60 protein-coding genes, 3 tRNA genes and 2 pseudogenes (2 of these 65 running past the window's edge) are annotated in these 57,671 nt (G+C 52.8%); 18 read left to right on the forward strand and 47 right to left on the reverse strand.

All coding sequences use genetic code 11. The features are described from left to right. The 40 genes and pseudogenes from F8561_RS00350 to F8561_RS00540 all read right to left on the reverse strand — a co-directional run. Positions 1-916, reverse strand: the 5' portion of a protein-coding gene (locus F8561_RS00350; RefSeq protein WP_151887036.1) for a DUF1983 domain-containing protein. It extends 1,883 nt beyond the left edge of the window; only the first 916 of its 2,799 coding nucleotides appear in the window; the start codon lies at positions 914-916; the stop codon falls past the left edge of the window. Next, positions 916-1,314, reverse strand: a complete 399-nt coding sequence (locus tag F8561_RS00355; RefSeq protein ID WP_150344284.1) for a DUF6950 family protein — start codon at positions 1,312-1,314, stop codon at positions 916-918. Before F8561_RS00355 ends, F8561_RS00350 begins: the two co-directional genes overlap by 1 nt. 6 nt (positions 1,315-1,320) lie before the next feature. After that, on the reverse strand, positions 1,321-1,905 hold the full coding sequence (locus tag F8561_RS00360; RefSeq protein ID WP_118283768.1) for a hypothetical protein: 585 nt from the start codon (positions 1,903-1,905) through the stop codon (positions 1,321-1,323). Continuing rightward, positions 1,905-2,498 carry a hypothetical protein gene (locus tag F8561_RS00365; protein ID WP_118283769.1) on the reverse strand — a complete coding sequence of 198 codons (594 nt, stop codon included), beginning with the start codon at positions 2,496-2,498 and terminating at the stop codon, positions 1,905-1,907. Before F8561_RS00365 ends, F8561_RS00360 begins: the two co-directional genes overlap by 1 nt. Positions 2,499-2,511: 13 nt before the next feature. Continuing rightward, positions 2,512-5,994 carry a phage tail tape measure protein gene (locus F8561_RS00370; RefSeq protein ID WP_151887037.1) on the reverse strand — a complete coding sequence of 1,161 codons (3,483 nt, stop codon included), beginning with the start codon at positions 5,992-5,994 and terminating at the stop codon, positions 2,512-2,514. A gap of 51 nt (positions 5,995-6,045) precedes the next feature. After that, positions 6,046-6,372: a hypothetical protein gene (locus F8561_RS00375; RefSeq protein WP_151887038.1), complete on the reverse strand. Its 327-nt coding sequence runs from the start codon at positions 6,370-6,372 to the stop codon at positions 6,046-6,048. A 43-nt stretch (positions 6,373-6,415) separates the two neighbouring features. Continuing rightward, complete coding sequence (locus tag F8561_RS00380; protein WP_151887039.1) at positions 6,416-6,694, reverse strand: DUF4035 domain-containing protein; 279 nt, start codon at positions 6,692-6,694, stop codon at positions 6,416-6,418. A gap of 8 nt (positions 6,695-6,702) precedes the next feature. Beyond that, a complete protein-coding gene (locus tag F8561_RS00385; protein WP_058647340.1) occupies positions 6,703-7,086 on the reverse strand; it encodes a phage tail assembly chaperone in 384 nt (127 codons plus the stop codon). A 32-nt stretch (positions 7,087-7,118) separates the two neighbouring features. After that, positions 7,119-7,538, reverse strand: a pseudogene (locus F8561_RS00390) (phage tail tube protein); the annotation flags it as partial. 59 nt (positions 7,539-7,597) lie between these two features. After that, positions 7,598-7,945, reverse strand: a complete 348-nt coding sequence (locus F8561_RS00395; RefSeq protein WP_032665935.1) for a DUF3168 domain-containing protein — start codon at positions 7,943-7,945, stop codon at positions 7,598-7,600. Continuing rightward, positions 7,942-8,391 carry an HK97-gp10 family putative phage morphogenesis protein gene (locus F8561_RS00400; protein ID WP_151887040.1) on the reverse strand — a complete coding sequence of 150 codons (450 nt, stop codon included), beginning with the start codon at positions 8,389-8,391 and terminating at the stop codon, positions 7,942-7,944. The genes F8561_RS00395 and F8561_RS00400 overlap by 4 nt, the downstream gene beginning before the upstream one ends. After that, complete coding sequence (locus tag F8561_RS00405) at positions 8,388-8,726, reverse strand: phage head closure protein (RefSeq protein ID WP_062676582.1); 339 nt, start codon at positions 8,724-8,726, stop codon at positions 8,388-8,390. Before F8561_RS00405 ends, F8561_RS00400 begins: the two co-directional genes overlap by 4 nt. Continuing rightward, a complete protein-coding gene (locus F8561_RS00410) occupies positions 8,726-9,052 on the reverse strand; it encodes a head-tail connector protein (protein WP_016063563.1) in 327 nt (108 codons plus the stop codon). Before F8561_RS00410 ends, F8561_RS00405 begins: the two co-directional genes overlap by 1 nt. A 33-nt stretch (positions 9,053-9,085) precedes the next feature. Continuing rightward, positions 9,086-10,243, reverse strand: coding sequence for a phage major capsid protein (locus F8561_RS00415; protein ID WP_150344277.1), 1,158 nt, complete (start codon positions 10,241-10,243; stop codon positions 9,086-9,088). 2 nt (positions 10,244-10,245) lie between these two features. Further along, the gene (locus F8561_RS00420; protein ID WP_016063561.1) at positions 10,246-10,923 is read right to left on the reverse strand and encodes an HK97 family phage prohead protease; all 678 of its coding nucleotides are present in this window, start codon (positions 10,921-10,923) and stop codon (positions 10,246-10,248) included. Between the two features lie 17 nt (positions 10,924-10,940). After that, positions 10,941-12,215, reverse strand: coding sequence for a phage portal protein (locus tag F8561_RS00425; protein WP_057992067.1), 1,275 nt, complete (start codon positions 12,213-12,215; stop codon positions 10,941-10,943). Continuing rightward, on the reverse strand, positions 12,215-13,729 hold the full coding sequence (locus F8561_RS00430) for a terminase large subunit (RefSeq protein ID WP_150344278.1): 1,515 nt from the start codon (positions 13,727-13,729) through the stop codon (positions 12,215-12,217). Before F8561_RS00430 ends, F8561_RS00425 begins: the two co-directional genes overlap by 1 nt. Before the next feature lie 6 nt (positions 13,730-13,735). Continuing rightward, positions 13,736-14,221: a terminase gene (locus F8561_RS00435; protein ID WP_151887041.1), complete on the reverse strand. Its 486-nt coding sequence runs from the start codon at positions 14,219-14,221 to the stop codon at positions 13,736-13,738. 148 nt (positions 14,222-14,369) lie between these two features. After that, a complete protein-coding gene (locus F8561_RS00440; RefSeq protein ID WP_045133820.1) occupies positions 14,370-14,606 on the reverse strand; it encodes a hypothetical protein in 237 nt (78 codons plus the stop codon). Next, positions 14,606-14,947 (reverse strand): HNH endonuclease signature motif containing protein, encoded by a 342-nt coding sequence (locus F8561_RS00445; protein ID WP_001031354.1) that lies wholly within the window; start codon positions 14,945-14,947, stop codon positions 14,606-14,608. The genes F8561_RS00440 and F8561_RS00445 overlap by 1 nt, the downstream gene beginning before the upstream one ends. Next, positions 14,944-15,499: pseudogene (locus tag F8561_RS00450) on the reverse strand (hypothetical protein). Before F8561_RS00450 ends, F8561_RS00445 begins: the two are co-directional and overlap by 4 nt. Next, on the reverse strand, positions 15,493-16,074 hold the full coding sequence (locus tag F8561_RS00455; RefSeq protein WP_158009100.1) for an HNH endonuclease signature motif containing protein: 582 nt from the start codon (positions 16,072-16,074) through the stop codon (positions 15,493-15,495). Before F8561_RS00455 ends, F8561_RS00450 begins: the two are co-directional and overlap by 7 nt. 59 nt (positions 16,075-16,133) lie before the next feature. Continuing rightward, positions 16,134-17,591 carry a glycosyltransferase family 2 protein gene (locus F8561_RS00460; protein WP_063858677.1) on the reverse strand — a complete coding sequence of 486 codons (1,458 nt, stop codon included), beginning with the start codon at positions 17,589-17,591 and terminating at the stop codon, positions 16,134-16,136. An 11-nt stretch (positions 17,592-17,602) separates the two neighbouring features. After that, positions 17,603-17,845, reverse strand: a complete 243-nt coding sequence (locus F8561_RS24150) for a DUF1983 domain-containing protein (protein ID WP_192938247.1) — start codon at positions 17,843-17,845, stop codon at positions 17,603-17,605. Between the two features lie 221 nt (positions 17,846-18,066). Next, positions 18,067-18,255, reverse strand: a complete 189-nt coding sequence (locus tag F8561_RS00465) for a hypothetical protein (protein WP_226777969.1) — start codon at positions 18,253-18,255, stop codon at positions 18,067-18,069. Between the two features lie 161 nt (positions 18,256-18,416). Then, positions 18,417-18,620: a hypothetical protein gene (locus tag F8561_RS00470; protein WP_063858678.1), complete on the reverse strand. Its 204-nt coding sequence runs from the start codon at positions 18,618-18,620 to the stop codon at positions 18,417-18,419. A gap of 555 nt (positions 18,621-19,175) precedes the next feature. Further along, complete coding sequence (locus F8561_RS24590) at positions 19,176-19,340, reverse strand: YnfU family zinc-binding protein (RefSeq protein WP_219916706.1); 165 nt, start codon at positions 19,338-19,340, stop codon at positions 19,176-19,178. Positions 19,341-19,537: 197 nt separating this feature from the next. After that, positions 19,538-20,074: a hypothetical protein gene (locus F8561_RS00480; protein ID WP_063858679.1), complete on the reverse strand. Its 537-nt coding sequence runs from the start codon at positions 20,072-20,074 to the stop codon at positions 19,538-19,540. Further along, the gene (locus tag F8561_RS00485; RefSeq protein ID WP_063858680.1) at positions 20,071-20,610 is read right to left on the reverse strand and encodes a lysozyme; all 540 of its coding nucleotides are present in this window, start codon (positions 20,608-20,610) and stop codon (positions 20,071-20,073) included. Before F8561_RS00485 ends, F8561_RS00480 begins: the two co-directional genes overlap by 4 nt. A 1-nt stretch (position 20,611) precedes the next feature. Then, positions 20,612-20,860 carry a class II holin family protein gene (locus tag F8561_RS00490; RefSeq protein WP_008499363.1) on the reverse strand — a complete coding sequence of 83 codons (249 nt, stop codon included), beginning with the start codon at positions 20,858-20,860 and terminating at the stop codon, positions 20,612-20,614. Between the two features lie 352 nt (positions 20,861-21,212). Then, a tRNA-Gly gene (locus F8561_RS00495) sits at positions 21,213-21,287 on the reverse strand. A 3-nt stretch (positions 21,288-21,290) separates the two neighbouring features. Then, a tRNA-Thr gene (locus F8561_RS00500) sits at positions 21,291-21,366 on the reverse strand. A 77-nt stretch (positions 21,367-21,443) separates the two neighbouring features. Next, a tRNA-Ile gene (locus F8561_RS00505) sits at positions 21,444-21,520 on the reverse strand. A gap of 281 nt (positions 21,521-21,801) precedes the next feature. Continuing rightward, positions 21,802-22,203: a type II toxin-antitoxin system PemK/MazF family toxin gene (locus tag F8561_RS00510; protein ID WP_078310424.1), complete on the reverse strand. Its 402-nt coding sequence runs from the start codon at positions 22,201-22,203 to the stop codon at positions 21,802-21,804. 253 nt (positions 22,204-22,456) lie between these two features. Next, complete coding sequence (locus tag F8561_RS00515) at positions 22,457-23,272, reverse strand: antitermination protein (protein ID WP_151887042.1); 816 nt, start codon at positions 23,270-23,272, stop codon at positions 22,457-22,459. Next, entirely contained in the window at positions 23,269-23,580 is a 312-nt protein-coding gene (locus F8561_RS00520) for a hypothetical protein (RefSeq protein ID WP_001325077.1), read from the reverse strand. The genes F8561_RS00515 and F8561_RS00520 overlap by 4 nt, the downstream gene beginning before the upstream one ends. A gap of 1 nt (position 23,581) precedes the next feature. Next, positions 23,582-25,453 carry an AAA family ATPase gene (locus tag F8561_RS00525; RefSeq protein ID WP_000186531.1) on the reverse strand — a complete coding sequence of 624 codons (1,872 nt, stop codon included), beginning with the start codon at positions 25,451-25,453 and terminating at the stop codon, positions 23,582-23,584. Between the two features lie 103 nt (positions 25,454-25,556). Further along, positions 25,557-26,579 carry a hypothetical protein gene (locus F8561_RS00530; protein ID WP_053087066.1) on the reverse strand — a complete coding sequence of 341 codons (1,023 nt, stop codon included), beginning with the start codon at positions 26,577-26,579 and terminating at the stop codon, positions 25,557-25,559. Next, the gene (locus F8561_RS00535; RefSeq protein ID WP_048982547.1) at positions 26,572-26,781 is read right to left on the reverse strand and encodes a DUF4222 domain-containing protein; all 210 of its coding nucleotides are present in this window, start codon (positions 26,779-26,781) and stop codon (positions 26,572-26,574) included. The genes F8561_RS00530 and F8561_RS00535 overlap by 8 nt, the downstream gene beginning before the upstream one ends. 1 nt (position 26,782) lies before the next feature. After that, a complete protein-coding gene (locus tag F8561_RS00540) occupies positions 26,783-27,013 on the reverse strand; it encodes a transcriptional regulator (protein ID WP_072200443.1) in 231 nt (76 codons plus the stop codon). 49 nt (positions 27,014-27,062) lie between these two features. On the opposite strand from F8561_RS00540, the gene F8561_RS00545 reads away from it, so the two are divergent. From F8561_RS00545 to F8561_RS00595, 10 genes are all read left to right on the forward strand, one after another. Next, entirely contained in the window at positions 27,063-27,848 is a 786-nt protein-coding gene (locus tag F8561_RS00545) for a helix-turn-helix transcriptional regulator (protein WP_102135191.1), read from the forward strand. 175 nt (positions 27,849-28,023) lie between these two features. After that, positions 28,024-28,455 (forward strand): helix-turn-helix domain-containing protein, encoded by a 432-nt coding sequence (locus F8561_RS00550; protein WP_044158727.1) that lies wholly within the window; start codon positions 28,024-28,026, stop codon positions 28,453-28,455. A 66-nt stretch (positions 28,456-28,521) separates the two neighbouring features. Further along, the gene (locus tag F8561_RS00555) at positions 28,522-28,908 is read left to right on the forward strand and encodes a helix-turn-helix transcriptional regulator (RefSeq protein WP_044158724.1); all 387 of its coding nucleotides are present in this window, start codon (positions 28,522-28,524) and stop codon (positions 28,906-28,908) included. A gap of 106 nt (positions 28,909-29,014) precedes the next feature. Next, positions 29,015-29,239, forward strand: coding sequence for a hypothetical protein (locus F8561_RS00560; RefSeq protein ID WP_006811079.1), 225 nt, complete (start codon positions 29,015-29,017; stop codon positions 29,237-29,239). Then, entirely contained in the window at positions 29,232-29,639 is a 408-nt protein-coding gene (locus F8561_RS00565; RefSeq protein WP_013097278.1) for a hypothetical protein, read from the forward strand. Before F8561_RS00560 ends, F8561_RS00565 begins: the two co-directional genes overlap by 8 nt. 189 nt (positions 29,640-29,828) lie before the next feature. After that, a complete protein-coding gene (locus F8561_RS00575) occupies positions 29,829-30,242 on the forward strand; it encodes a hypothetical protein (RefSeq protein WP_063858689.1) in 414 nt (137 codons plus the stop codon). Between the two features lie 59 nt (positions 30,243-30,301). Further along, entirely contained in the window at positions 30,302-30,820 is a 519-nt protein-coding gene (locus F8561_RS00580) for a hypothetical protein (RefSeq protein ID WP_048210714.1), read from the forward strand. A 115-nt stretch (positions 30,821-30,935) separates the two neighbouring features. Next, a complete protein-coding gene (locus tag F8561_RS00585; RefSeq protein WP_151887044.1) occupies positions 30,936-31,220 on the forward strand; it encodes a hypothetical protein in 285 nt (94 codons plus the stop codon). After that, complete coding sequence (locus F8561_RS24280) at positions 31,210-31,419, forward strand: hypothetical protein (RefSeq protein WP_000050710.1); 210 nt, start codon at positions 31,210-31,212, stop codon at positions 31,417-31,419. Before F8561_RS00585 ends, F8561_RS24280 begins: the two co-directional genes overlap by 11 nt. Next, positions 31,374-32,546 (forward strand): site-specific integrase, encoded by a 1,173-nt coding sequence (locus F8561_RS00595; protein WP_151887045.1) that lies wholly within the window; start codon positions 31,374-31,376, stop codon positions 32,544-32,546. Before F8561_RS24280 ends, F8561_RS00595 begins: the two co-directional genes overlap by 46 nt. A 338-nt stretch (positions 32,547-32,884) precedes the next feature. Here the strand turns inward: F8561_RS00595 and hxsA are convergent, their stop codons facing one another. The 4 genes from hxsA to hxsD are packed head-to-tail and all read right to left on the reverse strand — an operon-like array spanning position 32,885 to position 36,276. Continuing rightward, on the reverse strand, positions 32,885-33,514 hold the full coding sequence (gene hxsA, locus F8561_RS00600; RefSeq protein WP_072031457.1) for a His-Xaa-Ser repeat protein HxsA: 630 nt from the start codon (positions 33,512-33,514) through the stop codon (positions 32,885-32,887). Then, a complete protein-coding gene (gene hxsC, locus F8561_RS00605) occupies positions 33,511-34,623 on the reverse strand; it encodes a His-Xaa-Ser system radical SAM maturase HxsC (RefSeq protein ID WP_032678798.1) in 1,113 nt (370 codons plus the stop codon). The genes hxsA and hxsC overlap by 4 nt, the downstream gene beginning before the upstream one ends. After that, positions 34,616-36,004, reverse strand: coding sequence for a His-Xaa-Ser system radical SAM maturase HxsB (gene hxsB / locus F8561_RS00610; protein ID WP_032678800.1), 1,389 nt, complete (start codon positions 36,002-36,004; stop codon positions 34,616-34,618). Before hxsB ends, hxsC begins: the two co-directional genes overlap by 8 nt. Then, entirely contained in the window at positions 36,004-36,276 is a 273-nt protein-coding gene (hxsD, locus tag F8561_RS00615; RefSeq protein WP_032678801.1) for a His-Xaa-Ser system protein HxsD, read from the reverse strand. Before hxsD ends, hxsB begins: the two co-directional genes overlap by 1 nt. Before the next feature lie 606 nt (positions 36,277-36,882). On the opposite strand from hxsD, the gene F8561_RS24285 reads away from it, so the two are divergent. The 4 genes from F8561_RS24285 to F8561_RS00640 all read left to right on the forward strand — a co-directional run bounded on the left by F8561_RS24285 (position 36,883) and on the right by F8561_RS00640 (position 39,683). Next, positions 36,883-37,050, forward strand: a complete 168-nt coding sequence (locus F8561_RS24285) for a hypothetical protein (protein WP_226777971.1) — start codon at positions 36,883-36,885, stop codon at positions 37,048-37,050. Between the two features lie 1,218 nt (positions 37,051-38,268). After that, positions 38,269-38,625, forward strand: a complete 357-nt coding sequence (locus tag F8561_RS00630) for a hypothetical protein (protein WP_014171277.1) — start codon at positions 38,269-38,271, stop codon at positions 38,623-38,625. 87 nt (positions 38,626-38,712) lie between these two features. Beyond that, complete coding sequence (locus tag F8561_RS00635; protein ID WP_032680443.1) at positions 38,713-39,057, forward strand: cupin domain-containing protein; 345 nt, start codon at positions 38,713-38,715, stop codon at positions 39,055-39,057. A gap of 68 nt (positions 39,058-39,125) precedes the next feature. Then, positions 39,126-39,683, forward strand: coding sequence for a YceI family protein (locus F8561_RS00640; protein ID WP_014171279.1), 558 nt, complete (start codon positions 39,126-39,128; stop codon positions 39,681-39,683). Here the strand turns inward: F8561_RS00640 and F8561_RS00645 are convergent. Genes F8561_RS00645 through F8561_RS00655 form a run of 3 tightly spaced genes read right to left on the reverse strand, consistent with a single transcriptional unit; the run spans position 39,675 to position 41,525 of the window. Then, positions 39,675-40,463, reverse strand: coding sequence for an anti-sigma factor family protein (locus tag F8561_RS00645; protein ID WP_049023136.1), 789 nt, complete (start codon positions 40,461-40,463; stop codon positions 39,675-39,677). The two genes, F8561_RS00640 and F8561_RS00645, sit on opposite strands and share 9 nt — an antisense overlap. Then, positions 40,460-40,990, reverse strand: a complete 531-nt coding sequence (locus F8561_RS00650) for a sigma-70 family RNA polymerase sigma factor (protein WP_080346980.1) — start codon at positions 40,988-40,990, stop codon at positions 40,460-40,462. The genes F8561_RS00645 and F8561_RS00650 overlap by 4 nt, the downstream gene beginning before the upstream one ends. A gap of 7 nt (positions 40,991-40,997) precedes the next feature. Then, on the reverse strand, positions 40,998-41,525 hold the full coding sequence (locus F8561_RS00655; protein WP_032678808.1) for a tetratricopeptide repeat protein: 528 nt from the start codon (positions 41,523-41,525) through the stop codon (positions 40,998-41,000). Between the two features lie 767 nt (positions 41,526-42,292). Between F8561_RS00655 and F8561_RS00660 the strand changes: the two genes are divergently transcribed. From F8561_RS00660 to F8561_RS00675, 4 genes are all read left to right on the forward strand, one after another. Continuing rightward, positions 42,293-53,467: a BapA/Bap/LapF family large adhesin gene (locus F8561_RS00660; RefSeq protein WP_151887046.1), complete on the forward strand. Its 11,175-nt coding sequence runs from the start codon at positions 42,293-42,295 to the stop codon at positions 53,465-53,467. 79 nt (positions 53,468-53,546) lie between these two features. After that, positions 53,547-54,950, forward strand: coding sequence for a TolC family outer membrane protein (locus tag F8561_RS00665; protein ID WP_014171284.1), 1,404 nt, complete (start codon positions 53,547-53,549; stop codon positions 54,948-54,950). Further along, positions 54,947-57,142 (forward strand): type I secretion system permease/ATPase, encoded by a 2,196-nt coding sequence (locus F8561_RS00670; RefSeq protein ID WP_063156767.1) that lies wholly within the window; start codon positions 54,947-54,949, stop codon positions 57,140-57,142. The genes F8561_RS00665 and F8561_RS00670 overlap by 4 nt, the downstream gene beginning before the upstream one ends. 10 nt (positions 57,143-57,152) lie before the next feature. Then, positions 57,153-57,671, forward strand: partial view of an HlyD family efflux transporter periplasmic adaptor subunit gene (locus F8561_RS00675; protein WP_086462978.1) — the start only. The gene runs 651 nt beyond the window's last position; the window shows 519 of its 1,170 coding nt (coding positions 1-519); the start codon lies at positions 57,153-57,155; the stop codon falls past the right edge of the window.

Below are 57,671 nucleotides of genomic sequence, written 5' to 3' on the forward strand. Positions count from 1 at the left end.
TTTCGATATCGCCGGCCAGCTGACTTTCGGTGATCACTTCGGTTGCAGGGCCATAATACGCACCAACCAGAATGCCGTGCTTACCCGCAATGTATGTTGGCTCGCCAGCTCCGGCAGCCAGCATCGCCTCAAGAATGCTGGCCTTGTTTTCGTTCAGGTCGAACTCACCGTTTAAGGTGTAACGTTTTTCCGTGGTTCCGTCGCCGTTCGTTACCGTCTCGTCGCAAATGTTGGCGGCTTCCTGAAACTGATCCCAGTTGATATCCGCATCCGGCACCTTCAGGTAATTTCGGTAATAGTCCAGCACGCAGAGCGCAAGGTTGTTGCTGTATTCCGTGCGGCCGGTGCGCGGGTCATAGACCTTGCGCCCCGTTTTCTCGACCTTGATGTTAGGAATGCCTGAGGGGAATTTTTCAGCGTTAAACTTCAGCGACACACGTAGCCAGGAAATGCCCTTGCCGATCATGTCCTCTTTCCAGGACGGGCAGTTCTGAAGCATAAACGGATCGGCAGTCTGGCGGTCGTTATGTACTTCGTAGGTGGCGTTATCTGGGTACGAACCAATATCGTCATCACCGAGATAGATGGTTCCCACACCGGAGAGTGGGTGTCCCGCCAGGGTGATAGCCAGGTGAAGCCATTCGCCATCAGTCTGATCGCCCTTTTCCTCTTCGGAGAAGAAAAGCGTACCTGCCGATACCGTCCGGCCATATACCACTGTTTTCGGGCTGGCGGCCGCGCGCAGGACCTGCTTTCTTTCGGAGGTATCACGATAAGCACCAATAGAGGGCTTCTTCGTCAGCATCTGCGTTGCCACCTGTGCAGCAATCGTGATCGCCATTGCAACGGCATAAGCTCCATTAGCTGCAGCTGCACCAGCGGCAACGGTGGCGATAATCGGAATAGCAGCAGGCATCAGCGAACCCTCCAGACGCTCAGTGGCTTAATCCTCAGGCAAACCAGCCCTTCCTTCCCCGGCACCCACACGGCGCCGCCGTAAATTACTCCTGCGCATCGGGTGCCGGCATTCTCTACAACCGCGATATCGCCGCGCTGGGCCATCTTCACAGGAACCTCGTCGAGGTACTTCGCCAGCACTTTCTCCAGCGAGCCGCCGCCGCGCAGCAACGCTTTTTTCGCACCCGTTTCGCTGTCATACGTCCCGCGCCAGCCGTCGGCAAAATTATCCCCGGTCATCGCTTCAGCGCAGTCAGCTGCGAACAGGCAGCAGTCATGTTCGCCCCATAAAAAAGGCCGCTTTTCAGCGGCCCTTATCACGGCGATTAATCTGTTATGCCAGTCTGGATGCTTCATGCTTCCTCACGAATAGGTAAATCCTGGCGCATCTTTTTTACTGCCCCAGTAAATTGAACGTTCTGCCATTTGAGCGACGTAGCGAAATATACGGTCGCCCGGCTGGGCTGCCTGGTGGGATTCATCGGTATAGCGATCCGGGAAAGGTCGCTGCCAGTCCTCAAAAATATTACTGACGGTGTACTGCAGGGCGTTGGTATCTCCTGATGTCGCTCCGGTACCGGATACCCGGCCCTTAAAAATCAGGTCCGCCACCTGAACCACACCATTGTCGTCCATCGCCACCAGATACAGCTCAGCAGGCTTGCCCACGCAACGCTCGTTAAGCGTTTTGGCAAAAAGGGACATGTCCAGGCCGGACAAAGTCATTTTCAGTTGCGTCGGGCTTGTCGTGTTGGTTTCGCTCACGTCATCAATAGCGCCCAGCGTTCCCATGCCGTAATAGACAAATCCACCCAGCACCAGTGTTCCGGTGCCGGAGTGAACGTAAGCCGTGCCGGACTCAAACTGGACATTTGCCGCCAGCACTGCAGTAACCCTGTCGCGGGAAAGCCAGGTGATCATCGAATCAGAAAATGGGGAATACAGCATTAAAACGCCTCCTCAAACTCCAGTGTGTAGCTGGTAAAAACGCCCGGAATACGGTTCCCCGCGCCCTGCTGGTTATCCTTCAGCTTAAAAATACCGTAGGGGTTAGCCACCTCAATTTTGCCGTTAACCGGCGGCGAGGTACGCAGCATCGGTGCAATCGGAATGATTGCGGTACCAGTTGATGTGCTGGTCACATCAGCCGTAACCATTTTCAACTCATCGTTAACGGTGAGGTAATCCCCGGTGCGCAGCACAAGCTTGCCGGGCGTCCAGCCCTTGCTGCTCAGCTGCATGCCAGTCTGGTTAGCGTCCTGAACAACCGGATTCCCGGCTGGCGCTCTGCCATCCCGGCCCCAGTCACGAATTTTTACCCTTCCATATTCACCATCGAGCGAGGCCACCAGCGCATCTATACGCCGGGATTTTTCATCGGTGAGATTGTTAAACGTCAGGGAGCAAATCCAGCGGGTACCGGGAAAGCGAACTGTCTGAGAAGCGCCGTTAAAGGGGGAACGAAAGGTTTTGGTATTACTTTCCGGCCGCCACGTCAGCGACGCCGGACATACATCTGCAGGCCATTCAAGCGCAGCCATAGTTACTCCTTACTTAAACGTTTAGCATTCTCCTGGCCGGTCCATTCGTCTGGAAATCCTTTAACGTTTCCTGCCTCGCCAGCTTCGCACCGTCTCTTGCTCCCCGTGCTGCCGCTTCTTCCATTGCCTGTTTAAGCGCGGCGTCGCCATTACCGGAAATGGTGAAATGCTGGGTAATATTTATTTCACCACTTCCCGCTGGTGAGGTTTGCGCCCCGGTTACCCGAACACCGAGCGAACCATCCGCAGAGCGTGTGAGTGGCATGATGGCTTCCGGGCCAGCCTCCCCCATCAGCCCAGCGCCTTTCGCAAAAGCAAAGTATGTCGGTGATCTGACAATGCTGTTACTGTAAGCACTGAGGCTGGCGGAAGCGTAAGCGCCCCCCTTAGCGTTGAGCTGAAGACCTGATGCCGCAGAGTTGTAAGAATCTGACGGTGTGGACCCGCCAGCAGAGCCGCCAAACAATCCGCCCAGGAATCCACCACCGCCCATAGAAGACTGCAGCGAATTGACGATCATCGCGTTAAGGATAATTTTCTGCATGGATGCCAGTACCGATTTTGACCAGTCCTCCCAGTCAACTTTGTTACCAGCCAGCGCTTCAGAAATATTCCCCACCAGCCCAGACATGGTATTATTCACCAGGTCTGCTGACTGCGATGCATAATCGGAAGCAGTATCTGCCCAGTTAGCAAAGCCCTCCCGCATCCCAGCCGTCCAGTCACTTCTTTGGGCATCAGACGCAGCATAGAAACCCTCCTGATCGCGTAGGCGTTCATCGAGATAACGTTTATTCAGTGCCAGAGCTTCCTGATAAAACGCTTCATCAATATCACCTGCCTGCCGTTGCCGAAGCAGATCAGTGTTCTTCTCTTCAAATTCCTTTCGGATATTGAATTGCTCTTGAAGCCTTTCACGAAACCGAGAACCCTGACCATAACCAATCAGTTGGGCTTCGTTAGCTGCACGTGAGCTAGCGTTGCTGTCTGCGAGATTTGCCTCGTAATTACGGAGTTGCTCACGAATTTTCTGCTGATCAATAAGCGCGGCATTCTGCAACAGGGTCTTTTTCTGGGCTTCTGTCAGAGAAGCAAGTTCGCCCTGACTAACCTGGTATTTAACCTTCGCCAGTTCAGTATTCTGGCCTTGCAGGGCAATCTGCTCTTTTTGCTGCTTTATAAGGCGCTTATAGACATCCTCTGTTTTCTCGCCTTCGGTTTTACCGCCCTTCGCCTTCGGTTTGTTGGCCTCAGTGTTCCGCCATTCCGCCAGGCCGTTATTAATCAACTCCTGACGGCCTGTCTGGAATTGAGGATCACTGGTTAATCCCAGATCATCAGCGGCATAACTCAGCCGTAAACGCTCTTTGTCCTCACCCTTCAGGCGTGACAACTCCAGATCCCGGCGGCTCTTTTCGAGGGCATCGGTTTGCTTTTTGTCGAGGTCAGCCTGAGGAAGTCTGAGTGGAACGTTAGCCAACCCCTGACGGGCAATAAGGAGTTGATTGCCCAGCCCCAACAGGCGGTTGAAATCAGTATGCTGACCATTCATCATGATCATCGACTGATAAACCACATTCTGTCGCCATGCTTGTTCGCGTATTAAATCATTACGACGCCGCTCAATTTCTTCGAGAGCCTGCTGAATGCCGCGAGATTTATCTCGCATGTCATTCAATTTTCCTTCTTCAACAGCGAGTTGATCAGTAACTATCGCGATAGCCCTTAAAATATTTGCATCGTTCTCACTGGTAATCCCCGGCTTACCTCGGGAGGCATTAAGATCGTCAATTTGATACTTTAGATCGCCAACCTTCCTGGCTTGTTCATCAATCAGACGATTTTGCTCGACAAGGGCTCCAACAGTCTTACCACGGTTGTCATCTGTTTCCGATAAGGACATGCGAGATGTTTTTTCTCTAATCTCGTCAATTTGACTGGCATACTCCTGTGCAGAGCGACGGGCCTGCTCCTGATTCTGATACATCGCATACCAGGCACCAGCACCTAACATTACCAAGCCAGGAACTCCACCGATGAGACCAAGTGCACCACTCATGAGCCGAGTGCCGACGGATGTCACGCTATTGAGATTGCTTTGAGCCGAAACACGGTTTGCAAGGTTCCGGTTTAAGGCAGCCTGAGCTGAAGCCAAACGCCTTTCAGCGACAGCCTGAGCGTCGGCATTTTTAGCTGCTACCAGCCCTGCCTGTGCACGCTCAAGTGCAGTTCTGGCCCTGACTTTTTCCGTAGCTGTACCACTGGCAAGAGCGGTAGTCAGTCTGGTATGGGCAGCAGTGACTTTTGCTTCAGCTGCCGCGACTTTCTCTTGCTGAGCCGCCTGAACATCTGCACTTCTTGAACTCTGTACTGCTTGCTGAGCCCGATAAACTTCAGCCCTGGAAGCCGCAACAGCGGACTGAGCCGCTTTGTCCTGCGCGACAGCAAGAGCAACCTCTGACTTAGCGGCGGATATTAGTGCACCAGTTGCACTCGTGGCACTGGTTACAACTCCGCTGAGATATCTTGCCAACCCAACGCCAACAAGCGCACCAGCTACTGTTGTTATTGTGGACATATTGTCAGCAACTTCACTGAGCGCACCGCTCACTGCTGATGAGGTAAAAGAATCAAGCGTCTGTGCGACATTATCCAGTCCACCAGATAACGCATCGGTAGCACCAGTAGCCTGGTTGACACCACCAACCCAGGCCATGAATGAGTTAGTGACTTTTTGCAGGGAGCCGGAAACAGTTTGCGGCATGTTGGCAAATTCGCCCTGCAGAGCCCCTAACTGGCTCATTAAAGCTGGCACAACCTTATCAATCGTTAGCTGTCCCTGGTCAGCCATGCTCTTCAGGTCTTTGCGGGCCACACCCATTCCGGCTGCAAGTGCGCGGATAACACGATCACCTGCTTCGTTAACGGCGTTGAATTCTTCACCGCGAAGAACGCCCTGAGCCAGAGCCTGGCTGAATTGAGTGATAACAGAACTCGCTTCCTGAGTATTTGCTCCCGAAAGTTTGAGGCCGGTAGAAACAGCTTCGGTAATTTTCAGAACTTCGTCAGAGCTATACCCATATTCACGCATTGAAGCAGCTGCGCGTGAAAAAAGGTTTGCGTTGTCTGAAAACGCAGTGCCAGTTCTTTGGCTGATTTCCATTAATTGACGCTGAGAAGCGGCAAAATCATCAGCAGAAGATGATGCCTGCTTGAGTCGCGCGTTTACGGAGTTCCACTCGTCAGCAATCTGAACGATCTTACCAGTCGCAAAAGCTGCCGTAGCAGCGGCAGCAGCTCTTCCTGCCGATGCAAATCCGGCAGTCAAATCAGATAGCGCCCTTTCGCTCTCTCTGGCGGCAGCGGCGGCCTGACGACCACCATTTTGCATGGTTCGGTAATAATCCTGCCCCATGCGTGAGGCGCGGGAAATTTCCGTCTGGAATGATTGCGAGTTAGCGGAAATTTTAATAATCAATTCTCGTAATGTTGCCATCACATTCTCCAGGCGAAAAAAAACCCGCTGTCGCGGGCTAGCATATTTTGCTTAATGATTTCGGTGATATTCTCTAGCTGATTCTCTATTTAATTCCTGATACCTTTCCTGGATAAGCCTGTCGTGATCATCTCTACTTTTCTTGTAGAATTGATATCTTTCACCAAATATCGGCACCAATGAATTAACAAATAAGAGTGAAACCATACACCCTATAATGATAAGTATTTTTGCTAAGGTTTTATTGCGCTTCGCCACATAAACGATTGGAATTGCACAGGAAGCAAACAAAAACACTAATGCAATTGGTTGACGCAATGCAAAGATAAAACTTATTAAAACTACTATTGCTGTGATAACTGCCAAAATATTTCTCATTTATCCCTCCATCAATTTTATAATGGCGGGTATACAGCATTAATCATCCAGCTGCAACACTCAGCGCCTCCTCAAGCCCTGCAAACGGGTCCTTCGGTGCTGATTGCTCATCACCACCCCAGCGCAGGATCGCATCGTCCAGCGGTACTTTTGCCCCCTGTGATCCGTAGATGGCAGAGACGAGCTGGGCGGCCTGAATGTCACCGCGAATATCGCCAACCGGACTTTGCCTGTCGTACTCAATCCACATCAGAAGCTCGCTTGCCGTCATGTTCTGCCGTAGTTCTGAGAGCGTGCGCCCCATGCGGAGCGCAAGCGACATCAGAAACTTTACGCCGGGGGTTGAGACTTTTCCCGCGCTTCGTCCGCGTTGTTAATCAGGTCAAGCGCCTGTTTGAGCAGGCGTGAGTGTACGGGGCCGTAGATTTCACGCACCTGCTCTTCTTCATCTACGCTGAATACCGGTTGCTTATCGGTGTCACACAGGACGTCAATGAAGAGCACCACGTCAGCACAAAGATTGCGGTGCGCCTTTTCCGATACCGACACATTTTCGTCATCATCACCCGCTTTCACCACTTCCTGCCAGCGCAGCCAGGCTTCACCAGACGGCTCACGCAGAACCACTTTGACGCCTTCCCACTCAGGAACGGCGACCGTCTTATGACGGAAACCCGACATCTTAGCCAGGGCGAGATTTTTAATATTCTTCATGCGACCTCTCAGGAGCCAGACTCGATATTTTCAGGCTTACCTTTCAGACGCAGGGAGAACGTTGCCGCCACTACGCCGTTGGTACCTGAAGACCAGGTGTGCTGGCGGATTTCAGCCAGGAACTTAAAGCCCTTGCCGGACGGGAAGATAACCTGGAAAGCGTAGGTCGTATCGTTGTCATACGCATCACGCAAGGCGTCCTGCGCCGGATTCTTGTAGAAGTTTCCGGACAGAGAGATTTCTGACGGAGAAGGCAGGCCGTTAATGTTCTCCTGCTCGGTCGAGCAAAGCGTTGTTACGTCGATATCCTGCTTCTGACCACCGGTGAACTGAATTTCTTTGATGGTGCAACTCAGATCGAGGAAGGTTGCGGAATCCATCGTTTCTTTGGTGGCTGGCAGGGAGGAAATAAGGATCTTCGTCAGCTGCGATTTTTCATAAAGTGCAGACATAGCTGTCTCCTGGAAAAAGAAAACCCGCCATCAGGCGGGTTCGTTGGGTGAATTAATTGTCAGGGGGTAACTTTAAAATCCAGGGTGGCACGGTAGAGCCGATAATATGGCTCGTATCCGGGGATTTTTACCACCTCTGTAGGGTTTAACGACTTAAGCGAAGCAAGCGCCAAATCTCTCAGAGATCGTGATTCAGTGATCGTTGTGGCATACACATCGACCTGAACGGAAACCCTGCTCTCTGCCTGGCCACACATCACGTCAGCGGAAACATCATCGACGATGGAAAAGATAATCCATGGTGGAGTGACCGACGGTTTCCCGTCACTACCTAATGGCGCAACATAGGGATATACCCGTCCTTCTGCCAGGGGAGAAAGCAAGGCGTAGATATTATCTTCATTCACTTGCTCAATACCTCATCAATAGCCTGACTCATCCTGGCAATGGCGACGCTGGCGGCCTCTTCCTCGCGCGTATCGTAAGCGGGTCGCACAAAAGGATGTGCAGGCATGTTCGCGGTGCCAAGCTCCACAAAGCGCCAGTAAAAGGCGTTTCTCGGGTTATTCGCCTTCATCGTGTTATCGCTGTTCCCGGTGCGCGGGTTAACACCACGAATGTGGACACCGGAAGAAATTTCCCCGCGGCGTCGGCTTTTTTGGGTCACCACCACCACGTTTTTTTTCAGTTTCCCGGTACGCACCGGAGCGCGGGCGATCACTTCTTCCTTAAGTACTTCGGCACCAGCGCGCGTAGCATCACGCAGAACCTTGTTGTTTTCAGCGCGGCTAAGCGCCTCCAGATCCTTTGCGATGTCATTCAGCCCGGAAAAATCGAGACTCGTTTCAATCATTTTTCGGCCCCCGTTTTACATAGGATTTCCAGGCGGGTGCCTGTCGCGTTTGCTATAGGGGGACCGATGATATTAAGCACCTGCCCTTTGTAGGGGCCGCTCAGCACTTCAAGACGTGAAGAGGCGTTAACATCTGACTTGAAGCGCATCCAGACGCGAATGGTTGCCTGTGCCGTTTCAGCGCCACCTGACATTTGCTCTCTACCATTAATCCCCTTTACCTCCGCCGGAAGGGGGTTACCGCCAGTCCAGGACTCCACCGGCTGACCAGAAGGATCACGCGAAGTTGTAAAGGTGAGAATCTTTACCCTGTGCCTGAATCGTCCAGGTTCCATCAGGAGCCCTCCTCTGGTTCAGATTTACCGCGCCAGTTGCGATGAATAAACATCATGCGTTCAGCTGCAGCGTTTTCATAAAGCTGTACTTCGCTTTGCGCGGTCCGGTGTTCAAACATGTCAGCAAAGACGAGGAGTACAGCTCCCTTAACGGCTGCAGGAATATCAGCAGCAACCTTCCATGCCGGTTCATCGCACCAGCGTATGCAGTAATCAAAAGCGGCCTGGGCGTACAGCGTGATCAGCTCGTCCCTGTCGTCTTCCTCAAACTCAATCTGCTGTTTAAACAGACGGAGGCCAATTACATCCAGAACATCTATCGCCATAAGTTAAAAGGGCGGGTCACCCCGCCCCCTCCATCATGAGCCAGAAGAGAAACTGCCCTTGATGATTGCCGTCGGGCGATAGTGCGCCAGCGCCAGGCGTTCTTCGCACAGGATGGTCAGCATGTTTTTCACGAAGTTATCGCGGTCTTCACGGCTGACTTCCACGGTGGCATCCATGCGATCCCAGACCTGAGAGGCCATATCGAAACCGCCCACAGTAAAGGTGCCGGCGGCCTGCGCCTTAGTCGGAACCACTGGCAAACCCCACATGATGTTGCTGGTAAACGCCTGAGGACCACCGAAGATATAGCGACCTTCATTGTCTTTCAGCAGCGCGATGTTGTGCCAGTCGCGCGGGTTCAGGACGATACCGGAAGCGCTAAACTCAGACTCTGTCACCTGATAAATAGCGTGAGCGATAATGTCAGCGCGGGTGTCGCCGGTGGCATTCAGCGAGGTGTCGTAAGCGGTGGCCACTTTGTTCAACCCTTCGATGTTATCCCCGGTGCCGTCGCCGTTCAGCAGCTGGCCTTCCTCCTTCAGCGCCAGGCCGTACATGAGGCGGTTGTTGACGTATGACTGCAGCATTGGCGCATCGTCCATAACCTGACGCGATGCCTGCACCCAGTGGGCGATCGTCTTCACGTTCGCGGTTTGCTTACTGAAGGTGATATCCGATTCGGGTTTCAGCGCTTTCTCAGCCACCACGTCGGCGTTATTGGTAAACACCTCTTCACGGACGTATTCCAGAGCGTTGCTGGAGATGCGGCCCTGCGCCAGCAGGTCACGAATGGTCAGACGGCGCAGTCCTGGCATGATGATGCCGGGGATCTGCATTGGCTGGATCAGCGAGCCTGCAGAGTCTGCATCACTGCCGAGAGACTTATTGAACGTCTTCGCATCGAAGGTGCCCTGTTTACCGTCCCATGACTTAATGAGCTCTTCAGCAGCTCGTTCAGAGAAGGATTTCTTCTCACCCGGATTATCAGCGCCGGATGCCAGTTTTTGTTCAAGATCGAAGAGGCGGGTACCGGATGTGGTCAGCTCTTCCTGTACTTTCGCAAGGTCGGACTGCAGCTGTTTAGAAACCTGGCCAGTGCTTTCGATTTCTGCTTTCTGCGCATCGAAAAGTTGAGACATTTTCTGCTGGGATTCTTCGATAGCTTTTTGAATGAGAGCGAGTTCAGACATAATTAATTACCTAAATTAGAAGGGAAAGATTTGATGCTCTGAAGCAGAGCGTTGATTTGTGCTTCGTTTCCGTCGCCCTCGGACTCGCTCCGAATCGCTGACTTAAACCGGGCTATTAGCCCAACTGCCTGTGATTTGGTGAGGCCGACTGAATCCCTCAGCCAGTTCTCCACATCACGGATCGTTTCAATGCCATCGACACTTTTCATGGCTGCGATGCCAGCCTGTTCGTTGGCGGGGAAAGTGCAGACGCTGATTTCGCGCAGAGCCTGGATATTCTTAAAAATCCGGCCTGTGGGAATGATGGTGTAATCGTCTTTAGCAACGGAAAAGCCAACCGACATACCCTCAACCGTGCCGTGCTGCATTGCCGCTTTCAGGTCGGCGGCGCCGCTGTGCCCTGGCGTAAGTTGACCGCGCACATACAAGCCTTTTTCGTCTTCAGCCAGGCTGTCCCATTTGCCAACCGGCAGCTCCCACGTCTTGTGGTTGAAAAACATCGCCACTTTGCGGGTCTGGTTCGCCAGTGCGTTTTTAAATGCCCCGGGAAGAATGATGTCGCCATCAGAATCGGTGTTATTAAACACAGAGGCGTAGCCTTCAAAAATCCCCTGTTTCCCGTCACCGGTGAATTTGATTTCTGTCTCGTCAAACGACAGCGTTTTTACGATCTCAGGCATTACGGCCCCCATAAAAATTAAGCCCCGTCATTACGGGGCTCTTTGTTGGTTCCTAAATCGGTGATCGGCACATATTGCGACTGGCGCATTGCCACATCGCCACCCGGCAATGGCGGGAGGTTGTCCGTTCGGCGCATCTCATTGATGGTGCGTAATCCTGCCTCTCCCATTGCCTTCATAAAGGCTGCGCGGGATGCCGAATCGCCCCTCAGCAGGCCGTCGAGATTGTGCTCAGCATGAATGCGGCCAACATCCTTAGCAGGAATAAGCCACCGCTGAATGCTGTTTTCCCACCGGGAGATATAAGGCTGCAGTGTGTACTGCAGGAAGCCGAGATTCTGCTGCTCGATGCCCGATCCCCAGCTCGTTGATTTCTCGACGTCGCCGACAAGGTGAGGCGGTACGCCAAAGAATCTCGCCAGTTCACTTACCTGAAATTTCCGGGACGCCATCATTTCGGCGTCCTGTGGCGTTACGCCAATTGGTGAAGTGGTAAACCCCGCTTCCAGAATCCAGAGGCGTTTTTTTACCGGGCCGCCGGCGATCTCTTTAAAGTTTTCTTCAATCTGGTTTCTCTGCGGCTCTGTGAGAACTTTGTCACCGGTCATGAGCAGTTGAGGCGATTTGGCGCCATTGGCAAAGAAATCTCGCTGCTGATCCTCCATCGCCACCGCCACGCCTGCCGATTTACAGGCAAAAGCGATGGGTGACAGGCCGACAAGCCCAGTAAAGCCGAAGCCTTTAAGGTGAAAAATCTCTCTCTGCGAAAAGTCGGCGTATTCGCTGTCGCGCTGATAGCGATAAACCACTTTTTTTCCGACAAGTTTCACATCCATACTGGCTGACTGAAGCGGGAGAAGGCTGATCACGTCACCCGCGCTGTTGCGGTCAATCAGGGCATACGCGTTACCGAAGAAACAGAGCTGCATCGTCATGGCCTCCCTGAATTCCTGAGCGGTCATGTACTGATTCGGCGAGTAGCGCAGCAGTCTCGCCAGCGGATTGCTCAAATCCACTTTTTTACGGTTGTCATTCTGGTCGGTTTCAAAAACGTCAAGCGGGAGGCATGAGGTGAGCGTTGAAATCAGGCTCACGCAGCGCCACACCGTCGAAATTTGCAGTATCCGTTCATCGTTAATGGATGAATCGCCCAGGTGTCCGTGGGCCGAAACGGGCCCCGTTTGTGAGCCCTGATTTGGGGTGACTAAACGCCCGCCGACAAACCAGGACTGCAGCCTTGCCCACCAGCCGTTATTGGTTCGCAGGTCAATCGTGTATTTAGGTTCTTCCATCACATGCTCAGCGGTCGGAAAATGAAGTCGTCGAAGTCACCACCCTGTTCGGTAACTTCCCCATTAGCAGCACCAACGGACATTGTCATTGCGACCATGCCATCAATACGGCCCGTTGCTTTGGATTTATCGAGCTTGCGGTTACCAGCAGCATCTTTCACCACCACCGCATTCACAGCACACATCGTTAATACGGGGTGCATGCCATGCCTCACACGCCCGTTAAGCATCAGAGACTCCAGCGTGTCTACAGCTGGCCCCATATCCTTAAAGCCCTGTCCGAACTCGACCAGCGGGAGGTTCAGCCCAATGGCATCGGCATCCTTCCTGAACTGGTCAATGCGCCAGCGGTCAAAAGCCATCGAGGTAAGGTCGAAATCACCGATAATTTCAGCGATATCCGCAACGACGAATGAGTAATCCACCGAAGCGCCTGGCGTGGTGCGCAGCAGCCCCTCTCTCACCCAAACGTCATAGGGTGCGCGGTCCGTTTTGGTTCGCTCTTCAAGAGTCTTTTGCGGTGTCCAGAAGAAAGGGAAAACATCCCAAACACCATCCTCTGCTTCACCAGCGATAACCAGCGCCGTTAAGTCATTCCTGGCTGACAGATCCAGCCCCGCGTACCACTTCCTCGGGGTGTTAATCGGCATCTCTCCGCAAAGCTCCCACACGCTGCGGGAAATAAACGGCGATACGGTAGAAACGCGCTGATTGAGGTTGAGGTTTCGGAAGGTGTTTTCGAAGCTTGGCATTCGGCCAGCTTTCTCAGCCTGGCGCGCCATGTCTTTTTCTGACCTGAATGTGCCCAGCGCCGGGTTCGCGGCCAGCCAGGACTCGCGTTTACTGATATCAGCGTCTTTTGGCGCTTCATAAACGTGGCACACGATGTGCGGGTCTTTCGATTTGACCGCATCATCAATCCAGATGCTCAGCAGGTCAGCATCGTTTGCTGCCTGCGTACTGATAACAATCAGCAGCGGGTTTTCATGCGCCCCCTGCGCGGTAGTTATTGCATCGATAAAATCATCCTGCGGCCCCCTAACCTGCCCGGTTTCATCGAGAATGGCCAGAATGGGGGAAAGGCCGTGCGTCGTCTTTCCTTCTGCGGATAAAGCCTTGTATTCGACGTTACACGGCAGGCCGATCAGCTTTTTGCCGCTTGGCGTAATGTGCACAATCTCCTGCAGCTTAGGGTTCAGGTTGACCATCTTCACCGCGAGGTTAAAAACGATGGCCGCCTGTTCCCGGCTAAGTGCACCGCTGACAATCTGCGTGTTCTGGACCGCTTCAGGCCCCACCAGGTGAGCCAGGAGGATTCCAGCAATTAAGCCTGTTTTACCGTTTTTTCGGGCGATGCTGAGGATCGCCATATCCGTTCCGGCTGGATTGTCGTAAACCGCCAGGATGAAATCTTTCTGAAAGGGGTCCAACCGCATAGGCTGGCCGATAAGCTTGCCTTCCGGCACGATGCAAAAGCGCTCAATGAACGCTATTACACGCTCACCTCGCGTCATAGTCTTTTATCCGTGCTTGGGAAAGGCGATCAGGTTGTCGTCCTGGTCCTGATGCTCGGTTTTGGTATTTCGTGCATCACGATCATTCTGATTGCGTTTCTTCTGGTCGCGGCTTTCGCCGTTGGTTGCGTGGGAATGGATCTGGAGGTCACGGCGCTGAGCCAGAATAGTTCGCTGCAGCTCAACAATTTGCTTGCGGAGGTCTTTGATAAGCCCTTCGTCTCGGCCCTCTCCGCGTGTTCGCTCTTCTTTGCGTAAATCCTTACGTAAAACCGTTATATAGAGCTGGTTATTTGCCAGTTCTACAGCGGCCAGAAGGTCGGCTGGCGTCCAGCTGTCCAGAGCTTTCGATCTGATATTGTCATGCCAGAATGGTTCGGCTTTTTTTTCCAAACCTGCATGGGACGGAGGATAGATGGTGTCCACTGCTGCATTTTTCATGGCCTGAACCGCTGCCGCCGAACTGTCGGAACGGGTTCGTTTATCTGCCATATGTCAACACCTTAAAACTAAAAAAATCGGGTTAGCGTTAAAATCAAACTTTGGCGGCGGTCATTTGGGGCAAAGGTTTTGAAGATTTGATCCCCCCATGCCCTGATGCGATTCGTTCTCATTTGATTTCATTGCATTTGAAATGATTTCACTCATTCATTATCCGCTTCACTTCATCATGCCAGGACGTCTGTTTATCAACCTGTTCTAGTTTCTGATCGCCTTTCCCGTACTCTGACCACACATGCCCTGAGACGGTCAGTGTCGGTACGTTCTCGCCTACGGTGTGGGAGAACTGTATAGACGTTACGTGCTTCATCTCCACGCCATCAATCGCCAGCTGAACAAACTTACCGTCTCGATATTCAATGATGAGGTCTTTCATTACGTGCTCCAGTGAGACGCAGGATCGAGCGGGTAGCCGTTGGCATCACAGCCTATTACCGCGCCGCTCTTCTCCATTCTCTGTTTCGTTGAGTCATGATGCGCTTTGCACAGTGGCTGCCAGTTTTCTTTACTCCAGAACAGGAGCTGTGCTTTCGATATGGCCAGCGGGTTACCTGACTTAAGCGCATCTTTGAGTTTGTGGGGCTCGATATGGTCAACCACCGTTGCTGGGGTTATGCGCCCCTGCTGCTCGCACATCACACATAGTGGGTGCTGCTGCAGGAAACGCAGACGGGCTTTATCCCATCGGCTGCCATATACGCGGGGCTCTTTGTTCATGCCAGTCTCCATGCGCGGCGGCGTTCCGTCCTCGGCTCGTTGTCAGGGTGACGCTCAACCGTCGGCATGTCGGCGTGATCCACCAGCGAGTAACACGGGTAAATCACCCGGCCACCGAATGCCTCACCGACGGCGTAATCAGCTGCCAGCGTTTTATTCCATGCGCTGAGGTGGGCTATAACATACGCCGTGAATCAGCTTGCTTAATACAATGTGGTCACTGCAGACACGATCCGCATCCACCAGCATTCCGGCTATCTCTTTCTGATACTGCGGCGGTCGGCCGGTACCGAGATAAAAGCTCAGCATGTCGTCAGGGAAACGAGCCAGCCAGTCCTGAGCCTTATCACGAAAACCTTCAACGGGTAATGCATCCTCTTCGATGATAATCACTCTGTCTGATTGCTCAGCGGCCCAACGAAGAGCGCGAAGATGGTTTGAATTTGCACCAGCGCTATGCTCATCCATGAAGACAATTTCAGCCTCAAGCTTACTCGCTAACTCTTCAGCCATGGTGCGGCGGGAATGGTGAGCCACGATAGCGATCAACATCTGTCAGCCTCATTGTGTGTGAAATGCTCAAGTCTGGCGGCAACAGCTGCGTCCCTGGCTTCTTCAAGTGACATGAATGTTTTCTTTAGAACAAACTTGCCATTGAGCTTAACTTGCGCGAGCCAGCGCCTGTTTCCGCGATTCAGATAAGTAACCCCGAGCACTCCAGTTTTACTATTTTTCTTAGCGCCGCCGAGGTTCTGATTGTTCTCGCTTCTGCTGGCCAACCTGAGGTGATTGATATTGCAACAGAGCCTGTTGCGACAAATATGATCGACATCCATACCATCAGGAACAGGACCGTTCACTGATTCCCAAACAAAGCGATGCACACGTAATGCCTTACCACCAGTTCGTATGCTGCCGTAACCTGTTTTTAACTTTGCTCCGGTCCATACCTGGCATTCGCCTTCAACCTTTGTTCTGGCCTTAATTGCTTCCTGTGGCGAGCTATAAACGGTGTTCCGCACAACCAATGGATCACCGTATTTCCGCCATCTGAAATAGTGCTTTCCGCACATCCCTCTTTTTTCAGAACCATTATCGCAGTCATTCACGTAACATTTTTTAGCCATGTGCATATCTCGCAACCAATAAAAAAGGCCGCCGAAGCGACCTTGATTTATTTTTCAAACTATTTATGGCGAAACCACGCAAACTCTCTACCGACACCATCAGACTTAAATATCGTGTGGATACGCGGGCCGGTAACAATCCGATCACCAAACGACTTTGCAGCCATACCGAAAGCACCCATATCCACCAGCGTGGCGGGAGCTACTTCCATCTTCCAGAATCGGTGGCTTTCAATCAGGTAATGCTGTCGGATGATCCGGTGAGCAAACTCCATTACGTCTTCACGGCTGCCACCAAGCAGCCCAGCATTCAGCAGTGGTTCATCACGATGCTGCTCGATGAAATCGCTATACGCTTTGCCGTGGTGATTAGCCTTCATCCATTCGTCGGCATACGTCTTATGCTCTGAGCCAACGTAAATTTTACCCGGCACCATTTCTGCCCAGGGCTCTCGCAACATTTCGACGTCAGTACCGTCCGTACACCAGACAAGGTGGTACTCAGGATGTGAACGTAGAAATTGATAGATGTGAAGCCAGCGAGCAAAGTAAGGGCTCATGTCCACCAGCGGGACTTCAACCAGATCGGCACCAGTTGGCGACTCTTTTAATTCGTCAGCCAGGACAATCGGCAACGCGCCGGATATTGAGTCCGCCCAAACCTGAAGAGCCCGCGGGTCAGGCTTCATTTTTCCGCCGCGCTGTGGGTCTGGCTGACTCGTAAGCAGCGTCGTAATCACCAGATTCGGATTGGTACTGTATGAAGCGAATCCGGCATAACCACTATCCCGCCGGCCGTTGAATATTCCGACGTTTCGTTTCACCAGTGCTTCACGGTCAGGCCGGGGAATAGAGCGCGTCCCCTCTTCATGCTCATCCATGGAGTGAATCAGCTTTTCAGAGCCGACCACATCAGCGAACGCCCAGGTCGATAACCCGGCGTTGTGAATGCGCAGCGCCAGATCGGGATGCTCGTACATGCCGCGACCGTATACCCGATCGAAACCGCCAACCTTCTCGATAGCGCTGCGGTGGTAATACAGCATCACGCCGCGCTGACCGGTGTAAGCTATGTGCTTATCATCCCGATACAGGACCGCCATATCCTTCAGCTTATTCGTCCCTGCAAGATCGAGAAACTGATAAGCCAGGTGCGGCTCGGGTGATTCGATGTAAGGCAAGTGCCAGTTATCAGCGATGGGCCAGGCGTCATCGTCCCACAGGAAGAGATGCTCACACCCGGCGTCCATCAGCGCGGTTAAACTGGCGTTCTTCGATGCAACAATGCCGAGTGATGTTTCATGGCGAAGCAGCTGCACGCCGTTAGGCACTACTGCGGCAGGTTTCGAACCATCATCTACAACCACCACCAGCGCGCCGGCTGGCAGGTGCCTCAGATGCTGTTCGAGTGAACGTTTTAAAACGTCTGCGCGCTGATGTGTCGAAATGGCAATGCCGATCCGGGATGAAACGACGCTGGCGGGAGCGTATGGGACACCATCAATAGTGACCTGCATAAAACCTCCCGTCAGATTCCACGCCGTAAGGAAGTCCAGATCGCACCGCCTGGCTGCATAGCTTGTTGAATAATTTCGTCCACAACCTTTTTGATGGACTGCTGTAAGGCGGTCTCTAACGCGTTTTGGTGATTGGCGGCAACCGCCAACTTTTCAGCCAAAATCTTCACGCGGCTTTTACCATCGTCAACATCGAGTGCCATGCCAGCTTCGTGCTGCTTACCCTTGTCGGTGACGTTCACGTTCAATTTCACGTTATAACCCGTAGACAATACGCCATCACCGATCAGCGCCTTATGGATGTAGGCTTGCCCTGATTTATCGACAAACCAGCCCCATTTAAAGTCTTCAATTGGGCAGTAGCTATTGATGCCGTCTCTTGGCTCATCTATAGGGCAGCCGATATAACCACCAGCGGGAACACCAAAGCGAGTATTTGCCAGATGCTTAATGGCAAACTCCTGCCCTTCAGCAGTCAGGAACGTGAAGAAGTTTTTCTCATGATATTTTGTAGCGGTATGGCGACTTTCAGCAAACCCCAGTTCTCGAAGCTCAGCTGCGCCAGATTTAGATGGCAGATCTCCACCAGTAACGCACCACGAAAAAACAGCGCATAAAGAACATCCGTCGCAGCGCCGGACAACGTAATGATTTTCTGACCCATGATTTATTTCCTTTTAGGCGTGAGCCTGTCGCACGGCAAAGCCGCCGAAAGTTAACGGTTTGCCCAGGCTCACAGCTGAAAGACGTTCTTCGATGCGCACGTGCGATGCACATTAAAAAGCCCCGCTTACGCGAGGCTAGTTTTGGGATGGATAATGGCAATCAATCTTCTTTTTTAATCACCACTTCCTGCGGCCGCATCTGCTGAATGGCCCGGACAATGCAGTAAGGAATAACCGCCCAGGCAACTCCCATGGCGGCTCCTGCTGCTTGTTGAGGCGCGCTGACAGCGCCGAAAACCTCAATAATACCTTGAACAAAACCAATAACCCCAAAAACAACACAAATAGCCCAGAGAATTTTCATTAACCTAACTCCTTTTATTAAAGAGCTATTAGGATAATTCCGAAGACTGTTTAGTAAAGCTTTATTACATGAATTACCGGAACTTATCGCTCCGTTTATAGCGATAACCATTATCAAACCCACCAACAGGTGAGCTTTGTAATGGCTTGTTCAGTTGGATATATATCGATGAAGTATGCTTTGCCCTGATCGAACTGTTCAAATGCTGCTGGGCTCGGGATAACCATCTGCAACTGGCCGCCAAGTGTGTACTTTGACCACGACTTGTTTTCGGAGGTGTCTGCAATTACTCCACGAGTGGCCACGCTCATGCCACTGAGTAACTGTCACTTCATCTCCGCATCTGACCGTTGCACGTTTGGCGTTCTTGCTGCCTTACCGGAGCATGTCCCTAATTAACTCTCACAACTGTCTGCTAAACCTGCTCGCAATTATGCGACTTGGGGCAGCCTCAAAACTGCTGCATTACCTTTCGGCTATTGCCATCAGAATCAGTCTCTATGGGGATGGCAACAAAAAACGCCAGGAAGCGGATAGATTCAGCAGTTCAGAATGTTATCGATGGATGACAAACAGTGATTTACATCGAGGACAGAGTAAGGACTGTTCCTGACGTACCTTTGTTGTCGGATGTTTAGAGTTATGTCCGCATATCGGACAAGTCACTGTTGTTTTGGTCGCCGCTTCAACCCGTCTAAGTGCATAATCGAAGAATGACATAATTTACCCCCTCTAAGAATGAGGTTTATCATACCACGATTGGTTACTTTTTAATCTAAATAACCTTCATTAAAGCACTTAATAACTTAGCCCATATACTTCTCGTCGAAGAAAAATATTCGCATTACAAATCAATACGTTGAAAATTTAATTAAATCCCACTATTGCGAACTTTAGTTCTGCTTTTGGCAGTTCGCCTACCACGCTTTGTTTAAGGCTCGCGGACGCTCTTGCTCAATTTGCCGTATGCCAGCCAGGTTATTGTTGGCCTTCTCAATTACGGCCAGTAGCGGCTTAATCCACAAAACAGCCTGGCAGTATGTCATTGAACTGGTGGCAGCGGCACGATCATCGGCTGTGTCAGATCTGTCGGTATAGGCGTGCATGGCGCTGGTACGTAAACGGTGCGCGTATTCGAGCAGCCCACCAGCGACATCAGCAGGAACAGGCAGATCACAGGTTTTTTCACGGCGGAGAATCTCCCGGTATTCGATTACGGTTTCTTCGGTGCTGGTGTCGATCAGGGAGTTAAGCCTGTTGGTATGCTCTGCAACCTGATTGAACCGATTGAAGTTAAATGCCTGAGTGGCGATCACCTGCCCCTGCAAAGTGTTGTCACTTCGCAGAATGTCGTTATCGCTCTGAAGGCTACTGGCGTTTGAGCAACTCTTAACGAGAGCGACCGAAAGGCCAGCAATAACGACAACGCAGAAAAGACCCGGATTAATTTTCATTGATCCAGCCCCCAGCACGCCAGCGCACTTTCCTGATCGCGCCGCTCGACTTGCCCATAGCAGCCATTCTTCTGGCCTTTGGTTAGTCGGCAATCACGCCCACCGTCTTTAATCCACCAGCGGATAGATTCACAGGCCCCTTTCCGGTCACCAGCATTGATGCGCTTGTAGAACGTCGAGGGGTAACATTTACCAGGGCCGATGTTGTATGGGCAAAACGATGCGATGCCCACCTTCTGAGGCTCACTCAGAGGTACTTTGATATTGCGATCAACCCAGGCTAACGCCTTATCGCGTTCAATAGCGTTAACCTTGCGGCATTGTTCTTCTGTGGCGGTCATGCCTTTAACAACACGCCTGCCATCGATGACGGTCACACCGTGACATAAAGACCAGACACCACCCGGGTCAACAACGGCCACCAGCGCATTGCCTTCTTTCTCGCTGATGAACTGGTCAAACAGCACAGGAGCTGAAGCGCCAGCGGCGATGAGGGATAGCATGGCTGCGCTGAGTTTTGCTCTTGTCGATGCCATGTTAATTATCCTGTGGTGGCGCGGTAATGTAGCCCTTCTTAAGGGCCTTCTCGTATGCCTTGGTCTGGCGTCTTTTGAAGTAAAGGTTGGTCAGGTATGTGGCTATACCGATAAGAAAACCGCCAATCACTGCAACCTTGTTCCAGTCGAGGTCGTGCAACCATTGCAAAATGCCGCCTCCACAAATAAGACTGCCGGACACGCAATACGAGACTGCGGATGCAATTTTGTCAGGCATATATCGGATCATCTCTATCTCCTCGCGTAATGGCGGGAGCTGTGTGTAAGGGGTCAGGCCCTCGGGACGATTTAACAATTAGGCATGTCGATGATGGTTCCCGGGGCCTGAAATAAGAAAAGGCCACCAAATGGCAGCCTTAGAAAAGAAAACCTCGCCGAAGCGAGGCTATTTGAATTTGAGGCACCTCATCCAACAAACCACCCCAGTTAGTTGGATTTTGACGAGATGCTTTTGGATGAGCGCTGAACCCAAAGGTCAGTATTTTCACACAGCAATTTTGCGAAAAGCAGCGCCCATTCAAAACTGGGTTGCTTTTCAGTCACTCCGGGGAACCCATCATCGCAGACCGAAAAGCTTTAACTGGAGCGGGCAGCGGGAATCGAACCCGCATCATCAGCTTGGAAGGCTGAGGTAATAGCCATTATACGATGACCGCATATGGTGCCGACTACCGGAATCGAACTGGTGACCTACTGATTACAAGTCAGTTGCTCTACCTACTGAGCTAAGTCGGCATTGGTCCGCCACCGGGGCCTCGAACCTCGTACTACAACATTTAGTTGCCGCTCTTCCCGATGAGCTAATGGCGGTTTGGTGGCCCTTGCTGGACTTGAACCAGCGACCGGGCGATTATGAGTCGCACGCTCTAACCAACTGAGCTAAAGGGCCGGGAGCGAGATGATACATAAGTCAAACTAACCATGCAAACCAAATGGTTTTCGTGGTTTCAAGTGCTCGAGATCCGCTTGAAATAATATCTGTACTTCAGAAATGACAAAGGCACCAATTAAGGTGCCTTTTTACACAGGGGCAGCAGGCTTGTCATCACCATCTTGCCGCTCCTGGCTTTCTTTCGAAAGTCTCACAAGTCCCATAAGGGTACATCGCCAGTATTAGCTAACACTAAGCATAAGTCAACAATTGGCAGATGCTGACAGTTATAAGCAGCACTATCTGATCAAGTAAGACATTCCCATGCCATGCAGGATTGCACACTTCACGCGCTCAAACTCTTCTGTGGTTATCTGAGGCACCACATAATTACGTCCTTCCCATGTTCTGGTCTTTATTCTATCCAATCGAGTCAGTGCTACCGTCATCACCATGTCGCACTTAACCCAGCAGGTAATATGTTCATTGCCGGGGATAGGATTCACTGAAAGCTCATGGTGGCATTCTCTTGCAAGAGCTGGCGCCGTTGTGCTTATTGGTACAACGGTTACTAACTGATTGTTGTATCGATTTCTTGCGACAACTACAACTGGACGAATTTTCACAATCTCAGGAACCACAAGCCCCCGAAAATCACACATTAAAACAGACCGAACCTGAGGTTGAAATTTTAATCCCATGAATTTATTCGCTTGGTGATGACAATCCGCAAATTTTACCCCAACAAACCCATGGTTGCATTGCTAATCAAAAAAAGGGAAAAAACCCACGTAAATCTTCGGCATTACGCGCCCATAAAAAACCCCGCCGAGGCAGGGTTTCAATGATTAGTTACGTTTGGACGGTATCTTCCACGATTAGAAGCATACAGGACAGTTTTATGCAAAGTCAACACTAACGTGCAAAAAAGTGTCGCTATTTGCTCCGATCATATTAATAAGTTGTTGCCTTCTCAAATTCTACCGCCGCGTGACGCTCCCCCTGGCGCAGAGTGTCCACCAGCATTTCATAGAAGGGTTTCCAGTTGCGTGACCATGAGGATTGATGGAGGTCCGGGAGACGCTTCAGAATGGCACGGTGTACCGTCGCCGAGGAGATTGCAGAGAAGCCATTACCAGAGCAACGTTCACACGTTTTGAAAACCGGTGCGCCGCGGTCTTTAGTCGCTTTGCGGTCCAACACTTCGCCTTTACCGCCACACCTGCACCGGGCGCTGATCGTTCCCTTGCCTTCGCAAGCATCACAGACCGCCGGTACAACCTCTGTTATCTCCGTCCACCGCTCCCAGTCAGACGGTCGAACAGCACGAGAGCGGTTAGCCCAATATGGTGCTTTACCCCAGGGGTACGAAACCTTGCGGGTAATCTGCTCGCGGGTTGTTCGTCCGGTACCACTGCAGCTGTGACACGTCACGCTTGTAGCCGCCGAACGGGAGTAATCAGCAAAGGCAAATTGTGCCAGCATCTGCATACACCATCCGAAATGCCCACCAGCGGCTTTGCGAACATTCTTCGGTGCGACATCCATCGCATATCTCGCCAGCGCCTGAACTGCGATCTGTTCATCCGTTTTGCTGATTCCAGCTTTACCGAAAAACGCCGCCAGGCCGAAGCGCGCACGGCTGCTGGTGGTGCCAATCGCCGCCATTACATCTGTTCCTGTAAGGCGGTCCAGAGAAGTTCCCTTCACGTCGTCGCTGATGTGCACACCCTGAGGGCTAAAGTGTTTTAGTGATGCTTCCAACTTCATTGAATGGTTTCCCCCTTTTCAGCAGTGCCAAACCAGCCAGGGTGCGCCCACTGGACATCAGTCACTTTATCGCCGTTACCCCACAGCGTCAGAACACGCATAGCAACGTAGTGCATAAGGATTTTTTCATGCTCTCGCCACTCATCATCAGGAGTGTCTTCAACAAATTCAGCGATGGCGTCAGCAATAAGACCGAAACACTCAGGAAAATCACTATGACCGATTGCGATGTCTTTTGCCGTTTCCTGAAGCTCCATAAAACGCTGCTTGGTAAAGAGATACGACATTTCTCTAATTAGGCGATCCATTTTAATACCTCGTTGCGTTGGTGGCTTCCCACTCAATATCAAGTTCACTTTGCTGTTTGCCGGCCAAGTAATTGAAGGGCCCTTTATCACCCTCGATAAACTGGTGTGAGCGGGAATCAAAGTTAGCCCCTATGTCTCCGATCCAGCCTTCCCCTTCACGTTGTTTCAACAGGCGGATCATCGAAGCGGGCATTTGGATAGCAGTCTGTTCGTCCTTATCAAGGCTCTCATACCCCATTCTTTCAGCTTTGCGCTGCGCCAGTTCGCGCGGGATATTACGCCAGACGGCCATAACGTTGTCGGGCATGTCAGTTAAAGCGCCAGTGCCTTTAACATCCATTTTCCCTGTTGGTGCAGCTTCGTTTGTTTTTCTGGCATGCGTTACCAGCAGAACATGGCAGTTGTGCTCGTTTTTAAAGTCGCAGAGGGTATCGATAAATTCTTTTTGTCCACCGTAGTCCTCTTCATCGAGTCCACATTTTGCCAAGTTGTCGATAACGAAAAGATCGATTCCATAGCGGCGTCTGGCATAGGCAAATATTTCCAGCAGGCGATCGGCCTTGGCTGTTCCGGTGAGTTTGAACACCCAAAGACGATCAGAAAACCACTCGTTAGTCATGATGATTTCAGTACGTTCTGGGTTTTTTCTACAAATGGTTTGCCGGGTAAGACGAGCCAACATTTTCCCAGGCTTAAGCTCCAGCGAGGCAATGCATACCCGGACTCCCTGGCTCATGGCATTGACGGCGATATGTCCCACCAGCTCGGTTTTTCCGTGGCCGTTTACTCCGTTAACCAGCGTCAGCTCGCCGGCGCGGAATTTGAAATTACTGTTCAGCGAATCCCACGGGCTGGAAAATAATCCAACGTCTCGATGCTCGAACGCATCCAGTGTTTCCTGAAGGAGATCACCCGCAGAGCAGAGTTCATCAGGGTCAAAGAATTTAGCGGTCCCCAAGTAGTGCCAGATTTCATCCTCGCTCATCCCGGAGGTCAGGCATTCATTGATATCTTTGTGCGGCAGCTCTACCAGGCGGCAACGATGCTCCCCTAGACGACGAGCAATTTCTTTTGCGGCTTCGCGCCCTACATCATCGTTATCGAGGCTTAACCAAATTTCTTCGAATCGGTCGAGGTTGTGATACTCGTATTCGATCCATTGCTGTTTGGCCCCTTTTCCACCGCCGAACGGTACCGATAGAGCACTGATACCGAATTGCGAGTAGGTCATACAGTCAATCTCTCCTTCGCAAAGCACAACAGCGCGAGCTTTCGCGTCCATAGCCTGCCAGCCAAACAGACATGGCTCGCAATCAGCTTCAGCCATGATCAACTTTTTGCCATTTGGTCGTTCAGTGCCGATTCGCTTTACCTGCAAAAGCTCACCGTTGCGAAGATACGGAAACGCCACTGCCGGAATTTCGCGGTTTTCATCGTGGTACCAGACGACTGCGTCCGAAACACGGAATTGATCAGCTGTCTCTCGGGTGATGCCACGGGAAGAGAGGTAGTCGTAGCAATGGCTCGCCTTTTTAACGCCTTTTTTGGTTGGCCGTGAGAAGGTTTTTTTCTTCGCCTCGAAGTGGTTATCGTCGTCCTTCAGCCCAAGGAACTCTTTCGCTTCCCGCATAGCGTCGTGCAGCTGGCAGTTACGCACCAGCACCCAAAGATCAAGCAGGTCTCCGCTGTCGCCGCTTGCAAAATCTGCCCAAGTCTTCTTACCACCGAGATTAATTTTCAGGCTCTTACCGGCATCACCATTGGTATTACCAGCGCACCACTCCTTGCCCTCGAGGTGTCCTCGTGGAAGCAGGTATTTCGCAACTCTTTCGGCGTTGTCCCACAATTTTTCAGATAACTCAGCAGGGGTCATCACACACTCCGTAAATCGAATTTTATAAAGCACATAGTCACGAATTCCTCACGCAAAAAGCCGCGGTTATAGCCAGCAACCAGTAGACGTTTGAGGATTCTTTTCATGGGCGGTTAGCTCCGCGCTTCATGCGGTCAATGGCTGCCTGGCTGATAAATACCTCAGCCGAACCGTCACTTGGTTTTGCGAACCAGGAAGCACCTGTCCCACCGATGGCGTTTGCGCTTGCGGATATCTGAGGAGCTCCATTTGGTTTTTCATCGTTCCAGCGCTCTCCGTTCAGGTATGACGCTGGCAGGAGTTTGTCGAACCCCATTTGCTGTGTTTTCACCCGGAGGCTGATATCTTCAGCCAGCATAACGGCGAAGTTCTCAGGCGTACCTCGGTTCGCTTTTTTCCAGTCGCGATATTTGGTCCTGAACGCTGACTTAGCCTTGACCTTGGCATCCTTTCTCAGACCTGCCCCCCAAAAAATATTTTCGAAAGCGACATCGACTGGATCTTGGCCTTCAGCATCATCTGATTCTGAATCAGGTTTTTCCTGTGAAGGTTTCCCTTTCGACTCGTCAGGTTTATCGCCATCAGTCCGATTCGAATCGGACAAATTAGTTTGATCTTGTTCTTTCTCCTGCTCCTGTTCCTGCTTCTGGCTTGCATGCCCCTTCGAAGCCCCTTCAATTTCCTCCGGGATCTGAACCTCACTACTACGGGAAAAAGTCATATTGAATTGTTTGGAATATTTCTCGTAAAACTCTGAAAGAAATAGGTTATCCGATACTTTGTTGTATTCGTTCTGTACTCCAGTACAGCGCTTGTCTCCGGGTTTCAGCGCCTCGCCGATTTGATGCGTTGCCATTTCGATGACCCACACCATCTCTGAATGCTCGTCGTACTTACAAAACCCGGCTTTAATGGCGCTATTAAGCCCCTTCTTAGCCCCTTCCAAGGTTAATCCAGTCTCATGAGACAGGAACGCAAGGGGCATGTAATAAAGACCGATCATATTGGCGTGCGGACTGGTAAGCAGGTACAACGCCACAAGCTGAGACTCTGGCCCAGCCTGACGCAGCTCTTTGCCTGTTCTGCCAATCCAGAAGTGAGGAGACACCTTTCCGTAATCACGCATTTTGCGCCTCCGAGACCTTCGTAAAATATTGTTGGAACTTCCAGACAGGCTGCATGCATTCATGCGGATAATTCTGCCTGGTGAAATACACCTGCTGTTTATCCCGATTCCAGCCGGTGACATGCACAATCACACCGCGCGGATCGCGATAATCGATATCCAATGGCTTAATTTGGTTTTCGGTAGTGATTGGGTGTGACATGTCACACCTCATTGCCCGGACGTGGGAAAACAAGCATTTCTCGCTTGAGGGGTTTTTTACCCACAAAAGTTCTACTTGCTGCTTCAATAGAAGTTGCAAGTTTTGGTGACGCATTTCTGTATCCGTAGGCAATAAGATTCAAATATCCTGTTGATGTACCGCTCTTAACTGCCAAAGCGTGCCACTCTTCTTTAGTGGAAGCACGACGCCAGGAAAGAAGTTCGTTTTCCATACCCACACCTCAATTTATCATTTTGGTAAAGTTTATCTTTACGATAACTATGAGGCAAGATAAATTTATCAAATTGGGTATTTATCATATTGCTAAAAAGTGGGAGTATTTGGTCATGGACATAAAAAACATTCGACGCCAGAACCTAAACAGGTTGATTGGTGAGTACATCGTGGAAGGTTATACCAAGGCACAAATTGCTGAAAAAATTGGTATACCCCCTTCTCAACTGAGTCAGTTATCTGGCTCTAACGCCTCTCGTAACATTGGCGACATAATAGCTAGGAGAATTGAGTCAAGTATGGGCCTGCCCCATGGCTGGATGGATTCAAAGAGAGCAGATGTTGATGCATCTGGTACCAAGCCTAACTTTTTCATAAATCCACTGACAAAAAATCAGCAACAATACCGAATTGAGGTGATGGACACTGAGTTCAGTTGCGGAAGTGGCAGGATGAACATGGACTATCCTGAAATAGTTAAATCGATTGAACTTGATCCAGAGGAAGCTAAAAGGATGTTTGGTGGGCGTAGCCCTACCTCCCTGAAAATCTGCACGGTTGTCGGAGATAGCATGCTCGGGACTATTTTCCCTGGGGATCTTGTCGTTATAGACGTTACGGTAAACCGGTTGATAGGTGATGGGATTTATGCGTTCGTTTATGGTGACAACTTTCATATCAAACGCTTACAGCTGCTTAAGGACAAGCTGGTAGTCATCAGCGATAATTCAACTTACGAAAAATGGTTTGTATCTGAAACTGATCAAAGCGAGTTTCACATTCAGGGCTTAGTTGTCGGTAGATGGCAAATGTCATACAACCGTTTGGGTTGAGACTCATACATATAAAAAACCAGCTTCGGCTGGTTTTTTTATGCCCTGCACAAAATAATTTACCATATATATCAAAGGCATAACTATTAATTTATCATAATTTATCAAAAAGATATTTACCAAAATTTATCTTTGAGATAAAGTTCATTCATCGGCAAACAATGGAGCCAATGAAATGAATACTCAAATCACCGTAGCCAAAACCATCGGCAAAAGAATATTAAATCAAAGATCTTCGCTTCGACTCTCTCAGGATTTTTTGGCTGATCATCTTGGTTTAACAACCGAAACCATTAACAACTGGGAAACGGAAAAAACTGTTCCTTTTGCTGACCAGTTAATCCAATTGGCTAACATTCTTCATTCTGATGTTCTGTGGCTCATTTCAGGAAACGAGCAGTGCGGTGAATTTACAGAACCAACAAGTATTATAACGTCCAATCAACTTAACTCATGGTCTGCTGATATTGGCAATTGCAGAATGGCTTTATCTAACGCTATGGATTGCATGCCTCCGGAATTGTCGTCTATCGGTACACTAACTATCGTTTATGAAAAATTAGACGACTTGCAAGAAACCATCTGCAAGCAAGCCGACAAAATTTAAAATTAATTAACATTATTTAATTAACACCTTTCTTGGTGGGGACAAACTCACCCTTAGGAAATGAAAATGCAAAATTCCGTCGCAATTAATCAGCCGATTAAAACGCCTCAAATGCTGTTCGGATCTGACAACATTAATGACTTTGGTAACCGCGTTCAAAGCTGCCGGATGGAAGGTTACTCCATGCAGCCGACCATCGAACCATGTGAGGTTGTGGCTTTCGTTGATTGCGGTGGACATGCGCTTACCTCTGGCATTTATGTTTACACAATGGATGCTTTTGGTCGCCCATGCCTTTTCATTAAGAGAATCGAGCCATTAGCTGATGGCTCATTAAAAATCATTTCTGATAACCATCATTACGAAACTTTCACCCTTAATACCGATGAACAGAAAGAAATCAAAATTCACGGTCGGGTGGTGGCTTCTTTGGCTGTGAGGCGCTTCGTATGACTTTCATCATTGATAAATCGGCATATAGAACAGCATGCCTTTATGCGGCCTGCGGTTACGAGGTAATCGCTCGTCTTTATCTTAAAAAAGCATATGGTCGGTAATAATGAGCTTATTAAAAAGGCAAGACATTCAGGTTGTGAACATCAAAGCCGAGCAACTGGCTGGTTTATCGCAAACATTATTTGAATATCACGACAAACTGGACCATTTCCAACTTAAAACTATTTGCTCTCTTGTTTATGACATTGCTGGCGAAATTCATGATTGGACCGAAAAAGAAGAGGAAATTGTTATGAGCTTAGAGGAGGAGGCTCGCCGCAATGGATAAATTAATCGAGACATATCGCCGCCGAATTTTAAAAGCAGCGTTATTACGCCACCAGCGTAAAACAGGCAGTAACTGCCTTGTTATTAAGCTCAATAAAGGCGGCATTAACACGGTCGAGTTAACAGAGATTCTTCTCGATGGATTATTGAGAAAATTCGAAAGGCTTGCGATCAGTGAGTACGGGAATGTCGAAGGCGTAAAAGCTATCAAGGGAATTTACAGCAGCGCTGTTGATGTTAATGGCAGCGGTGAATTCCTTACGGATTGCGGGAAGGAATTAATCGACGAGCTCATTTCTGAGCTGGTTGAGTTCGTCAAAAAACAAAAAGTAGAGGCTCCGAAAACGGAGGGTCATGAAATGGGGGGATCTGATGGCACTGACAGCGATACGAATTCCTGAGTGGGTTCACCTCAAAGCAGCACACGTTTTAAGCCAGTTCAGAGCAAGGCGCATTCACCCCTGCCGTATGCACGGCTCCGGTAATTTGAGCCTCAAGGTTAATCACCGCTGGCGGCTACTCTCCCGCGATGGCGGAAATAACTGGGAAGTAATGAGTCACGAACGATACAGCAAAGTTAAGGACCGGAAATGAACGATAAACGCACCGTAAGCATGATTGACCTGGCATTACAGAAACACGATACGCCAGTTGGCCCACTGTTCGTGGCAGTACGCCATGGTCGTATCAAAAAATGCTTCACGCGGGATACGGCGATCCGATATCTGGCTTTCTTCATGACCACCGAGGCTTTTGAGCGTTCAGGTTTTCCGCAGCGTCACCCGCGGGTGCGTATTGATCGCGATGACAGGGAGGTATGGCGAGACGGGGAAACAAAGGCTGAGTATCTGGCCGCACACCAGCGTTGTGTTCGCCGTCTGCGTCGCATCCTGTCGCGCAAGCGAGAAATGGAGAAATGGTGTGAGAAATGGGACGCGATGCATGACCGATTCGTTAAAGAGGTTGATGCACTGCAGGCCATCAAACCAGCAGGAGTGCATTGATGCTGAATTCAACATTCAAACCAGAACCGACATCAACCGGCATCCGCCTTGGGAATCGAATTATTGGATATTCCGCCGCCGTAAGGCAACTCGACAATGGTCACTATGACAAACAGATTCCAGATGGAATGGAATTGTTGGCTTGCATTATGGAAGCGGTTGAAAGTGGCTGGTTCGTACCAAGCGAAGAAAAGCTGCTGATTTTATGGCGTTGGCTCGTGGTCGCCGTTTTCATAACCGAACAACTACAAAAGAACGGCACTGTTGACGTTCCGAATAACGATGGGGGTGTTGATACCGCTGTTATTTACTCCAGCAATAGCGGCTCGATCAGCGTTTACCCAGGACCGGAACGATTCGCCCTTGCGAGTTACCTTGAAGGTGGAGCTATAGAGAAATACGGGACGGAACTAGGCCAGCAGATGGCGCTTGGTATGTATAGAGACATGGTTGAAATGGACGCTGAAAACGGGCTCAGGTTATCGATTTTCGGCCGTGATGGTTTCGGTCTGCTTCATGACAGCTTCATAGAGCAGATTCAGGCAGAGGGTATGCCATCCAATCCTGTTATTCACTGATGGGAGCGCTGATGAAAAGGTTAATCGTGAGTTTCATATTTTCTGTGCTGCTGGCGGCCACCGTTATCGGCGCGCTGATTGAATATAAATTTTTGGTGAAGTAGCGAGGCACTCCATGAATAAGCCAGTTTTAGAAGTTATTAAGCGTTGGAGCCGTTTAGCAACGGAGGCCAAGCAGCTGGGGCTCGCCACCATTCCCATCGACCCGCAAAACATGCTGATGGTACTGGGAGATCTGCCAGTCAGTGAAGACTATCAGGCTGCAATCGATTTTTTGCGCAAGAGAGCGGCCAGCGAACTTGATGGCGGTTTTAGAGCGCACCACAACGCGCTTATCTATGCGGCAAATGAACTGGAAAATGCCCAGGCATTTGGGCGGGAGGTCGGTCATGAGTCTTGATTGCGTACCACTTTCAACCTACTGCCGGGACGCCGGAGAAACGGTTGAAGCCGTTAACAAACGGATACAAAGGGGGTTATGGAAAGAGGGTGTCCATGTATTAAAAGTCGATGGCGTTAAAGAACGCTGGATAGACTTAACGGAGGTTTCAAAGTGGGCAAGAAAGAACAAGGATCATTATCTCTCCCAAGAGGAGTAACAATTCGCCAGCATAAAACTGGCGATACCTTGGTGATCACATTCACCTACAAGGGGGTTCTCTGCCGGGAGCCCCTATCCAGAATGGAAGCAAACGCGCGCGGCGTGAAGTATGCCGAGCGCCTGCTGGGGGAGATACAGAACCAGATCGCCGGCGGCACATTCGATTATGCGAAATACTTCCCCACCTCCAAAAAACTGGAGCTGTTCGGGGTAGTGAAGAAAACCAAAAATATTAAGTCCTACCTGGACGAGTATCTGAAAATCTGCCAGAACCGCAACCTTTCGCCCTCCACTATTGGCGGTTATGAAAAGTGCCTGTCTGCGCTATCTGCGCTGCACAAAATGCATGTGTCGGAACTGACCCCAGCGGTCCTCAAAAACTGGATCGCCAGCAGAAAGACAAAGCTGAAAACGATCAGGAATAACCTCTCGTTTCTGCGCAGCGCCATAGATGAAGCGGTGACTGACGGCCTGCTGACAATCAACCCGGTAACCCTTGTCAGCGCGAGTCGGTACCACGTGATCGACAGCAGCCCGAATAGTGACGATTACAAAGTTGATCCGTTCACACCAGCGGAAATCAGCGCTATTTACCAGAGCTGCAGATACCAAGAATGGGAAAATCTGTTCCGTTTCGCATTCAATACGGGTTTACGCAGCTCTGAGCTGTGTGCGTTGCGCTGGCCTGATCTCGACAATATCGCTAAAACAGCTCACGTTCAGGCGGCAAGTGTTGTTGGCGTTCTGAAAGGTACCAAAACAAAAGCCGGTACCCGTAAAGTAGAATTAAACAGCGAGGCGCTGGCCGCGCTGCAGGCGCAGAAACAATTCACTTTCATGAAAAGCGAGTTTATTTTCAGCGACCCTAAAACGGGAGAGCCCTGGGCGAACGCCGACGCAATACGAAAAAAAGCATGGGTGCCAACCCTCAGAAAAGCTGGCGTTCGATACCGTAACCCGTACCAGACCCGCCACACATTCGCCACCAGACACATTAGCCAGGGCGTAAACCTTTTCTGGCTTGCCGGGCAGATGGGGCATAAAGGGCCGGAAATGCTGTTCCGCAATTACGGTAAATACCTGGCTGAATACGACGGGAAAACCGCCATTTCTGCAGCTCTGTAGCGTGGTGAATATTTCAAAATGTTGGACGGAATCAGGACGTTAGAGGGACCACGATATGCACGTAAAATGCACCCGGTACCTTTTAAAAAATACAAAGCATTAATATTCAATAGGTTAGGAATTATTCGGACACGGGTTCAACTCCCGCCAGCCCACCAAAATTCTCCATCGGTGATTACCAGAGTCATCCGATGAAGTCCTAAGAGCCCGCACGGCGCAAGCCCTGCGGGCTTTTTTGTATGCATGATCTGTCCTGCGGCGTCTGAATGTCCTGTCCCAGAATTAGCTACATCCTTCAAATAGCGAGTTTTATGTTCATTCTATTTAACCAGATATTTTTAACGGGCCAGTATATTTAAAGAATTCAATAACTGAGTATCTAATGTTTCTCTTACTGGAGTAGGAAGCCCATTTGCAACTCTATAATCTTTGATAGCAGCTCGTGTCGCTGGTCCCATACTTCCATCAATATTACCGTTATAAAAACCTTTATCCAGTAATGCAAACTGCACTCGCATGATTAAACGTTTACGCTTTTCAGTATCAGAAGTCAGCCCACTAGTTGCACGGGTAGTTCCATTCGTTCCAGCAGAGTTTGTAGTCGTAGAGGCATCCATGTCATTAGAGCGAAGCGAACGAACAGATGACGATGAGGAACTTGTCCCTGAACTTGAAGAGCCAGATGAGCTTGGTGAACTGTATGTTTTAGGATAATAAGGAGTGCTGCCACCATAGTACCCGCCACCTGATGAGGATCTGTGAGAACTATGACTCCGATGGGAGCTATGGCTGCGATGCCCTGCAATGTAGAATGGGACTTCCGTGTTAAGTGGTGCTATCACTAAATCATGCTCATTAAGAGTCATACCGGGCAAATCACTTGCTCCAGTAGAGGAATCACTTGCCCATACAGAATTATTGAGTGCCAAAAATCCCGGAAGCAGGGAAGCGAAATTAATTTTTTTCATAAAATTGGTCTCGGAGGTTGATGAAAACGGCCTTTTGACGAACTGAAATAACCAGCACAGGAAGACTTCTGAGTACATTCATCACATTCTTTGGGATAGTAATTTTTCCAGTCAGAAATTGACTGGGTAGCAAACCCTCTGGCTTTTTCAGGAAGATGGCACAATGGGTAATTGAAGATTGTTAGAGGGATGCCTGACCTTTGCGCAGTGTCTATGACAGAGAGGATTTTCTCACGATAGTTATCATGCTCGATAAAGATTGATGACCAGTTTTTTCGTGCCCACCCGATAGATTCCAACCCCATAAGGGAAATCTGATTGATGTTGGAGAACACACGGCCGACGAACTCTACGATGTCATCCAGTTCTGTATAGTTAGCCAGTGTCGGAATAACTCTAAGTTCGATATTAATCCCTGAGTTTCCTGCATTGATTAACCCCTTGACTGTTTCATTAAATGCGCCATCACTCCCTACCAGATGATCATGCACAAGTGGTCTTGATGAGTAGAGCGGGATACCAAAGGTGATTTTGATCTTTTTGCTTCGCTTTGCCATTTCCTGAGTAAAGTTGGTATCAGCAAATTTGCGTCCGTTTGTTAAAACATGCAAAGCAGTATCTGGTGAATTCTCGATGATAAAATCAATGAAGTGAAGGAAATCATCTCCATACAGCAAAGGTTCACCACCGCTGACCCCAACAACTCCATTCAAACCAAATGAAGCTATAGCAAGAGCTGATTGGGTAAGAAGCCAATCATCATTTGATTTTTTTGGTGGCTGCGAACAAAACAGACACAAGTTATTGCAACGTTCCGTTACTAAGACAGTATTATGATTGGCTCTTCGGGACAGAATAACGCGTATCATATTGCCATTGTTGATTATCCCAATATCTCCATCTTCAATTGACTCAAATAATTCAGTGCTAATAACAGAGTAATCAAAGCATGGTAGAATGACATCATTATTGCTTTCAGCAACTACCAGCAAATTGGGCAAAAAGAATAAAGGGTTCACTGGTTTTTGTTTGCATAACCGATAGAACCCCGCGGGCACAGTCTCTTTTGAAGCAAAATGAAAGATATCGTTCCTTATAACCTCAGACATATGCCCATCCTTTTAGCATCTCAGCCTTCGGACCACCTTCTGAGATGCAGTTCATCAGATACCTGAACATCCCCTTGTGATACTGACAAAACGTTGAACGACTCCTATCACCGACAGGCTCACCCTGTACACTTATGTTCTGGCATGGATCTGCACCGCAAAATGGTTGATATGCACATGTATCACAACCTGGTAGAGCAAAATTGAACGATGAACTTAATACTGCGTTATAGTAAGGACTCTTAGAAAATTGTAGCGTCTTAACCTCACCCGCACTGAACTCCGTTTCAGGATTCACCTTCTGCAACATACGGCTCTCATCGCTACCATATACTCGACCGTCATAATTGAAAAGAATACTGTTAAGCACAACCCCACTTGGCGACTTTAAATCTGCGTAACCACTAAAGCCGGGATTGAAGATCCTTTTCAGATGAATGGAGGCCGAATGTTCCACAACCCTTATCCCTTCATTATTGATCTTAAGGATTTCATCTATCAACGAGGCATAGAAACTGAAGTATTCATCCATAGAAAAGGTGAACGATGCTTTTTGTGCAAACCCATAGGGACTAACAGGTCGGATAAACATGTCCTTGAGGCCAAGAGACAAGTGAGCATGGACAATCGATTCAGGATGCCTGATAAGATCTTTAGTAACTGTGGTAACCGTTGCAACTCGCCCAGCGCCTAAAGACCGTTTAATAGCCTCTACTCCTGACACTGTTCTACTGTACGCAAGCCCATGACCAAGAATTCGATTACTGTTGTGAACAACTTCCTCACCATCAAGCGAAGTAGAGAACGTTATGTTCCTATCTCTCGACCATTCAAGCATATCCTCATTCAAGACAGACAGGCTTGATGCTATCACCATCTCAAAATCGATACCTCCCAGCGTTTCAGCACATTGCTCATAGATAGACTGAATTAAATCGAACCGCAAGAGTGGCTCTCCACCCTGTATCTCTATCTTGTATGGTGGTGTCGATAGTTTTTTGATAGTAGAAATGATATCAGGGATGAGATCGGGATCTAGATCATAACCAGAGGCATTCACTGAAGCTCTACTGACCTGACAATACTTGCAGGTATGGTCGCAACGTAGTGTGGGCACAATCATGAAAATTGGCCTGATAGCCAGTTCATTCATCAATCGTTTTGCAAAAGCAGAACTTAAAGCATAGGGCGTTATAGCCGATGAGCTTTCGTTGGTTATGAATAGCTTGCTTTCGAGTGCGTTTGATTGTTCCGCATTGATTTGCTCATCAGAAAGATCAAGCAACTCTTGCTCATCAATGAAATGATGAAAACCAGCGAGGTTGCTTATAAACACCTGTCCATTAGGCAATCTGTCAAAATTGAATGGCATCAATTCCATTACGAAAGCCTTTCATCGACACTGCGAAGCACTTTATGGACAATAGAATCTCTCAACGCCCCTGTTTTATGCTGTAGTTTTTCTCGCAAAGCGTAATCATTCAGCAGCCTCTCGAATTCATAGAGGCATTCGGGACTATCGTTTTCAAAAGAGATTTTCCAGGAGGATATATCTTCACAAAACTTCCACTGAGTAAGCGAAGTCATCCAGTACAGGGTATTGCGTATAACCCATTCAGAATAAACATCTTTTTTTAATATCCTTTCGCACATTGCCATTGCCTCACAAAACTAATAATCACAATCAGCAACCACTGTAAAGCGGATTTTTCCTATAGAAATGAGGATACACCATTTAATTAATATGTTACAGGATGTTTGCATCTGAATGGCGACTCTGACAAATGATGTTGCTTATCCTATGATAATCAATAATGTTTTCTGATTATCATATGCCGCTTGAACCGGTTAAATTTTAAGCGCCCAATATACCATCAAAACGTATGGGCTTAAAAGATCTGCTGGTGGTTCATGATATGAAATCTATTACTTCAATAATTCTTAATGAGAAAGAATTTCCTCATGACGTGATGAAGCTGCACTAGCGCACGTCGATACTAACTAAGCCAGGAGAGCTTACAATCACTCTCAATACCTTGAGCATCTATACGTCGTACCCACTGTTGCAATTTCTGTTTACGAAATTTATACCGCTGAGAATAAGGTCTCAGAATCGGGGCGGAAAATAGCGATAAACGCCGCAGGCTGCGTAATGGCGGGATTGATGTGTGGGCCAGATGCACCTGTTTGTGTACTTATTGGTGGTTTTGTCAGCGGTGCTCTTGCAGTATCGGAGATGGGTAGTGTGTGGAATTGATTATGCAACAGGTTAATTCAATATCTCTGGTAAAGGGTCAGGAAGCGACAGATTTATCCCAGGCGCAGCCTAACGTAGTGATCAATGGCAATAGCACAGACATTATTGTACCAGGGCAAATACTGGAAGCAGCTGTTCAGGTTAATGATCATCGCTATATCTTTTTTTAACGGATGACATTATTTTCGAGGAGTCACTGACAATTGCTCTTATCGATGTTAAGGATGGCGTTAAAGAAATCGTCCGTTTGGGTAATGAGTATTCTACGGGAAGTTTTGAGGTATTATCCGTTACAGTAGCTAGTATCAATTTCAGATTCATTGGTAATTTTCTCTGGACAGTGAACAACGTCGACTCCCCGCGCTTAAGGCTTCCTTTTGGTTCAGAGCCCAAGGTGTAAAACGAGAGGCTGGCCTGAAAAAATACATGACGATTTCAGCCACTCCTGCGCCAGAGAAAGTTCGTTGATGCGACTTTCTGCGAAGCGCAACGTCAGTACGTTAACATTGTAAAGTCAACGACAAGATCTCTTATTATGTAGCTCGTAAAGCTACATTCTTCTGGAGGTGCCAGTGTCTATTCACACGCTCAATTTATCCAGGCATAAGTCTGGAAAAACTCAGTAAATCAACATCCTTAACAGAATCTACAGTTCCGAAATTACGCCACCCGCGTATACTGCATTCACGCCACCGAAAAACACCTGAACGCAAAAGGATTCGCACCCATGACAGCGTCCTCAAACCGCATCGCAAGCCAGGCTATCGTGGCTCTCACGTTTTTGCTCAGCGGCTGCGTTTACCATGATTATCCCTCCCCTCGTATTGAGGGCACATTGAATAACGCAGGAAAACCGCTGCCCCGGGTAACCGTTTCGTTAGTGGAATTCGACCGACAAATTGCCACGACACAAACGGATAATAACGGGTATTTTTCTTTCGTACCGCAGGGAGACTGGCATGTTTTTATACCCGTCGGACCGCAAGATCGCCTGAGTAGCTGGACACTGACAACAATCGACCCTCAGGGACAAAAACGCGATATTTACACCTCCCGACGCTTTGGCGGGCCTTTTTCAGGCTATTCCAGGAGCGACAACGTGAAACTGTTATGCGAACTCTCCCCAACAAGCGGGGAGAGTCAAAATATATTTTGCGAAGCTCAGTGAGTTAATTAACTTTACTCATAGCCAAAAGCCACCAGTAATAGGGATATGCACGCCCCTGGTACACGGCATTCAAACTGAAAGTAATTAATTCCTCTGCGTAACTAAATACGCTTCACGGTATAACGCCAAAATAACATTACAGTTTTTTCCTAAAGCCACGCCGCTTCGTCTGTGCCATGCTGAATCACGCTCATAACCGATAACGTTAAATGAGGATATTATGAAAAAAACAATTATCGCATTATCTGCCGTTCTGCTGGCTTCCCCAGTATTTGCTGCGACCACACATGCAACTGACGATACCGTCGCTGCGGCGAAGGCAAACGCCAACGACGCGAAGCAAAAACTGCACGAAGAGCAGAATAAAGGCGAAGAGCTGAAGCTGAAACAGAAGCATGCTGCAGAGGGTAAAACCGAAAACTTAGGCAGCAAGGTCAGCGAAGATTCCCAGAAAGCCTGGCATAAAACCAAAGAAGGTACCGAGAAAGGGTGGGATGCCACCAAAGAAGGTGCTGAGAAAGGCTGGAATAAAACCAAAGAAGGTGCCAGCGAGCTGGAAAAGAAAGTCACTGAGTAATCCCTTCGAAAGGCCGCAGACGCGGCCTTTTTTATTCCCTCCTGCCCTGCTCCCTGCAGACTAAACTTGACTCAGGGGGACCCCATCATGAACAGCGAACACACCGCACCTGAAACCCAGGGCGTTACCGTTGAATTACTCTCCGTCGTCGATCTGGGTCCGGAAATAGCGGGCATGGCCGGGCGCCAGCTTCGCATGCGCAGGGTCACTCTCGCTCCCGGCGCAGTCTTTGGTCCGGTGCATAATCATATCGACAGACCCGGCACCGTATTTATCCTTGAAGGTACCATCACCGATCATCGTCACGGTATTGCGACTGATTACGGTCCCGGTGTCGGCTGGCCGGAAGATCACAACACGGTCCACTGGCTGGAAAACCGGGGTCCGGTAACCGCCGTCGAGATCTCGGTGGATATTATTAAGACGTCCTGACGCCTAAAAGCCGAATAGATCCCCGGGGTTGCGCGTTAACGCCTTGCCACCCCTAAAGAGATCCTGAGATGCTGCGACGCCTGGTTATTCTGTTCGTGTTGCTCTGTCCGCTGGCGCAGGCCGCCCCGCAGAGCTATACCATTGATACTGAAAACACCGCCATTCGGTTATCCTGGCACGCCTTCGGGGGGATCCTCTCCTGGGCCAGATTCAGTGGCGTCACGGGTTCCGTAACGCTTAACCCGGATAAGGATATCGATGACCATATTCATGTCACCCTTCCCGTGGCTACCCTGGTTGCCTCAAACAGCCTGCTCACCTGGCAACTGAAAAGCGACATGTTTTTTGAATCTGAACGTTATCCTGTTATCGAATTTATCAGCTCACGCGTGGTCGCTCAGGGTTCAGGAACGTTCAGGGTGTTCGGAACATTGATCGTACGCGACATTGCCCGCCCGGTCATTCTGGACGCCGTCGTGAAAGATCCGCACGCGCCGGTCCTCACGCTGGATGCGACGACGACCATTTCGCGCGCGGCCTACGGCATGGATAAATTTGCGCTGGTCGTTGATGACAGGATTGCCATCACCATTGCGATTCAGGCTAACGGCATCCCGTCATCCTGAAATCAGGCTTTGCAGCTGCTCTGCACTGCCCCGCAACTGTGGGAGCGGGTTGCGGCCGATCAACACAAACTGATATCCCGCTTTCTGCCACCACACCAGGTTCATGTCGTGCCGCTGTTCCTGTTGAGCGGCTGTCGTTGTCTGCTCTGTCGGGGAGATACACAGCGCCATTGGGCCGTAGTCGGCATTTATCCAGGCTATTTGCGCGATAGAGGTGGTTTCATAGCGCAGCATGCGGACCATTTTAAGCTCTGCTCCATGCAGGATAAGCTGTGACGCCTGAAGTTGCAGGCCGATATCCTGCGCTGCCCGTTCCAGCCCACGCTGCAGAACATGCGGCGCGCTGTCCATATCCAGCAATGTCTCGACGCTGTAAAGCGACATGTATTGCGCCTCGAGGTCACGAATATGGGCGTTTTCATCAGTAGGTGCGAAAGCGGGTCGCAACCCATATCCCACGCCGGAACCGACCACCAGGAAACTGACCGACGCGGCAATGAGTGCGCGCCGGCTTACGCCAGCCGGGGTAGCGGGCTTCGGATCGGGCAGTTCCGCCAGCCGGGCCTGCATTTTCTCCAGAGGAGCATCATCCAGCATAGCGGCAAACGCGCCGGGGTAATCCGCATTGCTTTTCATTAACTCGGCGGTCCGCCCGGAGAGGCGCTCGTCACGTCTCAACTGTTCTTCAAATTTTTGCGCGTCGGCATGACACATCTCGCCATCTATCCATGCCACGATAGCCTCATCGTTATAGGGCGCTGTAAAACGGTGCGCGTTCAAGAGCGTTTCTCCTTAACCGGGGGCAAGGCATCGGCAGACGCTGCCAGCGTTGCCCGTGCCGTCGCCAGTCGGCTCATTACGGTACCGATCGGCACCGCCAGGGTGTTCGCGGCTTCCTGATAGGTAAAACCTTCGACATACACCAAAAAAACCGTGTTGCGCTGGGCTTCCGGGAGCGCGTTGACGCGCTGCATCACCTTCAGGTAATGCAGGTGCGTCTCATCCTGTTCACGGGTATCCGGTGCCAGAAGCTCATCGCTGGCGACAAACCCCTGCCCCTGACGAACATGGCGTGCCCGAAGCTCAGAGATCCAGATGGAGTGCAATATCGCAAACAGCCACCTGTCGATACGTGTACCGGGCATGTACTGACTGCTTTTTTCAAGCGCGCGCACGCAGGTGGACTGAACCAGCTCTTCGGCGACATCCCTGTTTCGCGACAACACCAGCCCATAACGCCAGAGACGTGAGAGGTGTGCGGCTAACTGTTGGCGAACCTCACGGGTAGCGATGTGTTTTCCCTCCACGAGAAAATCAGGATTCCGGATGTCCGTTAATGGCAGCCTGCAGGTCACGGTACTCTTCACAGGACTGGCCGCAAATACCGGCAATCACTTTCAGTTGCTCTTTGGCCAGATCCGGACGTCCCTTGACCATCCACGCCTCGCCCAGATATTCACGGGCTTTGGCATAATCCGGGGCGATAGCCAGCGCACGCTGATAGTAACCGATACCTTCATCCGTACGACCCAGTTTGCGGGTGGCATACCCGCGATAGTTCCATGCTTCAGCCGTGTTGTTATTTTTTAGCGAATCAAGAAGGTTCAGCGCCGCCTGGTACTCGCCTTTTTTAGCAAGGTGATAGGCATAGTTGGTTTTGTCCTGATCGCTAAGGCTGCTGCTCTTATCGGGCACACATTTCTGAGTTGCACTGTCATACACCTGTCCGGACGGACAGTCGGGTGTTTTGCTCTCGGTACTATTATCGCCCATCGCCAGCGCGAGAGGAGACAACAGGGAAAAAATCAGCACCGGGATCAAACGCACAGAGGTGGTGTTCATAAAAGGCTCCAGGGTGAATGGGAATGACGTCAGTAAACGCGTGAGCGGTGCATTTTATTCATTCCCGGGCCCCTCTTTTTTTTCTCAGAATCATGTTGACGTCGTATCCCCATTAAATGTTGAGCGGGATATTTTATCTTTACTCCCTGTTAGTTATTATTTTTCTCTCAGTAGCAGAATCCCGGCACCGCACAAGAATATATTTTTAATTAATTACCAACATAATATATGTTATATCAAAAACGTTACCCTAACTTAAACGCACATTAAGCCGGCATAAACAATAGCGTTTAACGCCATCCTATAAAAAGTCCCCTGCTAAATATTTATTCATGGCAAATGATAAAACACCGCAATTTACAAACAAATAAAAATACAATAAATACAACAAGTTATCTTTTTTAAATTATAATAGCCAGCTATGAATTAATGCCCCCTTCAACGCCTCAGACAGTGTTTACAGATGCTTAATTTGCACATTCAGACTTTTCTGGCTATATCATTTTTATATCGTCAAAACCAATACCTCTATTAATTACAGGGTTTTATACAACACAAAAACACAAATACACGACATTCTCTCTCATGAGTAATTAGATTCGCTCTGATGTTGCCACTCTGGATTATGGCGGGCATCGTTCGCTCTAAAAAAATAACGGTGAGTGCTGCGTAAATAACAGCAACTCCGCCGGGGGCGTGCTTTACCTTCCGCAGAGATGGCGCATCTTGCACGCCGTTCACGACAACTCTGCTGGAGTAATACCTAAATGAGCCAAATCTCTGTTATATCGAAACTCACTGGCGTGGAAACTACCACGGAAGGCACACAGGTTACGCTGAGCCATTCCTCTATCGTTGAGCTTCATGTAGAGCGAGCCGATGTCTCCCACTTCGCCCGCAGTGGTAACGATCTGGTGGTCACGCTGCACTCTGGCGAGGTCATTACCCTAAAGAATTTCTACGTCACCGACGCGGAGGGGGTGAGTCAGCTGGTCCTGGAAGAGAGTGACGGTGCGCTGTGGTGGATTGAAGATCCTACCGGGGCTGCTACCTACGAATCTATCGCCTCCACGGACGTATTACTGGCGGCTTCAGGCGGTGATACCGGTGGCGCAGCCATCTGGCCATGGGTACTGGGCGGTCTTGCTGTCGCAGGCGGGATCGCTGTCGCGGCAAGCAGCGGCGGCGGAGGGGGTGGCGACGATGATGATGACAATACGAACCCCGGCACGCCGGGCAATCCTTCCGATCCGGATACCACACCGCCAAATGCGCCTTCCAACCTTCAATTCTCCTCAGATGGTAAAACTGTCACAGGTACTGCTGAACCCGGCAGTACGATTACGCTGAAAGACGCGGACGGCAATCTGGTCGGCACGGGTAAAACCGGTAGCGACGGCAAATTCACCATTGTTCTGGGCACGCCGCTGACGAATGGCGAGCAACTTACCGCCACAGCAACCGACTCATCAGGCAATACCAGCCAGGCCGGACATGTTACAGCACCGGATACCACCGCACCCGATGCGCCCGATATCGTAATTGTGAATGACGACGTTGGCGGAGAAACCGGACCGCTGACTAACGGTCAGCGTACCGATGATGCCCGCCCCACCTTCAGCGGCATCGGCGAAGCAGGCAGTACCATCACCCTGTACGATAATGGTCAGCCGATTGGCACGACCAAGGTTGATGCCAGCGGAAACTGGACCTTTACCCCGGGTACAAATCTCGCTAACGGAAGCCATTCCATTACCACCACCGCGACCGACGCGGCAGGTAACACCAGCCCAGCCTCCGGCGCCGTGACCTTTGTGGTGGATACCGTCGCCCCCACAGCGCCAGCCATCACGCTCGTGTCAGACGATACCAATCCGGTCACCGGCTCGGTCAGTAACGGTGGTAGCACCAACGATCAGCGACCACAGCTTACCGGCACCGCGGAAGCCGGATCTACGGTCACCATTTATGATGGCGGGATCGCGATTGGCACCGCTGTCGTTGCCAGCAACGGCACCTGGACGTTTACCCCTTCGATCAATCTCAGCGAAAGCACGCATCAGCTCACCGTCCGGGCAACCGACGCCGCCGGTAACACCGGGCCGGCTTCCCCGGTGTTCACCGTTACCATCGATCTCACCGCACCAACTGCGCCAACCGCCATCGTGCTGAACGATGAAACGGGTGCCATCAAAGGCGCAATTACCTCTGGCCTGTTCACTGATGCCGCTAAACCTGTTCTTGCAGGGAGAGGAGAGCCCGGTGGGACAATTACGATTTTTGATAACGGCGTGCCCATTGCGACCGTTAAAGTTCAGCCCAACGGCACCTGGAGCATCACACCGGACAAACCGCTTTCGGAGGGGGCTCACTCAATAACGGTGCAGGTCACCGACGCTGCCGGGAACCAGAGTGGGTTGTCGCAGCCAATCAACTTCATTGTCGATACCACGCCGCCGGAAACGCCCGACATCACGCTTAATCCGGCAGGCACGCAGATTACCGGCACTGCCGAGCCAAACAGCAGCATTGTCATCACCAGCAGCGACGGCACCATAATTGGGCGGACGACAACGGACGGCAACGGCAACTTCGTTGCCACGTTAACGCCGGCGCAAACTAACGGCCAGCAGATCTCCGTGGTGGCGTCTGATGCTGCTGGTAACCAGAGCACACCTGCGACCGTCACGGCTACGGACACAACCCCTCCTGTCGCCCCCGGAAACCTTCAGGTGGCAGATAACGGCCAGAGCGTCAGCGGCACGGCGGAGCCAGGCAGCACCGTCACCATTAAAGATCCTAACGGCGCGGTCATCGGTGAAACCACCGCCAACAGCGATGGCACCTTTACGGCGGTTATTAGTCCTGCACAGACCAACGGTGAAGTGCTGACGGTCGTGGCAACCGACGGCAGCGGTAACGCCAGCCTGCCCGCTACAGCCGATGCACCAGATACCACGGCGCCACTGGCTCCGGATAACGTTGTTGTCTCAGATGACGGTACCAAAGTGACAGGTACCGCAGAGCCGGGCAGCACCGTGATCATCCGTGAAAATGGCGTCACGGTTGGCGAGGCGAAAGCCAATGACGACGGCAGCTTCACCGTCACGCTGACCCCACCAAAAGCCAACGGTGAAACCCTGACCGCAGATGCCACCGATCCCGCCGGCAATACCGGGCCAACAACGCCTGCCATTGCGCCGGATATTACCGCCGCGCAAACGCCGGTTATCGTTTCAGTGGACGACGATGCCTCTGCCACTACGGGCCCTGTCGCCCAGAACGGGCTCACTAATGACCGGACGCCAACCATAAACGGAACGGGCGAGCCTGGCACAACCATCACGCTCTCCAGCGGCGGCACGGTCATCGGCACGGTACTCGTTCCGGCATCTGGCGTATGGAGCATCACGCCATCCTCACCGCTTGCTGATGGCGGCCACGTGCTGACGGCAACGGCAGTTGACGCCGCCGGTAACCCAAGCGGGCCATCAAATGCCTGGAGTATCACTGTCGACGGTACTGCACCCGAAGTACCGGTAATTTCGCAAGTGGTGGACGATGTTCAGGGAAGCACAGGTGCGCTCACCGCAGGTGCCATTACGAACGATCCAACCCCGACACTCAACGGCACTGCCGAACCGGGCTCAACGGTCACCATTCGTCTGGACGGTGTTGATATCGGCACCGCGCTGGTCGGTAGCGGCGGCGCGTGGACATTTACGCCAGGCACACCGATTGGTAACGGTGAGCATACCCTGACCGCCGTCACCACCGACGCGGCAGGTAACATCAGCCTGCCGTCAGGCGGCTTCACCTTTACGGTCGATATCACCCCGCCACCGGCGGCGACCATCACAACCGTAACCGACGACGTCGGTGACGTTCAGGGCCCGCTCACCAGCGGCGACACCACGGATGACACGCAACCGTTGCTGCAGGGCAGCGCGCCGGCGGGTACGGTTATTACGCTTTATGATGGCAATACCCTGCTCGGTACCGCCACACTCGATGGTACCGGCGGCTGGAGCTTCACCCCTACCACCCCGCTCACCAACGGCTCGCACTCTCTGACGGTTCATGCGACCGATACCGCCGGGAATACGACCGTCTCCAGCCCGTTTGTGCTGGTGGTCGATACCGTGGCACCCGCCACGCCGGAGACGCCAGAAATCACCGTGAACCCTGACGGCGGCACAACAGAAACCCCGCTGAACCCGGGAGAGACCACCCGCGATACCACGCCGACGCTGAGCGGCACCGGCAATCCGGGCGATACCGTGACTATCTACAACGGCACCGACAAAATTGGTGACGCCGAGGTGGACAGCAACGGTAACTGGACATGGACACCGGATACCCCACTGGCCAACGGTACCTACGACATCACCCTGACCGTCACCAACAAGGACGGCGCGGGCAACGAAAGCGCCCCGTCCCAGCCGGTGACCATCACCATTGACACCGACCCGCCAGCTACGCCAGCAGCACCGGTGATTACGGACAGCGTCAGCCAGATAACCGGACCGGTTGCCGACGGGGAAACCACGAACGATCCGCGTCCGGTCCTGAGCGGCACCGGCACGGCGAACGATGTGGTTATTATTTATGACAGCATTAATGGTCAGCCTGCCACCGAAGTGGGTCGCGTCACCGTAGACAGCAACGGCAACTGGAGCTGGCGCCCTGACGCCAGCATTGATGAGGGAAGCCACGAATTTACCGCCACCGCCACCGACGAAGCCGGTAACGTTTCGGCGGCGTCACCGGGGATCACTATCACCGTTGATACCGTGGCACCTGATACGCCTGTCATTAGCGCCGTTGGCGGTAAGCCAGACGGTGGTGTTACCACGGATACGACCCCCGGTGTGGGCGGTACCGGCCCTGCGGGCGAAACGGTCATCGTTTATAACAATGGCGTTGAACTAGGACGCGTCGAAGTGGGCAGCAATGGCGAGTGGTCTCTCGATCTTCCGACCCAGACTGATGGCCCACTCAACATCACCGTTGCGGCAGTCGATGCTGCGGGTAACGTCAGCGGCCTCAGCCCGGTCTTCACCGTCACCGTTGATACCACTGCGCCAGAAATCCCGCTGATTAACGCGGTGTCTGACAGCCAGCTCACAAGCAATGTGCTTTATACCCGTGACGGCACGCCGACCCTCACGGGCACCGGCGAACCGGGTACCACCGTTATCGTCTCCGTAGACGGTACAGCATCCACGGTGCCGGTAACGGTACAGCCGGACGGTAACTGGAGCTGGACCGCCGACAGCACGCTGGCGGAAGGCCCGCATACCTTTACCGTCTCCGCGGTCGATCCGGCCGGCAATACGTCCGGTAGCTCTGCACCGCTTAGCGTTAACGTCGATACTCTCGATCCGGCCGCTCCCGCGGTTACTGGCATAGCCGCTCAAGGTACTCCATTGACCGGCACCGCCGAAGCGGGGGCTACCATCACTGTAACCGATAACAATGGTAATGTTCTCGGTACAGGCGTAGCCACCGGTGGCACCTTCTCCATCGCACTCAGCCCAGCCCAAACGGATGGCGCTGTGCTGACGGTGACCGCGACCGATGCCGCGGGCAACCTCAGTCCTGAGGCATCCTACACCGTCACCGGTACGCTGCCGAATCTTCCGGATGTGCCCATCATTACGGCGATTAACGATGATGAAACGCCTGTCACCGGCGACGTGAAAGACAAAACCACCAACGACATTACCCCGACACTCGTGGGTACGGCCGAAGCGGGCAGCATTATCACCATCTACCAGGACGGCATCGCGGTTCCGCTGATCAACGTGATTGCTGATGCGGACGGTAACTGGAGCTATACCCCACTGATTGCGCTGGGTGAAGGGCTGCACACCTTTGAAGTGACCGCGACGGTCGGGCTCTCGACCAGCGGCCGCTCGCCGGTTGCAACCGTCACCGTTGACCTCACCGCACCGGACACGCCGACCATTGGCTCAGTGATTGATGATGTCGGCCCTGGCACTGGTCAACTCACCAACGGGCAGACCACCAACGATAACCAGCCTACCCTTACCGGCTCCGGCACGGTGGGCGATACCATCTCCGTTTACAGCAACGGAACCCTGCTGGGCACCGCACTGGTCGGCAATACGGGGACCTGGGTCTTCACACCGCCTGCGCTGGCGGAGGGCAATAACGTTCTGACCATCCGCGAGACCGATCCCGCGGGCAATGAAAGTGGTCTGTCGACAGGCTTCACCATCGTCGTTGATACGGTTTCCACCACGCCAGCGATCACCAACGTAACGGATAATGTGGGCAATGCTGCCACCACGATTGTGAGCGGCGATCCGACTAATGACGCGACGCCAACCCTTTCGGGGACGGCGGAAGCGAACAGCGTGGTGAAAATTTTCGACGGCGGTACCCAGATTGCCGTGGTCACGGCTGACGGCACCGGTGCCTGGACGTTCACCCCTGACACCGCGCTCGGCGAAGGACCTCACGCCTTCACCGTTACCGCCACCGACCCACAGGGCAACGTCAGCCAGGTGTCTAACGGCTGGAACGTCGTGGTTGACCTGACGGCGCCAACGGTTCCAACGCTGGATACGGTTAACGACAATGCCCCTGGCGGCGTGACCGGCAACCTCACCAGCGGGCAAGTCACCAACGACACCACCCCGACGATCGGCGGCACCGGACAACCGGGTAGTACAATCCACATCATGAATAACGGTACGCAAATTGGCCTTGCGACCGTCGACGGAAGTGGTAACTGGACCTTTACCCCGAGCACGCCGCTGGGCGACGGCAACTATCTCCTTCGCGCCTACGCTACCGATGCGACAGGCAATGCGTCAGCAAACTCGTCGGTCTTTGCCTTTACCGTGGATGCAGCAGGCCCTGCTGCGCCACTGGTCAGCAGTGTGATTGACGACGTCGGCCCGGTCACCGGTACGCTCACTACCGGCAACAGCACCAACGACGCGCGTCCGACCTTCAACGGTACGGGCGAAGTGGGTGCCACTGTGCATATCATTGTGGATGGCAACGAGATTGGCACCGCGGTGGTTAATGCCCAGGGGAACTGGACCTACACGCCTGACACCGCCCTGAGTGACGGGCCTCATGCCATCACCTTCAATGCCACCGATGCGGCTGGCAACACCGGCAGCACGACGGCACCGTTTAACCTGACAGTGGATACGGCACCACCGGCGGCACCGGCCATCACGACCGCGGGAGACAACGCAGGCAGCGTACAGACGCCGCTGACTTCCGGGCAAAGTACCGACGACACCACGCCAACGTTGACGGGCACCGCGGCAGCCAACGCCACGGTGACCATCTATGAGAACGGACAGCCGGTCGGCACCGCGCTGGCGGACGGCACCGGAGCATGGAGCTTTACGCCGTCATCAGCGCTGAGCAATGGCAGTCATACCTGGACCGCGACCGCGACCGACGCGGCGGGGAACGTCAGCCCGGCGTCGCCTGGCTTTACGCTGGTTGTTGATACCAGCGCCCCCAATGCGCCGGTTATCAGCCAGGCCGTTGACGATGCGGGCAGCATCACCGGCCCGCTCAGTTCAGGACAGACGACCGACGACACCGTGCCACGGCTTGTCGGGACCAGTGAGCCGTTTGCGACTGTGAATATCTACGAAGGCACAACGCTTGTCGGAACGGGCACCGCGGATGCCAGCGGCAACTGGAGTATCTTGCTCACGACCACCTTAGCCACGGGCGCGCACAGCTTCACCGCGCAGGCCACGGATGCAGCGGGTAATACCAGCGTTTCGTCAGCGGCCTTCAGCCTGACTATCGACACGACGCCGCCAGCCCTGCCGGTGCTGAGCAGCATTGTGGATGATGTGGGCAATGCGGCTACACCGATTGCCAATGGCGGATTGACTAACGACGCGCAGCCTACCCTCACGGGTACGGCGGAAGCGGGCGCCACGGTGAAAATTTTCGATAACGGCGTCCAGATTGGTAGCGCGGTCGCGACCGGCGGGGCATGGAGCTTTACCCCTTCTCCGGCGCTGAGCAACGGGTCACACAGCCTGACCTTTACCGCCACCGATGCCGCGGGCAATACCAGCGCCCCGACCACCGCCTATGTGATCAACGTGGATGCCGCCGCGCCAGCTGCGCCGGTCATCAGTGCGGTTGTCGATGATGTCGGCAGCATCACCGGACCGGTAACCGGCAATAACCCGACTAATGACGCGCGTCCAGCGCTGAACGGGACCGCCGAAGCCAACGCGACGGTGCGCATCTATGACGGCACGACGCTTGTCGGCACGGTCACCGCCGATGCGAACGGCAACTGGACGCTACCGCAAACCACCACCACACTGACGGAAGGCACGCATAACTTCACCGCCACCGCCACCGATGCCGCGGGCAACACCAGTACGCCATCGGCCACCACCACCATTACCGTGGATCTGACTGCACCGAACGTGCCGGCAAGCCTTGCCGTGATCACCAACGGTACGCACGTCACCGGGACCGCCGAAGCGGGTAGCACCGTTACCATCACCACCAGTACCGGAACAGTACTCGGTACCGCGACGGCTGACGGCAGCGGAAACTTTAACGCGACAATCACGCCGGCCCAAACCAACGGTGAATCACTGCTGGTCTATGCCACCGATAAGGCGGGTAACGCCGGTGTCAGCACGTCGGTGATTGCCCCTGCAACGCCGGTGCCGAACGCACCGCTTATCACCACCATCAACGATAACGTCGGCACCGTCACCGGTAACCTGACCAACGGTAAAACCACTGACGACACCACGCCAACCCTGAGTGGTACAGCCCTGCCAGGCACCACCGTCACGCTGTATAACAACGGCGTGTCGATGGGAACGGCAGTGGCAGATAGTTCAGGCAACTGGACCTTCACCACCCCGGCGTTAAGCGAAGGCTCCCACGCCTTTACCGCCACGGCGACGAACAGTTCGGGCACCAGCCCGGTCTCTTCCGCCACCAGCGTGATTGTCGATCTGACGGCACCAACGGCCCCAACCGGAACCTTTAACGCTGACGGTAGCGTATTGACCGGTAACGCGGAGGCAGGCAGCACCGTCTCTATCCGTCTTGGCGATGGCAGCACGGTGACCACAATCGCGGGCAGCAACGGCACCTACAGCTATACCTTCCTCAATAAACAGACGGAAGGTCAGACGCTGCAGATCACCGCCACCGATGCCGCAGGTAATACGTCGCAGCCAGGCTCAGCCCTCGCACCGGTCGTCCCGCTCTCCGCCAGCAATAACGTCGAAGAGCTGGATATCAGCACCACGGCCACCGTCACCAACAGCCAGTACAGTGATTATGGCTTCCTGCTGGTGGGTGCCGTAGGCAACGTTCTCACGTTGTTGGGTAATGATACTGCCCAGGTGGACTTCACGGTGGGCAGCGGCGGCAATGCGGATATTGTGGTGAACGCCAATGCCACGGGTGCGGTGCTTTCCCTGCTCAATACCCTTGAGCTGGTGGTACAGCGCTGGGACAGCGTCAACGGTACCTGGACTACCGTCGTGGATACCGGACAACCCCAGTTTGCCGATCTGCTGACCCTCGGGGCTACCGGCGTATCGCTGAACCTGACCGGGCTGGCGAACGGCGACTACCGGGTGCTGAGCTATAACACTAACCTGCTGGCGACCGGCTCCTACACCAGCCTCGATGTGGCGGTGAAAGAGACCAGCGCCGGTACCGTGACGGGCGACACCAGCCTGAACGGTAACGTAATTCTCGACGCCGACCCGACCGCGGGCAGCGACAACGCCCCGGCAGGCACTACTGTCTCTGCTGTCACCAACGCACTGGGTGTCACCACCAGCGTGAACGCCGACGGCACGGTTGTTCAGGGCCAGTACGGTACGCTGACCATTAATCGCGATGGCAGCTACACCTACAACCTGACCGACACCAGCGCCTCGGTTGTGGGCCGGACAGAGAGTTTCACCTACACCATCACCCATAACGGCGTCAGCGCGTCGGCGAACCTGGTACTGTCGCTGGGTGCCGGTACTACCGCTAACGGTATTGTGGCGGTGGATGACACGGCCTCGCTGACCTTTGACACCTCGGTCCATGAAATCAATAACGGCACCTCGTCGCAGGGCGGCTTTACCGTGGTGGGGATCAATCTCGGCAACACGCTGGGGCTGAACCTGCTGGACGATCTGAGCAATCCGATCATCTATAACGTGGAGGAAGGTACCACCCGCACCATGACCATACAGGCTTCCGTGGGCGGAGTGGCGCTGGCGTCGGTATTCGACCTGTATGTCTACAAGTTCAATAACGCGACGCAGACCTTCGAGCAGATGCGCGTCGAACCGGGCTGGCTGCGTGCGCCGTTGCTGGGCGGTACCTCGTCTCAGCTGACGCTGAACCTGCCTGCCGGGGAGTACCTCTTCCTGTTGAATACGGCTGCAGGGATCACCGCCCTGACCGCCTACACGCTGAACGTGCTGGAAGATCATGTCTACAGCGTGTCGAGCGTGGGCGAGACCACCACCGGAGATGTGCTGGATAACGATGTCGCAACCGGCGCGGTGGTATCAGAAGTGAACGGCGTGGCGGTGAACAGCAGCGGCCTGACCGACATCCAGGGGGAATACGGCACGCTGAGCATCAATGCGTCCGGACAGTACACCTACACCCTGAAAGCCGGTGTGGGTGCTGACGCGATCAGTACGCCGGATACGTTTGTCTATACCATCACCGGACCAAACGGGGCGAAGGATACGGCATCGCTCAACATCACCCCAACCGCGCGGGCGATGGATGCGGTCAACGATGTCAGTACCGCGATGGACGTCACCTCAGTGCATCACACGACGACCTACTCGGATACCACCGTCGGGACGGCCAGCTGGACAACCGCGCTGCTGTCATCAACCCAGGGCAGCGGGAGCGGAACCTTCGTGGTGGATCCGAACACCGCGCTGCATAACGTGTCGCTGCACTTTAACGTGGCATCGCTGCTGGCGTTGGGCGGCCTGACGGTGAACTGGTCAATCAGTGACGGTTCGAATGTTGTTCGCAGCGGCTCCTTCAGCGGCGGTTCGCTGTTGGGCGGCAATATCGACATCGCGCTCTCCGGGCTGGACCTGAATGCCGGAACCTATACGCTGAGCTATACCGGCAGCGTACCGGGGCTCAGCGTGGGGAACATTACCATTACCCCAAGCGTGAACGGCACCACCTACTCGCTGACCCAGTTCGACTCTACCAGCGGCCACACCGTTGACGGCAACATCTTCGATGGCACCGACTCTGCCGGGGCGATGGATCAGTTGCATTCGGTGGATACCCGCCTCAGCGTGACCGGCTACAACGGCGTGACCACCACGCTGGATCCGTACACCGGCAGCGCAACGGTCAACGTCGTCGGCCATTACGGCACGCTGGCAATTGCTGCGGACGGCCACTACACCTACACCCTCAACACCGGGGTGTCGCTCTCAACCATCACCTCGAAGGAGACCTTCAACTACACCCTGACCGATGCCGACGGGAAAACAGACAGTGCCACGCTGACCATCAATATGGCGCCGCAGTTCATCAGTTCGGAACATAACGACGTCATTACCGGCACCGCCTACGGCGACACCCTGATTTACCAGGTGCTGAACGCCACCGCAGGCAACGCGACCGCGGGCAACGTCAGCAGCACTGCTGGCGATCACTGGACCAACTTCTCGCTCACGCAGGGGGACAAAATCGATATCGGCGATCTGCTGGTGGGCTGGAACGGGAGCAGTTCAACGCTCGGTAATTATCTGCATGTTACTAATAGTAATGGCAATACCGTGATCTCCATCGACCGTGATGGTTCAGGGAGCACCTACACTAATACGACGCTCGTGACGCTGGATAACGTCCAGACCACCTACGACGAGTTAGTGAACCAGCAACACATCGTTACCTGATAGCACCTGCACAAATGACCCGGGCGCACAGCGCCCGGGCATAAACAATAAAGCAGTACATTTTTATTAGGGATAAGACATGGGAATGAAGATGCCTTACTGGTGGCTCTCGTGCTGCCTGATATCTGTGCCCGCCCTCTCCGCGACGCCGGCGGCGATGATCAATACCGGACAACTCCGTGAAACGCAGGAACTCCCCTCTCTGAATGGCCGCGTGGCGCCTGTCGTCGGCAAGGCTGCCCCCGGCACGCTGCAGCTTGGCGAAGCCGTCAACCGCGCCGTCACCTGGCACCCGGCCATCAGTGAAGCCGTGGGGAAACTCTACCAACAAAGCGAAGAGGTGGACGTCGCCAAATCGAAATACTATCCGCAAATTAATGCCGGCATGGATAACGGTTATACCCATGACGGCGACGATAATGGCTTTACCCCGTCGCTGGTACTCTCCCTCTCACAAATGCTGTACGACTTTGGCAAGGTGGCAAGCCAGGTGCGTGCAGAAAGTGCCGGCGTCGCCCAGCAGCAGGCCAACGTGCTGGTCAGCATCGACACCATCGCTCACGATACCGCCATCGCGATGGTGCAGGTGCAAACCTGGCAGCAAATGGTCGACACCGCCAAAGAGCAGCTTGAGGCGCTCTCTTCGATTGGTACCCTCACCCGCCAGCGTAATGACGAAGGGGCCACCTCACTCTCTGACGTGGTGCAGACCGATGCACGTATCGAAGGCGCGCGCGCCCAGCTGATGCAGTACCAGGCCAGCCTCGACAGCGCCCGTGCCACGTTGATGAGCTTTCTTGGCTGGAACACCCTCAACACGATCAGCAACGATTTTCCACAAAAGCTGGCCCGCAGCTGCGACATTGCCGAGCCGGACGATCGTCTGGTCCCGGCAGTATTAGCCGCCTGGGCGCAGGCTAACGTCGCCCAGGCCAATCTCGACTACGCCGACGCCCAGATGACACCGACCGTCTCGCTGGAGCCGGAGGTGCGCCACTACCTGAACGAACGCTATGCGGGTAACGAAACGCGGGATCGCACCCAATACTCTGCATGGGTGAAAGTGCAGATGCCGCTCTATCAGGGCGGCGGCCTCACCGCCCGGCGTAACGCCGCAGGCCACGCGGTAGAAGCCGCACAGTCCACCATTCAGCGTACCCGCCTCGAGGTACGCCAGAAACTGCTGGAGTCGCGCAGCCAGGTATTAAGCCTGCTGAGCACGCTGCAGATTCAGGGCCGTCAGGAGGCGCTCAGCGCCCGCACCCGTGAACTCTATCAGCAGCAATATCTCGATCTGGGTTCGCGCCCGCTGCTCGATGTGCTTAACGCCGAGCAGGAGGTCTATCAGGCGCGTTTTACCCAGCAGCAGACCCTCGGACAGTTGCACCAGCTGCAGCTCAACTGCCTCTATAACACCGGGCAATTGCGTCACGCGTTCGATCTTGATAACCGCACCATCCAGACCGTGGAGATCCAGCCATGAAGCAACGCGATATCCCGCAAGGTGAGACCATGACGGATGAGGCCCTGGCGCAGTGGGCGCAGGCCTTTGGTTTTGTCGCCACGCGCTACCGCGTCGCCTGCTCCCCCGGTGCGCTGCTCGCGGGCGCGCCGTGGCTAAAAGGCAAACCGATGGTGCCTGCACTGACTCAGCTGGCCCGTGAAGCAGGGCTGTCGTTTCAGCTGCTGACGGCGGATCAGCAGGCGATCAACAGCTGGCGTCTGCCGGTCGTGGCGGCAATGAACGACGGCAGGATCGGCGTGATCGAACATTTCGATGGCGACGATACGCTGGAGGTCAGCTTTTTCGACGATCAGACCTACACCAACCGGCTTTCGATGACCGCCATGCTGCCCGCCATCCGCCACGTCATTGCCCTGCGCCCACTGGCCGCGCTGAAAGACAGCCGCGTGGATGCCTATATTTCGAAATACCGTCCGGACTGGCTTTACCGGCTGGTAATGCGCGACTTGCGCCCCTACAGCTGGGTGATGCTCGCCGCGCTGTTCATTAACGTCCTGTCCCTGTCGGGGATTGTCTTTTCCATGCAGGTGTATGACCGGGTGATCCCCGCGCAGTCCTACCCGACGCTGTATGTCCTGACTATCGGCGTGCTGATCGCCACCCTGTTTGGCTTTGTGCTGCGCGTGGCACGCGGGCACATTATGGATCTGCTGGGCAAACGCTCCGATCTGCGCGTATCGGATCGGGTCTTCGGTCACGCCCTGCGGCTGCGCAACAGCGCCATCCCTCGCTCGACCGGCAGCTTTATCTCCCAGCTACGCGAGCTGGAGCAGATCCGCGAGATGGTCACCTCCTCCACCATCTCCACAATTGTCGATCTGCCCTTCTTTTTCCTGTTCGTGGTGGTGCTGGCAATCATCGCTCCCCAACTGGCGTGGATCGCACCGGTCGCCGCGGTGATCATGGTCCTGCCCGGTCTGCTGCTGCAGAAAAAGCTGGCAGAGCTCGCGAAGCAGTCGGCGCACGAATCCACCCTGCGCAACGCCGTGCTGGTGGAGAGCGTGCAGGGGCTGGAGGACATAAAGCTGATGCAGGCGGAAAACCGCTTTTTGCAGCAGTGGAACAGCTACATCCAGATCACCGCTGAATCTGGCCTGCGCACCCGTGAACTGACCCAGAATCTGATCAGCTGGGGAATGACGATTCAGAGCCTGGTCTATGCCGGGGTGATCGTGGTCGGTGCGCCGATGGTGATCGACGGCACGCTGACGACCGGTTCGGTGGTCGCCGCCTCGATGCTGGCCTCGCGCATGATCGCTCCGATGGCTACCCTGTGCGGCGTGCTGGCGCGCTGGCAGCAGGTCAAAGCGGCGAAAGAGGGACTGGACAGCATTATGCAGCTCCCCACAGAAAACCAGCGTGAGGAGACGCCGATCCGCCAGGACGTACTGCGCGGTCACTATCTTTTCGAGCAGGCGCAGTTCCGCTATCACCCGGAAGATCCGCGCATGGCCCTGCGCATTAACCGTCTGGAGATTAAGCCAGGTGAAAAAGTGGCGATCCTCGGGCGTAACGGCGCCGGAAAATCGACCCTGCTGCAGGCGATGGCGGGCGGAATGGATCTCGCCGGCGGTGAATTGCGGCTCGATAACTTCAGCCTCCCGCACCTCGATGTCGCCGATGTCCGGCGCAACGTCGGCTTTATGACCCAGAACGCCCGGCTCTTTTACGGCACCCTGCGCGAAAACATCACCCTCGGCATGCCGCGCGCCACCGATGAGGAGATTTTCGAGGTGCTGGAGTTAACCGGCGCTGCGGGCTTTGTGCAGAAACTGCCGAAGGGTCTGGACTACCCGATTATGGAGAACGGCGTGGGGTTATCCGGCGGCCAGCGGCAATCCATTCTGCTGGCGCGCATGCTGCTTCGCGACCCCAATATTGTGCTGATGGATGAACCGACTGCGTCGCTCGATGAGCACACCGAGCGGGAATTTATCCAGCGTCTGAGCGCCTGGCTTGGCAACCGCACCCTGATTGTCGCCACGCATCGCGTGCCGGTGCTGGAACTGGTGGAGCGGGTCGTGGTGCTCAAAGAGGGAATGCTGGTGATGGACGCGCCGAAAGCGCAGGCGCTGAACAACAGCCGCATGCAGCAACAGCAGCAGGCAGCAACCGGACGGGAGTGGAAAAATGAAAATCAGTCAGCGTGACGTCGCCGCAATGGACGACCTGGACAATGCGCTCGACTCCGAAAGCGGCTACACCGGTGCGCGGCGGATTGTTATCTTCTCTTTACTGATGTTCGTGGTACTCGGCGTCTGGGCGTGGTTTGGCGTGCTGGATGAAGTCTCAACCGGCACGGGCAAAGTGATCCCCAGTTCGCGCGAGCAGGTTTTACAGTCGCTCGACGGGGGGATCCTCACCGAGCTGAACGTCCATGAGGGTGACCAGGTGCAGGCCGGACAAGTGCTGGCGCGGCTCGATCCCACGCGTTCAGAATCTAACGTTGGTGAAAGCGCGGCGCGCTACCGTGCCTCGCTGGCCTCCAGCGTGCGACTGTACGCCGAGGTAAACGATCTGCCGCTGAAATTTCCCCCTTCGCTGGCGAAGTGGACCGATCTGACCGCCGCCGAAACCCGGCTCTATAACTCACGCCGTGCACAGCTGGAAGATACCCAGCGGGAGCTGCGTGCGGCATTGGATCTTGCGAATAAGGAGCTGGCGATCACTCAGCGTCTG

Origin of the sequence: Enterobacter sp. 198, from assembly GCF_009025585.1 — a bacterium.
GTDB classification, from domain to species: domain Bacteria; phylum Pseudomonadota; class Gammaproteobacteria; order Enterobacterales; family Enterobacteriaceae; genus Enterobacter; species Enterobacter ludwigii.

Bases quoted from the DNA above. Each gene is read 5' to 3' on its own strand.
- F8561_RS00355 (WP_150344284.1), bottom strand. From the start codon at position 1,314: ATGAAGCATCCAGACTGGCATAACAGATTAATCGCCGTGATAAGGGCC.
- F8561_RS00360 (WP_118283768.1), bottom strand. From the start codon at position 1,905: ATGCTGTATTCCCCATTTTCTGATTCGATGATCACCTGGCTTTCCCGC.
- F8561_RS00365 (WP_118283769.1), bottom strand. From the start codon at position 2,498: ATGGCTGCGCTTGAATGGCCTGCAGATGTATGTCCGGCGTCGCTGACG.
- F8561_RS00370 (WP_151887037.1), bottom strand. From the start codon at position 5,994: ATGGCAACATTACGAGAATTGATTATTAAAATTTCCGCTAACTCGCAA.
- F8561_RS00375 (WP_151887038.1), bottom strand. From the start codon at position 6,372: ATGAGAAATATTTTGGCAGTTATCACAGCAATAGTAGTTTTAATAAGT.
- F8561_RS00380 (WP_151887039.1), bottom strand. From the start codon at position 6,694: ATGTCGCTTGCGCTCCGCATGGGGCGCACGCTCTCAGAACTACGGCAG.
- F8561_RS00385 (WP_058647340.1), bottom strand. From the start codon at position 7,086: ATGAAGAATATTAAAAATCTCGCCCTGGCTAAGATGTCGGGTTTCCGT.
- F8561_RS00400 (WP_151887040.1), bottom strand. From the start codon at position 8,391: ATGATTGAAACGAGTCTCGATTTTTCCGGGCTGAATGACATCGCAAAG.
- F8561_RS00405 (WP_062676582.1), bottom strand. From the start codon at position 8,726: ATGGAACCTGGACGATTCAGGCACAGGGTAAAGATTCTCACCTTTACA.
- F8561_RS00410 (WP_016063563.1), bottom strand. From the start codon at position 9,052: ATGGCGATAGATGTTCTGGATGTAATTGGCCTCCGTCTGTTTAAACAG.
- F8561_RS00415 (WP_150344277.1), bottom strand. From the start codon at position 10,243: ATGTCTGAACTCGCTCTCATTCAAAAAGCTATCGAAGAATCCCAGCAG.
- F8561_RS00420 (WP_016063561.1), bottom strand. From the start codon at position 10,923: ATGCCTGAGATCGTAAAAACGCTGTCGTTTGACGAGACAGAAATCAAA.
- F8561_RS00425 (WP_057992067.1), bottom strand. From the start codon at position 12,215: ATGGAAGAACCTAAATACACGATTGACCTGCGAACCAATAACGGCTGG.
- F8561_RS00430 (WP_150344278.1), bottom strand. From the start codon at position 13,729: ATGACGCGAGGTGAGCGTGTAATAGCGTTCATTGAGCGCTTTTGCATC.
- F8561_RS00435 (WP_151887041.1), bottom strand. From the start codon at position 14,221: ATGGCAGATAAACGAACCCGTTCCGACAGTTCGGCGGCAGCGGTTCAG.
- F8561_RS00440 (WP_045133820.1), bottom strand. From the start codon at position 14,606: ATGAAAGACCTCATCATTGAATATCGAGACGGTAAGTTTGTTCAGCTG.
- F8561_RS00445 (WP_001031354.1), bottom strand. From the start codon at position 14,947: ATGAACAAAGAGCCCCGCGTATATGGCAGCCGATGGGATAAAGCCCGT.
- F8561_RS00455 (WP_158009100.1), bottom strand. From the start codon at position 16,074: ATGGCTAAAAAATGTTACGTGAATGACTGCGATAATGGTTCTGAAAAA.
- F8561_RS00460 (WP_063858677.1), bottom strand. From the start codon at position 17,591: ATGCAGGTCACTATTGATGGTGTCCCATACGCTCCCGCCAGCGTCGTT.
- F8561_RS00465 (WP_226777969.1), bottom strand. From the start codon at position 18,255: ATGGGTCAGAAAATCATTACGTTGTCCGGCGCTGCGACGGATGTTCTT.
- F8561_RS00470 (WP_063858678.1), bottom strand. From the start codon at position 18,620: ATGAAAATTCTCTGGGCTATTTGTGTTGTTTTTGGGGTTATTGGTTTT.
- F8561_RS24590 (WP_219916706.1), bottom strand. From the start codon at position 19,340: ATGTCATTCTTCGATTATGCACTTAGACGGGTTGAAGCGGCGACCAAA.
- F8561_RS00480 (WP_063858679.1), bottom strand. From the start codon at position 20,074: ATGAAAATTAATCCGGGTCTTTTCTGCGTTGTCGTTATTGCTGGCCTT.
- F8561_RS00485 (WP_063858680.1), bottom strand. From the start codon at position 20,610: ATGGCATCGACAAGAGCAAAACTCAGCGCAGCCATGCTATCCCTCATC.
- F8561_RS00490 (WP_008499363.1), bottom strand. From the start codon at position 20,860: ATGATCCGATATATGCCTGACAAAATTGCATCCGCAGTCTCGTATTGC.
- F8561_RS00510 (WP_078310424.1), bottom strand. From the start codon at position 22,203: ATGGGATTAAAATTTCAACCTCAGGTTCGGTCTGTTTTAATGTGTGAT.
- F8561_RS00515 (WP_151887042.1), bottom strand. From the start codon at position 23,272: ATGAAGTTGGAAGCATCACTAAAACACTTTAGCCCTCAGGGTGTGCAC.
- F8561_RS00520 (WP_001325077.1), bottom strand. From the start codon at position 23,580: ATGGATCGCCTAATTAGAGAAATGTCGTATCTCTTTACCAAGCAGCGT.
- F8561_RS00525 (WP_000186531.1), bottom strand. From the start codon at position 25,453: ATGACCCCTGCTGAGTTATCTGAAAAATTGTGGGACAACGCCGAAAGA.
- F8561_RS00530 (WP_053087066.1), bottom strand. From the start codon at position 26,579: ATGCGTGATTACGGAAAGGTGTCTCCTCACTTCTGGATTGGCAGAACA.
- F8561_RS00535 (WP_048982547.1), bottom strand. From the start codon at position 26,781: ATGTCACACCCAATCACTACCGAAAACCAAATTAAGCCATTGGATATC.
- F8561_RS00540 (WP_072200443.1), bottom strand. From the start codon at position 27,013: ATGGAAAACGAACTTCTTTCCTGGCGTCGTGCTTCCACTAAAGAAGAG.
- F8561_RS00545 (WP_102135191.1), top strand. From the start codon at position 27,063: ATGAGGCAAGATAAATTTATCAAATTGGGTATTTATCATATTGCTAAA.
- F8561_RS00550 (WP_044158727.1), top strand. From the start codon at position 28,024: ATGAATACTCAAATCACCGTAGCCAAAACCATCGGCAAAAGAATATTA.
- F8561_RS00555 (WP_044158724.1), top strand. From the start codon at position 28,522: ATGCAAAATTCCGTCGCAATTAATCAGCCGATTAAAACGCCTCAAATG.
- F8561_RS00560 (WP_006811079.1), top strand. From the start codon at position 29,015: ATGAGCTTATTAAAAAGGCAAGACATTCAGGTTGTGAACATCAAAGCC.
- F8561_RS00565 (WP_013097278.1), top strand. From the start codon at position 29,232: ATGGATAAATTAATCGAGACATATCGCCGCCGAATTTTAAAAGCAGCG.
- F8561_RS00575 (WP_063858689.1), top strand. From the start codon at position 29,829: ATGAACGATAAACGCACCGTAAGCATGATTGACCTGGCATTACAGAAA.
- F8561_RS00585 (WP_151887044.1), top strand. From the start codon at position 30,936: ATGAATAAGCCAGTTTTAGAAGTTATTAAGCGTTGGAGCCGTTTAGCA.
- F8561_RS24280 (WP_000050710.1), top strand. From the start codon at position 31,210: ATGAGTCTTGATTGCGTACCACTTTCAACCTACTGCCGGGACGCCGGA.
- hxsA (WP_072031457.1), bottom strand. From the start codon at position 33,514: ATGAAAAAAATTAATTTCGCTTCCCTGCTTCCGGGATTTTTGGCACTC.
- hxsC (WP_032678798.1), bottom strand. From the start codon at position 34,623: ATGTCTGAGGTTATAAGGAACGATATCTTTCATTTTGCTTCAAAAGAG.
- hxsB (WP_032678800.1), bottom strand. From the start codon at position 36,004: ATGGAATTGATGCCATTCAATTTTGACAGATTGCCTAATGGACAGGTG.
- hxsD (WP_032678801.1), bottom strand. From the start codon at position 36,276: ATGTGCGAAAGGATATTAAAAAAAGATGTTTATTCTGAATGGGTTATA.
- F8561_RS24285 (WP_226777971.1), top strand. From the start codon at position 36,883: ATGCAACAGGTTAATTCAATATCTCTGGTAAAGGGTCAGGAAGCGACA.
- F8561_RS00630 (WP_014171277.1), top strand. From the start codon at position 38,269: ATGAAAAAAACAATTATCGCATTATCTGCCGTTCTGCTGGCTTCCCCA.
- F8561_RS00635 (WP_032680443.1), top strand. From the start codon at position 38,713: ATGAACAGCGAACACACCGCACCTGAAACCCAGGGCGTTACCGTTGAA.
- F8561_RS00640 (WP_014171279.1), top strand. From the start codon at position 39,126: ATGCTGCGACGCCTGGTTATTCTGTTCGTGTTGCTCTGTCCGCTGGCG.
- F8561_RS00655 (WP_032678808.1), bottom strand. From the start codon at position 41,525: ATGAACACCACCTCTGTGCGTTTGATCCCGGTGCTGATTTTTTCCCTG.
- F8561_RS00660 (WP_151887046.1), top strand. From the start codon at position 42,293: ATGAGCCAAATCTCTGTTATATCGAAACTCACTGGCGTGGAAACTACC.
- F8561_RS00665 (WP_014171284.1), top strand. From the start codon at position 53,547: ATGGGAATGAAGATGCCTTACTGGTGGCTCTCGTGCTGCCTGATATCT.
- F8561_RS00670 (WP_063156767.1), top strand. From the start codon at position 54,947: ATGAAGCAACGCGATATCCCGCAAGGTGAGACCATGACGGATGAGGCC.